Below are 57671 nucleotides of genomic sequence, written 5' to 3'. Positions count from 1 at the left end.
GATCATCAGCTGGCTGATGGATGTGTTGAAGCGCAGGTGTTCCAGATCTTCCGTAACTTTTTTGATCGTTTTGTGAGCAGTCCGCTTGAACTCATCCGTTCCACCGTCCACCGTAATCTTGTCATTGATGGCTCCTGTATCTTCGTTAATGAAGAGACGCCATACACGTGACAGGAAGCGGTGCATGCCTTCAACCCCGTTTGCATTCCACGGTTTTGTCGCTTCCAATGGTCCCATGAACATTTCGTACAGACGCAATGTATCCGCACCGAATTCATTCACAATTTCATCCGGGTTAATGACATTACCACGAGATTTACTCATTTTCTCATTGTTCGTGCCTAGGATCATACCTTGGTTCACCAGTTTGTGGAACGGCTCTTTGGTATCCACAACACCCAGATCATACAGCACTTTATGCCAGAAACGAGCATACAGCAAGTGAAGCACCGCGTGCTCCGCTCCGCCAATGTACAGATCAACAGGCAGCCACTGCTGCTGTTTCTCCTTGGAGATCAGTTCCTTGTCATTGTGCGGATCGATAAAGCGCAGGTAATACCAGCAGCTACCCGCCCATTGTGGCATGGTGTTGGTCTCACGACGTGCCTTCATTCCCGTTTCCGGATCTACCGTATTCACCCACTCCGTAACATTCGCCAGTGGTGATTCTCCAGTACCCGAAGGTTTGATCTGGTCGATATCAGGCAGCAGCAGTGGAAGTTGATCCTCCGGTACGGTCTTCATCGTTCCGTCTTCCAGATGCAGAATCGGGATTGGCTCACCCCAGTAACGCTGACGGCTGAACAGCCAATCGCGCAGACGATAGGTTACTTTCCCTTGTCCTTTACCGTTCTCTTCCAGCCAAGCAATCATCTTGGCAACCGCTTCTTCATTGTTCAATCCGTTCAGGAAATCGGAATTCACATGCGCGCCATCACCAGAATATGCCTCTTGTGTAACGTCTCCACCTTGAATAACCTCGATGATATCCAGACCAAATTGCTTAGCAAATTCCCAGTCACGTGCATCATGACCCGGAACAGCCATAACCGCACCTGTACCGTAACCTGCAAGAACGTAATCAGCAATCCAGATCGGCAGTTTTGCACCATTAACGGGATTGATTGCATAAGCACCAGTGAATACACCTGTTTTGTCTTTAGCCAAATCCGTACGTTCCAGATCACTCTTACGAGAAGCCTGCTCCTGATAAGCCTGAATCGCTTCACGCTGGTCATCCGTTGTAATTGCTTCTACCAACTCATGTTCCGGAGCAAGTACTGCAAAGCTCGTACCGAACAATGTGTCCGCACGGGTAGTAAACACCTTAATAACTTCTTCGCGACCTTCAATGGCAAAAACAACTTCCGCACCTGTCGATTTACCGATCCAGTTACGCTGCATATCCTTGATACTTTCAGACCAATCCAGCTCTTCCAGGTCTTCCAACAGACGCTCTGCATACTCGGTAATTCTCAGTACCCATTGACGCATCGGTTTACGTACAACCGGATGTCCACCACGTTCACTTTTGCCATCAATAACCTCTTCATTAGCCAGCACCGTTCCAAGTGCTTCGCACCAGTTCACTGCGACTTCATCCACATAAGCGAGGCCCTTATTGTACAGCTGGATAAAGATCCATTGTGTCCATTTGTAGTACTCAGGGTCCGTTGTACTGATCTCACGATCCCAGTCATAAGAGAATCCGAGCGATTTGATCTGACGGCGGAAATTGTCAATATTGCGGAATGTAATATGCCGTGGATGTTCACCTGTATCCAATGCATGCTGCTCAGCAGGCAGTCCGAAAGCATCCCAACCCATTGGGTGCAATACATTATAACCACGCATACGCTTGTAACGGGAAACGATATCCGTTGCTGTATATCCTTCCGGGTGACCTACGTGCAGACCTGAACCGGATGGATAAGGGAACATATCCAATGCATAAAATTTCGGTTTGGCAGGATCCTCACCTGTTTTAAACGTTTTATTTGCATCCCAGTATTGCTGCCAACTTTTTTCCATGACTTGTGGCTGGTAGCCATGCTTCGGCTGGTTATTCTCACTCATCTATTGTTCCTCCTTCTGGTTGTTCGTTTTAGTTTTAATTGCAACAAAAAAACCTCAGCATCCCGTAGCGTTTGCAGCGCTAGGGACGAGAGGTTGAATTCCCGTGGTACCACCCTAGTTAGTGGACGAACGTGCTTCGTCATCCACTCCCTTTGGACCTGTAACGGCGGTTAACCGATGCGGATTTCCATTCCTGAACCAAAGGCTTAATGCCAGTAGGTTAAGCAGAATGGTGTAATCACCGCATTTCTCCAAGGCGAGTTCGCAAATCACTGTCAACCGGCTTGCACCAACCGCCGGCTCTCTGTTATGTACAGGAATTACTACTGATCCTTATCATCGAAATATGTATACAATATCGGGACCATTATATAAAAAAGCAAGCCCAAAGTCAATATGACACGTTATATTCGCTTTCTTAAAGCTCACGGTTTGTAACCTTCATAACGCGGGTTGCTGTTCAGGATAACCAAAACCGCTCAATGCCTTCCTCCAGGTTATGAATAGTCCAATTCACATGTTCCTGATTGTCATATTGGCGATAAGCGCACTCAATGCGCAGTACCAGATCAAAGTACAAGTCATACAGACTTCTTCTTTTTAGCTCACTTTCAGTCGTAATCGCACGCCCATAACCTTTCACAAAACCGGGTGTATAGTTAAAATGACTGAAATAATGCTCCATCAGAGGGTCTGCCCACAGTGAACGTTCAAAATCAATAATGGCTGTGATGCGACCTTTGTCTACTAGAACATTGCCATCCCACAGATCCCAACTTACAAGCACAGGTTCCTCTACATCATCCAGCACATCCGATTTTTCTTCAATCAAGCGTCTCAATTCAGGGTAATCCATTGAAAATGTAATCCCGGCTTCTTCCCCATCCGCAAGAATGTCATCCATCAGATTCATAAATGCTTCTTTCCATGTGGAATATCGCTGTTTTTGCTCCGAGAAATATCCAAACTTCTCGCCCTTGATTTCATTAATTCGACGATTGTAACGCCCCAGTTGTTGTTCAATGGCCTCCTGCTCTTCCGCAGAATACTGATCCTTGATCTGATTGTAGGGTGTTCCAGACATGTACTCCATGATGAAATAACGCGCTGAAGCCATGGTTAACGAGTCATCATAAGCCAACACCTGGGGTACAGGGACATCCTGTAACTTGCTGATGAGACGCATTGCCTCAACTTCGGCGATCATCAGATCCTGCTCGCAGCGCATCAGATTGGTGGAAGCCGAAGGGGCAATTTTGAGTACCACTCGCTGTGCGTCACTCAATGTAATGAGATATGCATGATTGGCCCAGCCATCCACCATTTCCTTGTAGTCCTGTATACTTGCAGATAGATGCTGCTCGATTATGGCATTCAGTTGTTCTGACGTAAGCCTTGTTTTATATGTACTTTCCACTTCTACACCTCATCTCGACTATTGATCTCTCAGAAAACGCTTTCTACCCGACTATTATCGCCTCCTTTACTTTAACTGGCAATACTTTTGTCACGCTCATAAGTTTCTTCTAACATTTCTTTCCCCGATTACGGAAACACGTCACTCACTTGATATGGGGAATAAAACCAAAAAAACTGCCCTTATGTACCAAACATAAGGACAGTTCTCGAGATTTGTTCTTATTTCACAGCAACGTAGAACAAGCGTTGTGCGCTGTCTCCAGCCTCTTTCCATTCAAAATCCGCATATACCTTCACATCTCTAAAACCTGCCTTGGATAACTCCAGCTTCATCCAGTCCGGATTATATGCACGCTGGACATGAACTTCTTCAAACCGCTGGTATATATCCTTGCTACCATCTTCCACACGCGAAAAAATACTGAGATGATGTTCAATCTCACAACGATCCTGGTCCAGATCACAAGTCCAAATATAAGATACAGAGCGCTCATCCAGGACAAAAGGCTGCTCCTCATCATAACGAATAAGGGTATTGGGATGATGCACATCAAACAAAAACGTTCCATCCAGCTTCAACATCTCATATGTCCGCTGGAATGTTCGAACAACATCTTCTTGTTCAAGCAGATAATTCACGCAATCACAGAAAGATATCACTGAATCCACAGGTTCCGGAACTCGCCAGTCACGCATATCTTGCTGCACCCAACGTACGCTGCCTTCCCGATACAATCGGTGGCCCTGAGGCGTTGCCTCCATCTTGCTGCGTGCAACCGACAACATATCTGCTGACAGGTCAATACCTGTAACTTCGAAACCGGAGTTCACGAGCGGGATCGTAATGGAGCCCGTTCCACAGCCAAGTTCAGCGACACTTTTGGGCATTCCATGCTTTTCCCACGCTGTTCTTGCAAACCTTATCCAGTCCGGATAAGGCATATCTTCCATTAATTCATCATAGACATAGGCAAATTTCCGGTAAGACATGTCAGGCACCGCACTTTCAATTTCATTTTCCAATCCTGATCTATATAAGTTGAACTAAAGAATATTTACACTGGATACTCCAATGACAGAACAACCTTCCGATCACTGTTATCCCCAGATTTTTTTGATTCCTTTTATAAAGGATTAAATCCGGGGATAGCGTGTGCTTCCGAAGCAGCTTTCTTTTAGAAAGCTTTTAGGCGAACGCTACGCTTCTTCAGGTTCTTTCTGTCCTCTCCGTTTCATGTAAATGTTTAGTTCAATTTATATAACAAAAGTAAAGACAGGGGCATCCGGTGTTTACCCAGCCTATCCCTGCCTTCTCCGAGTTTCATATTACGAAATTATTCAAAAGAATTATTTGTTTTCACTTTGATCCGCAGGAGCAGATTCGGACAGATACGTCCAGCTTTCCTTTTGAACCACCAGTCCATCTTTCATCAATTTGCCCAAGGCACGCTTGAAAGCAGACTTACTGATACCAAAACGCTGCTTAATGATATCCGGCGGAGTTGCATCCGAGTAAGGCATGCCACCCATAGGGCGTTCTTTCATGAAAGCGAGCAGTTTGTCTGCATCTTCGTTACGTCCAACTTGTTTGAGTTGAGTCATGGCCAGATTCACACGTCCGTCTTCACGTACCAGTGTCACCCGACATTTAACTTTCTCACCAAGACGCAGCATATGACTGCGTTCGGATGAATGAATCATGCCAATTGCGCCAAAGCCCAGTACACCGCCCTCTACAAGTACAAAAGTACCCATCTGCAGTGGTTTGTATACCGTTGCTTCAACCCATTCGTTTAACCATGAAGTTGGCGCATGGAAAGCCAATGGTGAAAGTTCACGTTCCCCGGCCAATTTGGCACGCAGACGTCCCTGCTTGTCATGTTCCATGATTACAAAGACTTCATCCCCCACTTGAGGACGCAGTTCCTCCAGTTCAGGCAATTCACGAATAGGAAGCAGCAATTGCCGTCCAAGTCCCATTTCCAGGAAACAGCCCAGTCGTGGGTGAACATCAGCCACAACCAGTCGTGCCATTTCGCCAAGCATGAGATAAGGCTTCTTCATCGTTACGGCCAGACGATCTTCCGTATCAAAGAATACAAATACTTCAAGCGTCTCGCCAATCTTAATATCCCGCGTTAACTCGGTGTAGTGAAGCAGTACATCTTCCGATCCTGTCGTCAAAAAGAAACCAAACGGAGACACTTCACGTGAAACCGGCAAAGAGACGACTGTTCCAGCAATCAAACTCATACCGTCTCCACCACTTTGGCATCAGACCATAGACGCTCAATGTTGTAGTATTCACGCTCGTCGCGGTGGAAGATATGAACAACAACGTCGCCCATGTCCATCAGTACCCAACGTGCGGAATCCATACCTTCAATACCTTTGATCGTCGCTCCGGCTGCATGAGCCTGTTTGCGAATCTCAGTGGCAATGGCCTGTACCTGTGTATCGGAATTCCCGTGACAAATAACAAAATAATCTGCCACCAGGGAAACATTAATCAGATCCAACGCTACAATATTGGATGCCTTTTTGTCGTCAGCGGCAGCAACCGCCATATTCATAAGTTCTTTCGATGATACTGTCATGAACCAACCTCCATAATCTGTAATTGTGTGTTCAAAAAGATCCTTCGTAATCAAAAGCGGACTTTTTGAACAACCTCTATAGTTGAGTAATCAAGTCATTGCGCGACAACACGGTCAAAGGATAAATAACACGGCGCTGCGAGATCAGCAAGCTGATCGTCGAATCGAATCCGGCAATTAATCCTTCTTCCAGACTATGTTCAGCCTGTTCGCGAATGTGATCCACTCCCGGGAAATCTCGTCCCGGTTCAATATAATCGGCAAGACATACCACTTTGTCAAGCAGGCTCATGCCTACCCGACCCGAGGTATGCCACCGGATGGCATTAATAACTTCGGAATCCTCTACACCGTAATCACGCCCGGCTACAAAAGCACCGACTTCGGAATGCCAGAGTTGCTTGTCATGTTGCAGAAGTTCCTGGTTTAATCCGTTATCGCGGATGACCGCTTCCATCTCCGCTACGGGCCAGTATTTTGCCACATCATGCAATATCGCTGCCAAATCTGCTTTTACAGGATCAGCACCATATTTTTCAGCCAGCATCACTGCCGATTCCATCACGCCCAGTGTATGCTTCCAGCGTTTTTCCGGCATTTGTCCGGATACGGCTTGAATCAGTCCATCACGGCTTAGTGCCATATAAACCGCTCCTTACAATGTATTGGTGCACCTCATCAGGAATCATGAAGCGTACCGAATGTCCTTTGGCAAGACGTCTGCGAACGGCTGTCGATGAAATATCCACCAAGGGCATCTCGGCCAGCAGGACCCGATCCTGTAACTCGTCTGGAAGATCATCCAGATGTAACTGAAAGCCTGGCCGACCAACCCCGATAAAGGTTAGCCGTTCGGCAAGTTCTTCAATCTGCTCCCATTTGGGAAGATAGTTCACCATGTCCGCTCCGATAATGAAATAAAATTCATGTTCCGGATGGCGACGCCATAGTTCCTTCATCGTATCGATGGTATAAGACACTCCGCCCAGTTCCATCTCGATACCCAGCACTTCATATTGCTGCACACCCTTCACAGCCGCTTCCGTCATATCGAGACGTTGCTGTCCCGACGCTCCGGCTCCGCGTTTGTGAGGTGGAACATGAGAAGGCATGAACCAGATCTCATCCAAAGCATGTGAATCCCTTGCTGCTTCAGCTGCCAGGAGGTGTCCCATGTGGATCGGATCAAACGTACCACCCATGATGCCGATCTTCACCCGCGTCACACTCCCTTATCTAGGTAGTTCGATTTGTTTGTTATCGCGCGATTCTTTGTACAGGATGATTGTGTTACCGATGAGTTGTACAAGCTCACTTCCCGTTTCACGGGCAACTTCTTCTGCCATCTCTTTTCTGTCATCATCATTGTTGTTGAGCACTTGCACTTTCATCAATTCGCGCTTCTCAATCGCATCTTCGATGTGACGGAACAGGTGCTCGTTCGTTCCACCTTTACCAATCTGAAATACAGGGGTCAGGTGATGTGCCTGTGACCGCAAAAAGCGCTTTTGTTTACCGTTTAACATGAATACTCCATACTCCTTATGTTGAGCAGGCCCTGATCGACAGCACAAAACTGTCCGGACCTGACCATTCAATTATTATTTTTCAATGGTGAAAATGATCTCTGAGTACACAAGGTGACTCCGATTGCAGTACCATCTTCCGATCGCCGTTATCCCCAGATTTTTTTGATCCCTTTTCACAAAGGGAAAATCCGGTGATAAATGCGACCACTCCGTTTCTTCAGATTGGTTCTGCACTCGTTGTTGCCTGTACTCTTAATATCATTTTCACACTTCAAAACTGTTTAGTACCGCTTGTCTCATCGTTTCCACTGGAGCCGGAATGCCGAGCCAATGTTCAAAGGCCACTGCGCCCTGGTATACAAACATACCCAGACCACCGTGCACCGTACATCCGCGCATCCGTGACTCCCGAAGCAGACGGGTCTCAAGCGGATTGTAGATCAAATCACTTACCGCTGCTCCTTCACGAATCAATGAAGGGTCGACTGGTACGTCATCAACATGCGGATGCATTCCGGCAGACGTTGTGTTAATAACGATATCAGCCGTAGCCAGAACCCTTGCAACGTCTTCCAAGCCGCTACCCGAGATTTCTCCCAGACCATGGCCCCGTAAATCCGAAGCAAGTGCAATAGCTCTGTCCGCTGTACGGTTCAGAATGTGGATATGCTCAGGCTTCTCCAGTGCAAGGGCGTATATGACGCCCCGCGCTGCTCCACCTGCTCCCAGTACCGCAATGCGTTTGCCCTCAAGCTCAGGTACAGCCTCTTCCTTCAGGGATCGGACATAGCCAATACCATCCGTATTATACCCTGTCAGTGTTCCACCTTCATTGACGATGGTATTCACCGCACCAATCAGACGAGCACTTTCATCGATCACATCCAGGTACTGCATGACCTGCTCTTTGTGCGGGATGGTGACATTGACTCCACGATAGCCAAGTGCCACAATTCCCCGAACTGCCCCTTCCAGTCGATCCGGAAGAACATGCAGTGGCATATACATTCCATTCACTCCTGCAGCCAGCAGAGCCGCATTATGCATTGCCGGAGACTTGGAGTGAGCAATAGGATCACCCATGACACCAAGCAACACGGGGAGTGAAGGGTTGAACTTTTTCTGCTCAGACATAGGTAAGCCTCCGATCCATCTGATGTACAGATTCTGAGAATTTGTTAGATCAATGATGGACGGATCTGTACACGAATGCCTTTTGGAGCATGAACAGCAACAAGCGCTCCAATATCGCCATTAACCTTAATCCAGCCCAGACCCGAGATGAATACATCCGATTGACTGCCGCGTTTGATGCGGAATTCATGTCTGGTCCATTCAGCCATCTCTGCTGCATTCTCACGGGTTGGCGGAGATAACAATTCTCCCAGGTGGTCGCGGTACAGATCATCTGCACGCTCCAGCTTCGTCCGGTGAATATCAAGCGCTGTGCTGATGAAACACGTGAACGACTGGCGATCACCTTCCACAAAGTCAAATCGAGCCATGCCGCCGAAGAACAGCGTCTGACCGGAATTCAACTGATACACAGCCGGTTTAAGCGGCTTTTCAGGCATGATGGCAGCGAGATCTTTACGGGAAACAATCTCGCTGAAACGCCATGGGTATACGATTCCGGGCGTATCAATAATATATTTCCCATCATCCAAGGGAATGTTCACCATATCCAGCGTTGTGCCTGGATAACGGGATGTGGTCAGTTCCTGCTCCAGATCACTGTAATCACGAATCAGACGGTTAATCAATGTGGATTTGCCTACATTGGTACCGCCAACCACGTACACGTCACGATCTTCGCGATACGTTCCCACAAGCTCAAGCAATCGGTCGAAGCCCTGATTCTGCTTCGCACTGCACAAGACGACATCCACGGTGCGCAAACCTTGTTCTTTGGCTTGCTTCTGCACCCAGTTGCGAACCTTGTTCCAGTTGGTTACTTTTGGAAGCAAGTCCGTTTTGTTCACAGCAAGCAATACCGGATTGTTGCCAACAAAACGTTGCAGACCGGAGATTATACTGCCATCAAAGTCAAACAAATCAACGATATGGATGACAAGTGCATCCTTATCCCCGATTTTGCTAAGCAGAGCCAGGAATTCGTCCTGATCCACCGTAACGGATGATGACTCATTGTAGTTTTTGATACGGAAACAGCGCTGGCATATAACCGGTTCACGATCCAATGCCTTCTCGGGAATAAACCCTGGTAATTCCGGATTTTCTGTTTGCAGATGCACGCCGCATCCGCTGCACCTTACGGCAAGATTGCCGTTATGCGTTTCTGTCATTTCTTCTTTTCCTCCTCAAGCCATAAGCCTTTCCTGCGTAAACTCGTTAGAGCAATCCGTTCCACGCGCCGATTGAAGCGAGTCATAAAGCCTTCGTCCCCAATGGAGATTGGCAGTACCAGAACGGTATATAACCCCATTCGGTTCCCTCCATAGACGTCCGTAAGCATCTGATCGCCTACTACAATCGTGTTTTCAGGAGATAACTCCATCATTTTCATTGCTCTACGAAACGGTACATTCGATGGTTTGCGTGCACTATGCACAAACTGGATATCCAGCGGGGTCGCAAACAGGGATACACGATTCAAATTGTTATTGGACACAATCATCAGCTTGAAACCCGCCTCTTTCACACGCGCAAACCATTCAATCAGTTCGGGCGTAGCATCAGGGGCTTTGGCTCCAACGAGTGTGTTATCCAGATCAGTTATAATTCCACGGTAGCCTTGAGCGTACAGCTCTTCCAGATTAATGTCAAAAACCGTGTCTACACGCAGCTTGGGCATTAACATTTTAAACAAAGAAGTCACCTCAGTTTCATACGACACACTATATCACAAATCCGTCTTTCCTGAAAATGCATACAGCGCCTGATGGCAAAGGAAAAAAGGAAAAACGGGACGGGCAACAACTATGCCCGTTCCGCTTTCAGTTCTTTCCGCAGCTTCAAGGCAGTCTGATAGACGGCCTTCCAGTCGTCGACTTTTACGGACGCCGGACTGTAGCGAGTCTGTTCAAACTTCGTGAGAAGCTCATGCAAAGTAGCTTCTGCAGCAGGTTTTGCCTGGCTCCAGCGAGCTACCGATTCACGAAGTGTCTCGTCTCCGCTCCGGGTCAGTCCTTTGCGTTTCACATAATGAATCCAACGTTCGGTCTCCGCAACCACCTTCTGTTCAGGGGTGAGCGGTCCACCTGTCCGCAGACGAAGCAGGAAGAATCGCATGGAGAATCGATTACGCCAGAACATGTATGCTACCCACAATACAATGATGACTCCTGCAGCCCAGATAACAAAAGTCGGGATGGCAGACGATGTCTGCTCAGGTGCAGGGGTCTGCTCTTCCTCTTGTACCGGCTCCTCTTCTGGTTGTTCTTCAGGCTCATCTACAGGCTGTACATCAGGCTGTTCCGTGAGCAGCGGCATATCAAAGCCCGGTGTTGCTTCAACAGGAATCCAGCCATACTCACCAAAGTAGACCTCTGCCCAGGAGTGTGCATCTGCATTGGTAACGGTGTAGGTTGTCTCAATCTCCGCACCAGGTTGACGCGGAGCCTGCATGTCCGAATTCAGAGACAGTTGTCCAGGCGCATAACCTTTAACCCATCTTGCAGGAATGCCTTCCGAGCGCGCCATCATCACCAGCGCAGTAGAGAAGTAGTCACAGTAGCCTTCCATAATATCAAACAGGAAGCCTTCCACAAAGTCACTGCTTACTTTTCGAGATAAATCCGGATTGTTCGTGTATTCAAAATTAGTTTGTAAATAGTTTTGCAGTAATGCCACTTTTTCATACGGCGTATTCGCAGATGCCGTTATCTCGGCTGCCAGATTCGAGACCCGGTCAGGGAAACGGGATGGTAACTGCAAGTACATATCATCTGCAGGGTTACTGTTGTACAGATCTTCAAAAGACTTTGTACGCAGCTCATCTTCCACAATCACAGGGGCTTCAGATACGATGGTGTATGTCTTGGGATACTGTGGCTGCTGACGGTCTGTCACCACATGCAGTTCAGCCTGTTCGGCATTCCACAGCATACGTTCCGTTCTGTCCTCACCGTTAATGGAACTCACTTCCGAGATCGAATAAGCACCAAACAGAATTGGATAGACATTGTCATTCAGCATCGTTACGTTCTGAATTACTTGTTTGGTATTCACATTTCCGGATTCAACGTTCTCCAGAGGCTGTCCGGCTTCAACATTCTCTGTAGCACCCCGTCCACGGTCATCCCAGCCTGTGCCTGTATACTCTGCACGTGTCTCACCGCGCCAGTAACTACGCTCATTGGTCGTGACAGACATGACAGGGGTATAGTCGAAATTGAATCCTCCACCCAGCTGATTGTCTTCCCTACTGTATCCCGATTCGGTAGCGGCCGGAATATCAAGGTTTCCGTTACCAGCCTGACTCGTGGAAGTTCCGGTATAGTTACGCCAAGCCGTATACGGGTCCGTCAAGGTGGGTGGGATCTCCGGCATATTGACGCTGGCTACAATAATTAAAGAAAAGATAATGGCAATATTGGCCAGGATTTTATAAGGATAACGGATGATTCGTTTCCAACCTTGTGGATACTGTAGCTGATAGTTACGGAAATGCTGACATACTAGCCATCCCATCCCCGCAAACATCACCCATGCGATTTCAATCCAGAGTGGAATCTGTGTGAAAGAATCGAGAATGCCCATCGAAATGATGTTGACACCCAGGAAAACAAGAATGCGACGTGTTGTTGTCACGAGACGAAGGGCAGCTTCAAGCATCACCCATGCACACAGGGAAAACCAGATGTACGGTGTCATGTGCAATATGAATTGCTCCGCTCGGTCTGTTAAAGAGCCATAAGGGATATACACCGAGTAGTCAATTAATGTTTTATGCAAAATGTAACCAACGACAATCGCCTTGATGACCGCCCGATATATCGTTTTAAAGGGCAGAATGACCTCCAGCACGCTGACCGCTGCAAGTGTCCATAACACCAGAGAAGTCGTCTCCGTATACCACGATTCCTGCGTAAATGAAATCCACTGCATGCCAATCAGGAAAATCCAGAGCAATGACGCTGCATGATACCAGGATCGTTTGCCTGCAACACTTTCATTTCCTTTTGTACTCATACAGAACCTCCCCCCATCACCGTTGGAAGCTCCTGCAAGTGAGAAACAGTGAATGACCTCGTGCCTCTTCCACGCAACATGGCATTCCACTCCGCACTCCGGCGGGATTCACTGGTATCAATCAGAATATGACATGGCGTCATGCCCCGCGTATCAGCCCAGCGCAACAGTTCCAATATTTTTTCATCCTTCTGGGGAGAAATCACAACAAAGTAAGCTCCCTGAGGCAGTTGACGTGCGATTCTTTCCACACCAGGCAACAGATGTGTATCCTGACCATTGTATTGAATATCTACCAGATGATGCATCATTTTCTGTCGTTCCAGCTGACTTTCACTGGGGGCCATGTAGGATGTCTCGTCTGACAATGTCAACAATCCCATTCCCATTCGTTCCCTGGCGCCATACTCCAGCAGAGAGGCAGCGGTGGACACGGCAATTTCAAATGCATCCCCATGTTCATAACTTGATGCCAGGGCATCCAGAACCAGAATGGTTTTGGGCACAGACTCATGTTCAAACTCCTTGGACTTCCAGTTCCCTGTCTTTGCGGTTGCATTCCAGTGAATGCGGGAAAGTCGATCTCCGTATACGTAGTCACGTACACCATTAATCTGAGTGGTCTCTCTCCGTGAACGGGTTAACGCCGTCTGAGGACCGGATAATCGTGATTTGCGGTCGTAGAGCTGCCAATATGGAATAAATACCGTTCTTGGCAGTACGCGAAACTCACCTTTGGCCTTAAACTTTCCTCGATGTTCAATCAGTCCAAATATGTCCTCGCTGGCACATTCCGTTTCTGAAAAAACATACTTTCCCCGCTCAAGTGGCGGTGTCTGAAATGACAACTCGCCATTCCCTCGCATATTGGGAATCAAACTTTCCTTGAACGACCACGATTCTCCATTATGCCGGTGCAGCATCTCACGCACAATAACATAGGGAAGCGGGAGGAATCCCGGAATCGTCAGACTCAGCTGTACTTGAACCTGATCCCCTGCATGAAGCAGTTCTTCATGGTCCGAACCGGAAGATAACCTACGCACTCCCTGAGCACGTCGTACACCGCTAAATCCAGCGATAGCAAGATACACACAGAGCAGGGTCACCATCGAAAGTAACATAAGGGATGTCTTCCCGCCCTGGAACAAAACATAAGCCAGACAGCACATCCACACCATTGCGATGCTCCATACGCGTGGGTGGCGTAACCCTTTATTGACTGTACTCAAAAGCGGCTTCATAAACTATTGCCCCATGGAGACGGGCACACGTACTTGCTGGAGTACGGCATTCAAAACGGCCTCGGAACTCATACTGTCCAGTCTTGATTCGGGACGAAGCACAATACGATGAGAAATCACATAAGGGGCCATCGTTTTCACATCATCCGGCAGCACATAATCACGTTCCTGCAAGAAAGCAAAGGCTTTTACGGCCATCATGAACGATATGGCTGCCCGTGGGCTGGCACCCAGCAATACAGATGGGTGGGAGCGGGTTTGACGTACGACATCAAGCAGATAGTCCATAACGGGATCGCCGATAAAGACCTCTTTAATCTCCTGCTGAATTACTGAGATCTGGTCCATATGCGTCACGGATTCAAGACGATCTACAGGCTGACCGAGCTGATGCTGTTTCAACAGGATTTTCTCAATCTCTTTATCCGGATAACCAAGGCTTATTTTCAACATAAACCGGTCTAATTGCGCTTCTGGCAATGTGTACGTACCTTCAAAATCAATCGGATTCTGAGTTGCACAGAGCATGAACGGATGTGGCAGATCATACGTATCGCCATCAACAGTTACACTTCGCTCCTCCATGACTTCAAGCAACGCCGACTGAGTTTTCGTTGTGGCCCGGTTAATCTCATCAGCCAGCAAGATGTTGGTCATCACGGGACCTGGACGGAAATAAAAACGTTCATCCTTCGGGTGGAACACAGATACGCCGGTAATATCGCTGGGTAAAATATCAGGATTACATTGAATGCGTCGGTACTCCCCACGCATGGATTTCGATAATGCCTTGATCAACTGCGTTTTTCCAGTTCCCGGTACGTCTTCAATCAGAACGTGCCCGCCTGCAAGCAAAGCTGTAAGTAAAAGTTGAATTTCAAAGGATTTCCCCATAATGCAGGATTCCAGATTCGAACGAACTGCGGATATGATTTGGATCGACTCTTTGCGCACAGGCATGTGGTCTAACCTCCTAAAAAAGCATACAGATTTCCTTTTATTGTACATGATCCGCGGGCGTGAGTACACTCGAAGGAACTCACAATTTGTTTCCAGCCCGTCAGATTCACCGCAGTTCTCGCATGAATACGACAAAAAAGGCCCGGATAAATGTTATCCGGAGCCTCTGCTGAATCCACGATGTTCAAATTAAATCTTCCATATGATGTTAACCTTTTGGCCGTACTACCAGTGCCGCAAGAAAAGAAAAGATGATCGCTGATGATATTCCCGCCGCTGTCAGATCAAAGATCCCGGTAATAACTCCAATCCATCCCTCTTTCTCAAGTTCAGTCAATGCCCCATGTACCAGAGAGTTACCGAAGCTTGTGATGGGTACAGAAGCACCCGCTCCTGCAAACTTGACCAACGGATCATACAGGCCGAGTGCATCAGCAACCGCTCCTGCCACAACTAATGTGCTCATGGTATGAGCCGGTGTCAGTTTGACACCATCCATTAGAAGCTGTCCTACGACACAGATCAAACCGCCAACGATAAATGCCCACAAGAACTGCATTCCATTTATCCCTCCTTTTCTATGGCTACTGCATGAGCAATACAGGGAATACTTTCACCCTGCTGGTACGAAATCGGAGACAACAGCGCCCCGGTAGCAACAATGAGTACACGCTTAAGATCGCCCTTCTGCATTCGATTCAAAATGTGACCATAGGTTACTGTGGCAGAGCACCCGCACCCACTTCCCCCGGCAACAACATAAGGCTGTTTCTCCCGATCATAGATCATCAGTCCGCAGTCATTGAAAACGGTCTGTTCCATCGGAATGCTTTCTTTTTGCAAAAGCTCTTTGGTAATCGGCAGACCGACGGATGCCAGATCCCCAGTTACAATGAGATCATAATATCCGGGTTCCAATCCCGTATCCCGGAAATGAGAGATGATGGTGTCGGCTGCTGCCGGAGCCATCGCTGAACCCATATTAAAGGGATCTTTGATACCCAAATCCATGATTCGTCCAATGGTGGCTGCGGTAACTACAGGACCATCACCAGTACGAGAGACCACGCCACACCCTGCACCTGTTACGGTATATTGCGCATAAGGCGGCTTCTGGGAGCCGTATTCGGTCGGATAACGAAATTGTTTCTCAACCGTGCAATTGTGGCTGACCGTTCCTGCAAGGACATAATCGCCAGCTCCGGAATCAACAATCATGGAAGCTAGCGCTAATGTTTCCATGGAAGTAGAACAGGCTCCAAAGACACCCAGGTAAGGCACACCCAATTTCCGAGCTGAAAAGGAACTGCTGATAATCTGGTTCATCAGATCTCCACCAACGAAAAAGTGAAGCTCTTCCTTGGTGATATTGGCATTAACCAAAGCTAGTTGGGAGGCCTGTTCGAGCAGCTTGCGTTCTCCCTTTTCCCACGTCTTCTCACCGATCTCGAGGTTGTCATAGACGTAATCAAAATCTGAAGACAAGGGGCCCTTGCCTTCATCGGGTCCTACAACTGCTGCTTTACCGATAATTCGCGGACGATTCTCAAACTGCAACGTTTGGCGACCCAATCGCTTCATAGGTGCCCACCTCCAAATCCCAAAAAGGCGTAAACGATCCCCACGACAAATGCTGCCACAACACCAAACACGATAACGGAACCAGCAAGTTTAAACATGTTCGCCCCTACACCGAGCACCAGGCCTTCCGCACGATGTTCCAATGCAGCAGAACACATGGAGTTGGCGAATCCGGTAACCGGCACAGCCGTTCCCGCTCCTGCCCATTGAGCCATTTTATCGTAAACGCCGAGACAGGTTAGAATAACCGATATAAGAATCATGACCGCCACCGTAGGACTGGAAGCCTCCTTGGATGTCATGTCAAAACCGGCCATGAAAGCCTCTTGAATGGCCTGTCCAATTAAACAGACGGTGCCCCCAACCAGAAATGCCTTGAGGCAATTTTTCAGAATTGGACGAGGCGGCTCATGTTTTTTTGCAACTTTTTTGTACTCCTTTTCATCCATGGACAGAGACGACGATTTTTTTTCGCTTCCGGATGCAGATTGAGCTGGCAAGATACAAGACCTCCTCTATGTGAAAATGGTTCAAAGCTACGGCTCTATGCCAATGTGTGTAATCCTATATTCATTGTTTGTTAATCATGGGAAGGTTATGTATCCGGCGACAAACAGCATATGTTTCCAACAAGATCATACGGTGGAAACAGGTTGGAGATCCGCCGGATTTGAAGGCTCATAGATACGTTCTATAAATAAAGAAGAACAATCACGAGCAAGATAAAAAGAACGATGAACAGTACTTTTTCCGTGCCCTCTTCCGGAGGCTTCATTGGATAGTTAGCTCCTTCCTGTATGAGACAAGGAAATATTGAGTATATAAACTTCACAAAATGATGACATCTCCTCTGTATATTCATATTCATTGAAGTAGCTCCAGGACTACGGCTGACGCGGATAAAGCCATGAAACTTGGGTTAGTCAAGCGCCCAAAACATGCCTTAAATACGTGACATAAACATGGACAATCACTTGCGCAAGGTTCATACTGTAATGTGACCAGTGGTTAAATAACAAGTCCTCAGCATTTTAAAGTGAGTATTCAAAAAGTGGACTTTTTGAACTACATCTTAAGGGACAACAGGCGGGTAGCCGTTCTACTGTGACCTGAAATACATACCGACAGAGGAGTTGTTGACACATGAATGAAAAAACGATGGAAATGTTTCGTACGTTGACGGAGTTTCCCTCCGCATCCGGTTTTGAACGTGAGCTTCGCGGCTGGATGAAAGAGCAACTGTCCGCTTATACCGATGAGTTCGTCCAGGATCGCCTGGGGAGTCTATTTGGTGTATTACGCGGGGAGGATTCCGGTCCTAAAGTTATGGTAGCCGGACACTTTGACGAAGTGGGTTTCATGACCACGGGCATCACCGAAACAGGTATGATCAAATTCCGTCCACTGGGTGGATGGTGGAGTCAGGCTGTACTTTCTCAACGACTGGAAATTATCACACCGGATCGTCGGATTACCGGAGTTGTAGGTTCTACACCTACACACTTGCTGGACGAGTCCCAACGGAACAAACCTGTTGATCTGAACACCATGTATCTCGATATTGGAGCGGACAATCGGGCAGAAGCAGAATCCTGGGGCATTCATCCGGGCATGCAAATCGTGCCGATCTGTGAATTCACACCCATGGCCAATACGAAGAAAATTATGGCTAAAGCTTGGGATAATCGTTATGGCGTAGGACTTGCGCTTGAACTGGTTGAAGCGCTGCATAAGGAAAAACTGCCTAACACACTTTATGCTGGTGCAACAGTTCAGGAAGAACTGGGGCTTCGCGGTGCACGTACAGCAGCCAATCTGATCCAGCCGGATATCTTCTTCGCGCTTGACTGTAGTGCTGCGAATGATATGACAGGTGACAAACAGTCATTTGGATATATCGGAGAAGGGGCATTGCTTCGTATTTTTGACCCGGGTATGTTCACTCATCGCGGAATGGTGGAATATGTTCAAGATACGGCTTCATCCAATCAGATCAAAATGCAGTATTTCATCTCACCAGGGGGTACTGACGCAGGTCAAGTTCACTTAAGTGGTATCGGTGTACCTTCAACCGTGATTGGGATCTGTGCCCGTTATATCCACACCTCTTCTTCCATCATTCATACGGATGACTACGATGCGGCCAAAGAACTGATTGTAAAGCTTGTGAAGGGTCTGGATCGGACAACGATGAATACCATCATTAATAATGCATAACAATTAAATTGATATTATTTTTAATTGGACAAGAGACCCCCTCACGATATCAGGGGGTCTCTTTTTTATATCCTCTTATAGATTAATAGGCCGAACATTATAGGAAATTACACATAAGATACAATAACGGTAGATGATTCAAACACCAAGCAGCGGGGGACCTGTTATGGCAGTGAGAAGGAATGGAAAATCGAATAAAGGTTCCAAAAAATCAAATGCCGCAAACACCCTTCTCAATGGAAACCTTAAAGGAAAAAATCTGGAACTTATTGTTGCAGCATTACTGGTAAGTGGGAAGTTAAGAGTGGATGCGGTCACGTTGTTTCGAGAAGCTACACTGGTCGTTGAACTGGTCGGGCAATATAAAACGTTACAGAATATTACACCGTCTAATCAAGACAAACTGGTGCAATTCCTGGATGAGATTGGTGGGGACATGACTTTGAATGATGTTATACGGGCTTTCCAACAGAGAATCAATTCTTAACGCCAAGAAATGAGGTTGAAGTGATGTCTGACTTTGACGGAAGTGGTTTCGCTGAGCTATTGATCATTGTAATTCTTATTGTTTTATTTGTATTCGGTTCTTCGGATATCGACAGCCTTACCGATTCGCCTTCTCAATCCTGAATTGGCATACCTGTAAACGCCAGTCCATAGTCTATTGGACTGGCGTTTTGGGATGTCTACAGAAATAACGGAGAGAATGCAATCCAGGCCAAAATAAGGGTAAGCACAATGCAGACATTCTCCACAACGGCCCCACGCTTGGTTCCTGTACTCATCAGATTCACCCGTATGCGCCACTTGAGCGGTGGTAACGGACGAATCCCCCGATTGGTTAGCGAATCGGCCAACAGGTGCATGGCATACGCCGTACCTCCCGCCACCCAAATTTCCGGTCCCTGCTGATGGGTCGTACTGTAGAGTAAACCAGCCCATATCGCCGTTCCATATAGGGTATGCGTTAATCCCCTATGAGTAAGCGTGGTACACAGCATAAGCAGGCTGCCTGCAATCAGATTCCACGGGGCAAATGCGTGACCGTAGAACACCAGGCCGAGTCCAATGGCGAACATCAACACTTTGCGAAGAGAACGCGAAGGCAGGAATGACACAAGCGCAATGAGAATCGCGAGCAACAGGTTCCATGGTTTGGCATGAACATAAAAGTACACAAATACAGCTGTTGGCAAAAGAACGGTCTGTAACAGCCTGATGAGACTGTTAGGCAAAGCTCTCGATACCAGCAGCGAATTCGGCTCATCGATGTCAGGCAATAACGAACCGATCAGGGCAACCGTAACTGCCGGTGCAGTCACCGGCATACCAGCCAACTGAAGTACAGATAGCGATACGCCTGTCCCGATCATAAGGTGGGATCTTCCCATCATGATGCAAAAACGTCCTTTCGAAGAAATAGGGAACATACATAGCCCACTTTTGATAGTACAACGAAACCAAAACAAGAACAATAGTTCGTATTTCTTAATTATATAAAATAAATATTATTTTCTGTGATGGGGCTCACACTATTAAATTTATGACTCTTCTATCTTTATTAGTGAATTAAATCACATAAATTATCGTTAACACCTTGTATAATTTCAAATATAAACCACTAAAATTGCAGGTAATGTACAGCGTCTATCCAAGGAGGCATACACACATGAACGGAAAAAAAGAGAAACTCGTTATCATTGGTAACGGTATGGCAGGAATCAGTACGGTTGAACAAATTTTAAAATTAACTTCGCGATTTGATATTACGGTTTTTGGCACAGAGCCCTATCCTAACTACAACCGCATTATGTTGTCCTATGTACTGGAAGGCAGCAAAACACTGGATGACATCGTACTGAATGATCTCCACTGGTATCAGGATTATGGTATTACACTGCACACAGGCACAACAGTTACACGAATCGATGCCGAGACGCAGGAAGTTGTAACGGAGGATGGAACTCGCTTCCCTTATGACAAAATCATTATAGCAACCGGCTCCAACTCCTTCATTCTTCCGGTACCGGGACATGACAAGCAAGGCGTAGTCGGTTTCCGTGATATCGCCGATTGTAACGTCATGCTTGACGCTGCCAAACAGTACAAAAGAGCGGCCGTTATCGGGGGCGGACTGCTGGGTCTTGAAGCTGCCAAAGGTCTGGTACAACTTGGCATGGAAGTTACCGTGGTACATCTGATGGAAGATCTGATGGAACGTCAGCTTGATCCGCAAGCTTCAGCCATGTTAAAGGCAGAATTGGAGCGTCAGGGTATCCGTTTCAAAATGGGTGCACAGACTTCCGAACTGCTGGGCGGAGAACGAGTTGAAGGTATTCGTTTTGCCGATGATTCCGTTCTGAATGTTGACTTTGTGGTCATGGCTGTAGGAATCAAACCTAATACTGCTGTAGCCCGTGAAAGCGGTATGGAAGTAAATCGGGGTATTGTTGTGGATGACTACATGCAAACTTCACTTGAGAATGTATATTCGGTCGGTGAATGTACAGAGCATCGCGGCGTATGTTACGGCCTCGTTGCCCCATTGTTCGAGCAAGGCATGATTCTGGCCAAACATATCTGCGGTGTTGAGACGGCTCCTTATGAAGGTTCTGTTGTATCCACGAAATTGAAAATTTCGGGTGTTGATGTCTTCTCAACCGGTGAATTCATTGACAGTCCGGAGCACACCGTTATCTCACATAAAGATGACTGGAAACGGACCTACAAAAAAATTCTGCTTCGCGATAATAAAATGGTCGGCGCGGTTCTCTTCGGTGACATTACGGATTCTGCCGAATTGCAAAAATTAATTAAACAACAGACCGAAATGACTGAAGAACTGTATGGTTCACTGATGGGTACAGGTTGCGGCGGTCATAAGAAAACAACCTCTGTTGAAACGATGCCGGAAGACGAAATCGTCTGCGGATGTAACGGGGTCACTAAAGGGACTATCGTTGATGTCATTACCAACCAGGGCCTGACTACTGTAGATGAAATCAAAGCCTGTACCGGTGCAACCCGCTCTTGCGGTGGATGTAAACCGGTTGTGGAACAGATTCTGCAATATGTGCTGGGAGACGGTTTCAGCAGTGGAGCCAAACAGGGAATATGCGGATGTACTTCTATGGGGCGAGATGAAATCGTAGCCGAGATCCGACAAAAAGGACTGCAAACGACCAAAGAGGTCATGAATGTATTGGGTTGGAGCCAACCTGAGGGTTGTTCCAAATGTCGCCCGGCAATCAACTATTATCTTGGCATGATTGCACCGGACACGCATGAAGACGAGAAGGAATCACGCTTTGTTAACGAACGCATGAACGCGAATATTCAAAAAGATGGAACGTATACAGTTGTACCGCGGATGTATGGCGGGGTGACTACACCAGCAGACCTCAAACGCATCGCTGACGTTTCAGTCAAATATGATGTGAAAGCAGTCAAAGTTACGGGCGGTCAACGTCTCGACTTGATTGGTGTCAAAAAAGAAGATCTGACTAAAGTTTGGGCTGAACTGGATATGCCTTCAGGTTATGCATACGCCAAATCGCTGCGCACGGTTAAAACATGTGTCGGCTCCCAATTCTGCCGATTCGGTACACAGGATTCCATGGCAATGGGTGCTCGCATCGAACGGAAATTCGAACGTCTGGATCTGCCAGCCAAGTTCAAATACGCTGTCAATGGCTGTCCACGGAACTGTGCAGAGGCATGCACCAAAGATATCGGTATCGTTGGTAACGACGGCGGCTGGGAAATCTTTATCGGTGGTAACGGCGGTATTAAAGCAAGACTTGCTGATTCCCTGTGCAAAGTGAAAACAGATGAAGAGTTAATTGAACTGTGCGGAGCCATCATGCAATATTACCGCGAGACAGGTAACTATCTGGAGCGGACTTCCGAGTGGGTGGAACGTATGGGTCTGGAGCATATTCGTTCGGTTGTCGTGGATAATCTTGAGGAACGCAAAGCGTTGATGGAGCGGATTGAATTCGCACTTGAACATGTCGAAGAACCTTGGCAAAAAGCGATTCGCAATGAGGAAGGCCAAAGCAAAATGTTTCACGGCATCGAAGTGTCGGCTCGTCCATAAGCAAGCCCGCATGATCAACACTGGCGGAACGTTAAATAGATAAAAGGAGTGGTTTAAGATGACGACAAAACAATCAGGCACCTACTTCCCTGCCGGAGGAGTTGAAGAATTCCTGCCACGAATCGGAAGAGTAGTTGAGATTCAGAATCACCAGCTTGCAGTCTTTCTTGCATCGGATGGTACCATCTTCGCTGCGGATAATCACAACCCACACCCCAAGGGTGGGCCGCTTGCAGAAGGCATCGTGTCCGGTCATTATCTGTACGATCCACTGTATGATTGGAAAATTGACCTGACGACCGGTCTTGTGCAAGCACCGGACAATGGTCAGGTACAGATGTATCCAGTCAAGGTAGAGAACGGCCAGGTCTGGATTGCTGTATAGCTCCATTGAAATGTTCAAAGATTGATGCAAAATAATGGGGGAAACCGTGATGTATACACCAAGTGTTGAGGGAATTATTGAAGCTGCGGTTAAAAAACGGGATCAGATGAATTCAAATCTTTCACGCTACATGGTTGCTGCCTTAATGGCGGGTGCCTATGTAGGACTTGGCATCGTGCTGATCTTCAGTATCGGTGCCCCGCTTCTTGCGGCACAGTCACCACTGCAAACCATGTTGATGGGCATGTCCTTCGGACTCGCGCTCACGTTAGTCATTTTTGCCGGATCAGAACTGTTCACAGGTAACAACATGTTTTTCACCATGAGCACGCTTGCAGGCCGGACCACAGTTAAAGATACACTGAAAAATTGGGGACTCGTCTTCATCGGCAACTTGCTAGGTGCGATCCTGCTCTGTCTGCTTATTGTAGGCAGCGGCCTGTTCAAAACGGCTGCGCCTGAACATCTGTTATTCGTCGCTTCTGCCAAAAAGATGGCCGCTCCCGTATCGGAGTTATTCTTCCGCGGCATTCTCTGTAACTGGCTCGTCTGTTTGGCGATCTGGATGGCTGCTCGCACAAAAGAGGATATCGCCAAAATTGCGCTCATCTGGTGGTGTCTTTACGCCTTTATTGCAAGTGGGTATGAGCACAGTGTGGCCAATATGACTTTGCTGTCCCTGTCCTGGCTGTTGCCAAACCACCCGGATACCATTACACTGGCAGGCTGGGTCCACAACATGATTCCGGTAACGCTTGGTAATATCATCGGCGGCGCCCTCTTTGTCGGCATGGCATACTGGTATACTTCACCGGTACGTAAAAAATCATAATTCCTGGCTCAACTGCACTTATGTAGCGCTAGGTAATCCAACTTCTACACACGAAAGTCACGATGGATGCTGAACTCACGATCAGTCACACATCGTGGCTTTTATGATTTTTCCATAAGCTGCGTACTTTCTCCTGTGTCTTCTCATTTTACCTTGATCGCGATCCGTGTTAATCCACAGTTGACATCACTGGTGTATTGTCGATGGATACACAGACTTTATACTCAATCAAGCAGAGGATGATCGCTTATATGGGAATTCATACGTACTTCAGGTCTCTGAATGATCTTGAACGTATTATTCGTACACCTGGCAAATTCAAATTCGAGGAACACAGCGTATCTGCTCATTCCTGGAAAGTGGTACAGTACGCCAAAACACTCGCAGATATTGAGGAGCAGCATGGCGTCACCATTGATTGGAAGAAGTTATACGAGATTACGAGCAGTCATGATTATGGCGAAATCTTCATCGGTGATATCAAAACACCAGTCAAACATTATTCACTGGAGCTGCGATCGATGCTGCAAAAGGTGGAAGAAGGCATGGTTGAACATTTTATTAATGAAAATATTCCTGAAGAATTCCAGCCTATTTTCCGCAGACAGCTGCGTGAGGGCAAAGATCAATCGGTCGAAGGACTGATTCTCGAAGTCGCAGACAAGATGGATCAGGTATATGAAGCCTTTGCCGAACTCCAACGTGGCAATACGGAGAAAGAATTTATCGTCATGTACCGTTATGCCTTGGTCAAAATCAAAAATATCAACCTCCACTGTGTGCAGTATTTTCTGGAACAGATTCTCCCCGACATGATTGAAGAAGTATTCGCTCCCCGTTTGATATCCGCAAAATAACCGAAGAAGCTCTGGCCCAGTGATCAGCTCAAGTCAACATGGTTCTCATCATCCATGGACAGGGCTTTTTTTCGTTCCTGCAATTGCAGTCGGTACTCACTGGGGTACATGCCTGTTTTGTTTTTGAAAATCCGGCTGAAATAGTGGGAATCACTATACCCGACCGCTCCACCAATGGTCTTGATATCCATATTCTCGTGAGTAACGAGCATGCGCTTCGCTTCATTCATTCGCAGACCTGTCATATATTTCAGCGGAGTCTCCCCCGTTACTTTCTTAAAACACTTTCCTAGATAGTCCACACTAAAATGCATCTGTCCAGCCATGTCCTGGAGTGTAATCTCATGCATGTAATTCTGCTTCAAATACAGCTTAACGGCTTCTGCGATATCCTCTGGCTTCACCTGCTCATCCAGTACGGCACTCACATGGGCAAGCGAATCCACAGCGCTCCCTAGCTTCAATTCCATCGCATCCAGCAGCGTGAGAAGCTGCTCTTCCGATAATGGTTTGAGCAAATAATCCTCCACCTTGTAACTGATTGCCTGCCGTGCATATTCAAATTCATGATAACCACTTAAAATGACAATTTTCACGTGCGGATAGGCAAAATACAGATGTTTGGCGAGTTCCAGTCCATTCATTACCGGCATCTGTATATCCGTTACAACCAGATCAGGCACGGCATGTTCGATGAGCTGTAACGCTTCCTGACCGTTCCGCGCTTCACCAATCACCTCGAACCGGGTACTGAGCTCTCTGAACTTGCGGGAGACATTCCGGCGAATCAGGGCCTCATCTTCCACAATAATCGTTCTATATTTGATTGTCATCGGTTCAGTCATGCTCCTTTCCAATGGAACCACCTATTGTAATCCGGACACCGCCGGAAGGCTTGTTCGTAATCTGCATGTGGGCTGCCGTGCCATACCATAATTTCAATCGAAGCCATATATTCTTGAGTCCCATTCCGTTAATTTCGAGGTCAGGCATACGCTCCCACTCCTGTGATTGATCGATGTAATGCAGGATTTTGGCAAGTGCTTCGGGTTCCATGCCAGGCCCGTTGTCTTCCACATGGATCTGCCAGGTCTGCTCTACCGCATCCATATTTCCAGTAATATTCAGTTTCCATGGAGGGGTATCACCGAGTCCATATTTCATGGCATTTTCGAGTAGTGGTTGTATCATCAACATCGGAACCTGAATATGCTGCATCTCTTCCGGAATGTGGAACTCGTAGTGCAGATCATCCTCGAACCGAATCTTCATACACTCCAGGTATCGCTCACAGTAATCCAGTTCCTGAGACAGTGGAACCCCGTTTTTGCCTGAATTGGAGATATAACGAAGCATGGACGCGATATGACCGCAGAACGCGACAATCTGCTCATTCATGCCCTCCTCTGCCATGATGCTGATATTTGTGATGTTGTTGTAGAGAAAATGCGGGTTCATCTGGGACTGCAACGCGAGTAATCTCGCCTCGGTCTCCTGCGATTTCATTGCAAGTCTGTCCTGAAAAGATTGTACCAGCTGCTGATTCAACCGGATAAACGTATGATTCAGCTCATCCATCTCCCGGATGGAACCCGGATGCTCCAACTTGAACAAATGCGCCGAATCTTGTCCTGATACGAGATCATTCTCACCCGTTTTCTGGATAATGCGCTGCAAGCGATGTAGCGGCAAAGTGACCCTTTTGGAGATCAGATACGAGAGAACCAGAATCAGCATCAACGTAGCTAACGTGGCACTGATAAACATCACGGCCATCCGGTTGAGACTCGCGAACAGGGACTGCTTGGACTGCATGACAACAACGGTCCATCCCGTCTCCTGTGACGTGATGTACGTCATCATTTGTTTGGAATGACTCCAAGGATCGGTGATCTCCTGCATCGTTTCAGGTGGAAATGAGAGATTTTGAATCAAGTCCACATCATTGAAGTGGCCTGCTTGAGAAGCATCATCAACCGAAGAGAGTGGATACATGCGTATATTTTGCTCATCCATCACATAGATGCGAAGATCCTCGTTACTCGCCTGCAAATCATTCAAATGCTGAAACAGGATTCCGGCATCCTGCAAAATCTCAACGACGCCCTGACTGACATAATTGCCATCTTTGTATACCCGGGTAAGAGATATGAAGGGTTGATCTGAATTCCCCTCACCTGTTGGCATGGGCAAAGCTCCCCCCTCTAACAATTGAATCACCCGCCAGCCACTCCGCTCCCAGGTTTCCTTGTACCACGGTCGCTGAGTCAGGTCTACCGACAGTTGACCGTTGAATGCACCTGCTCCCAGCATCTTGCCGTTCACATCATAGATATTGGCCTGCTTGGCTGTATTGGAACTGCTGATGATTGCCAGAATGACATCAATCAGTGTGGTTGTATCCTTATACAATGCCGGATCACTCGTCAGTGTCTGCTCACTGCCTTCCGCTGGTGTCAAATAGTGACTGAAGTGTTCTTTGACCAGATTGGAGTACACAATATTCATGGAAAAGTTGTTCATTTTCACCACTTCCTGATCCAGATTACTGACGATCGATACCCCCAGTTGTCTCTGCTGTTCTTCACTTCGGTGACGGATGTCACTCGCAAGAAAAACATACAGGATTCCTGCCACAATGAGCGAAAAGACAATAAATACCGCAGAGTAATAGGCAAACAGACTTTGCTGAAGCGTTCCAAATCGATACCGCAATTCCCACACACCTCGTCCTATGATGATATCTGTCACACCATTCGAAAATGTCCACCCAACAGAACGTTTTTGTCTATTGAGCGTATTCGCTGTTCACAGTAAAGTTATCCACATAAGAATACGCTTACATTAAGCGTTTCGGCAAGTGACAATTTTCTTTATATTCCGGGAGGTTTAATGATGAGAAAACGATTTCTATTTTCGCTTGCAAGTGTGCTCCTGCTCTCCACTCTGCTGCTTGCCGGGTGCAACTCAGGGAAAAGTACGGAGGGTTCGGGTAAGGTGACACTCACGTTTGGAACAAGCCAATCGGGTATTCCGCGTACAGGCATCATGCAGACGATGGCCAAGGAATATGAGCAGGAGACCGGTGTCAAAATTGACTTCCAGGTCGTCCCTGACGCACAGTGGCGTGACCTGATCAAGGTGAAGCTGGCCTCTGGCGAAGCACCTGACATTTTCAATGTCGATGTGGACCCACTGAGCATGCCGGCTAACGTAAGACCGGATGAAAATGCCATTGACCTGACCAATGAGGAATTCACAGGTCGAATGTCCGAAGAGATTTTGCCAACCGTGAGTCACAACGAGAAGGTGTATGGGGTTTCTTTTGCGCCAACGAAAATCTGGTATGTGTACTATAACAAACGGATCTTTCAAGAGCTCGGTATAGAGCCTCCTACATCCTATGCCGAATTCAAGGCGATCAGCCAGAAAATTAAGGATAAAGACATTATTCCGTTCTATCAGGCACCTGCCAGCGGGTGGTATCAGGTTCTGCCTTTGTTCGAAACGGGGCCTAACTATGAGCAAACGACAGCGGGAACCTACGAGAAATTAAACAACAATGAGATGAAAGTCGCAGATATGACGCAACTCAAGACGGTCATTGAACAGCTGAAAGAATTTGCGGATCTCGGCTATTTCGGCAAAGACTTCCTGTCCAATACGGTAGAAGCGGGAATCGAAGCGTTTGGTCAGGAGAAAGCAGCGATGTTGCTGCGGGTTCCAGGGACGGAAAAGGAAGTCTCTGAAGCGTATCCGGCAATGAAAGACAACATGGGATTCTTCGTCATGCCGTGGGGAGATAATCAGACGATTGGTGTAAATCCGGGCGGTTCAGCTGCGATGTTTGGTAACAAGAACAGTAAACATCCCGAAGAAGTGCTGAAATTCTTCCGCTGGATTACGGAGCATGATCATCTGCAACGTGTGTTTGATGAAGGTGAAGGTAACCTGACCATTTGCTGGCCGGAAATCGAACCAAAGCTGACACAGGATTATATTGATTATGAGAAAAATCATGAAAAAGGTACGGTCATGCAGGCCGCTGTAAAATATATTGATCCACAATGGATGGACATTGGCAAAGACTTGTCGGGCATGTTCGCCGGAGCCATGACACCGGATCAGATTCTGCAAAACATTGATAAACGCCGTGCTGAACAAGCCAAAGTACTGAAAGATGAGAAGTGGCAGTAATAGCACATATTGCAGATAAACATAAATGCTGAACAGCGTTACATGCAGCGGGCATTTGCCCGCTCATGTATTTTGTTTTGGCAGGAAGGAAAGGTGTTACCGGTTATGAATGCGAACAAAATCTATCCTTGGTATTTTTCATCTGGAGCAATTGTATTATATCTGCTGTTTATCGTCGCTCCCGCCCTGCTGGGCATCTATTATTCCTTCACCGACTGGAACAGTTACAGTTCAGAGAAGAACTTTATCGGTCTGGAGCATTTCCGTACCATTCTGGCGGGTGATCCTACATATCTTCTTTTTATCAAAAATACCGTTCTCTTCACCCTCGTTACGTCCATCGCCAAGACTGTTCTGGGATTGTTCCTGGCTCTGCTCCTGGTCAGCGGTGTAAAGGCCGCCAATCTGCATCGGATGATCATTTTCTCCCCGCAGGTGCTGTCGTTCCTGATTGTTGGGCTTGTGTTCAAAAGTCTGCTCGACCCCAACAATGGGTTTGTGAATGTGACCCTGCGTTCCATGGGACTGGACGTTCTGGCCCAGAACTGGCTGGGCTCCTTGACCTGGGCCATGCCATCCATCATGGCAGTGGATACGTGGAAAGGCATGGGGTACATCATGGTGCTGTTCATCGCCGGACTGCTCGCCATTCCACGGGATTACTACGAAGCAGCATCCATTGACGGCGCCGGCTTCGGGCAGAAGTTGTTCCGGATCACGATTCCGATGCTGATGCCTACGATTACCATTGCCACGGTGCTCAATATTACGTATGGGCTTAGAGTATTCGATGCCGTATACGTGCTAACCAACGGTGGCCCCGGTAACGCAACAGATGTCATTAACACGGCGGTCTATTCCTCTTTTGCCAAAGGGTATTGGGGACTCGGAAGTGCGCTATCTACCATTCTGTTTGTCATTATGGCTATCATCTCCTTTTTCATCATTCGTTTGATGAACCGAAAGGTGGAATACTAACATGCGATTGAGAAAAAGATTGGCTTCCATCGGGTTAAATGCACTCGCTTGGCTGCTTAGCCTGGTGGTCCTGATTCCTTTTGTCGTCATTGGACTGAATTCATTCAAGTCGGACGCCGAGGCCAAAGTGCTGAAGCTGACGCTGCCCGAGAAGTTTATCTTCGAAAATTACAAAATTGTCTATGAACAGGGACACTTGGGAGGTTCCTTTTTCAACAGTTTGCTTCACTCCGGGGCCTCTTCCCTGCTACTAGTGTTTGTTGTGGCCTTCTCAGCCTTCACGTTATCCCGTAATCATTCGAAGCTCAGCAAGTTCCTGTATTTCTTCCTGATTCTTGGTATCACACTTCCGCTCAACTACATTCCGCTTATGGAAGTCATGAAGTCGATGGGTATGATCAATTCACATCTCGGCATGATTCTGCTCTACACGGCCATGGGCATTCCGATCTCGCTGTTCATTACGTATGCGTTTGTGTCCAACATCCCGAAGGAGCTGGATGAAGCCGCGATCATGGACGGATGTAACGGAATCAAGCTGTTCCTGAGAATTATTGTACCCCTGCTCACGTCCGTGCTAGTGACGGTATTTGTTCTTAATTTCCTGAGTGTCTGGAATGAGTTTACCGCTCCACTCTATATGCTGAATACGGTCGAGATGTGGCCGATGACGCTTGCTGTATATAACTTCTTCGGACAATTCAGTGCCCAGTGGAATCTGGTCAGTGCCGATATTGTGCTCACGTCATTGCCTGTATTAATTGTGTTCCTGATTGGGCAAAAGTATATAGTAGGGGGACTGACTTCTGGGGCAGTGAAGGGGTAAAAGTTCTTGTTGACATTCGTTTCATTTGTAACTAATATAGTTACAACGGTGGTGATCATTCCATGAGACAAATCAGCAGTCGCTTTTCCATTGCGGTTCATACCCTGTCCCTGATCGCTGTTATGCCCAATGAATGCACTGGAGATGTGATCGCGCAGAGTGTGAACACCAATCCCGTGATTATTCGCCGGATCATGTCCAAGCTGAAACAGGCTGGTCTGATCGACGTCAGACCCGGTGTGGGCGGTGCTTCCTTGTTGAAAAATCCGGCGGACATCACCCTTCTCGATGTATATCGAGCGCTTGAAGTGGTGGAGGATGGGGAATTGTTTAACTTTCACAAACATCCGAATCCGAAATGTCCGGTCGGCAACATGATTGAACACACCTTGCGTGCTGAACTCATTGAGGCTCAGACAGCTATGGAACAGCGCTTGAATCGTGTAACCATACAGCAGATGATGGATCAGATTCATGTCTCTGAATAAAAAAAGCTCATTGCGAGCTTTTTTTAACCCTTTCGTTGTAATCACATCTGTTATAACATTTTTGATTACATCCATATTCAAGTAATAAGCGTATACGACTTATCTGGCTTCAAAAACACATACCCTAGGAGGAAAAGAAAATGAAAATTTTGGTTACTGGCGCAACAGGTCATTTGGGTTCCTTGGTTGTAGAGGCATTGTTAAAAACAGATTCTGCCAAGGATGTGGCAGTAAGTGTACGTAATCCAGAGAAAGCGGAAACACTCCGCGCTCAAGGCGTTGACGTACGTCACGGTGATTTCGATCAACCGGAGACGTTGGAAAAAGCTTTTGCCGGTGTAGACCGTCTGTTGCTCATCTCCACCGATGGTGACAATGAAACGCGAATTCGCCAACATCAGACTGCCGTGGACGCTGCCAAAAAAGCAGGCGTGGGCTTCATCGCTTATACAAGCGTTGTAAATGCGGAGAAAAACACCCTATCCCTGGCGGAAGTTCACCGCGCTACAGAAAAAGCGATTCGTGAATCCGGCATTCCGTATTCCTTCCTGCGCAACAACTGGTATCTGGAGAATGAAGCAGGCAGCGTACAAGCAGCTACGCAAGGCGCACCTTGGGTGCATGCCACCAACGACAGCCAAGTCGGCTGGGCTACACGCAGTGATTATGCTCATGCTGCCGCAGCTGTACTTGCAGGTGAAGGACATGAAAATACTGTGTATGAATTGTCTGGCAAACTGCGCACGCAAGCAGAACTGGCAGCCATTGTTGGTGAAGTGCTTGGACAGGATATCAACGTGCAGAACGTGGACGATGCCACATACGCTGACATCATGAAAGGTGCAGGTCTACCGGACTTTGTCGTATCCATGCTCGTTGATATGCAAAGTGCCATCCGTGAAGGTGCATTGGCGGTAGAAAGTAATACACTGGAGACATTGCTTGGCCGTCCGGCCCAGCCACTAAGCGAAGGTATTAAAGCGATTGTAGGCAAGTAAGTTTTGGATAGGAGAAAGGGACGCACCAACGAATATTGGATGTGTCCCTTTTTTTGGTATAGCTGAAGATCAATACAACGATATAAAAGTTGAACGGATAACTGCACACTCAACCCATTAATTGCATCTGCAATTCCATGTAGGGGTTTGTGTTTTCCATGACAGTTGATCACTCATTGCTCATAGGTCATGCCTCAAGAATATAACGTGCAGGAATATGATCGGCCAGCCAGATATTTTCATTTCCATGATAAAAGAGAATTCCATCTATGGCCGCTTGAGCAGCATTGATTTTCAAAATAACAGGCTGATCATCACGTCTTCGTCCCACCTGATTGGCCGTATCCATATCTGCGGACAGATGTACGTATTGCCGTTGCCGCGGCTGTAAGCCATGTTCCATAATCGAATTCACAGCACGTGCGGGTGTCCCATGATAAAGGGTTTCCGGTGGCTCAGCCGCCATCTTGGATATCTTATGCGGCGTCGAATGTCCATACAATGCCCGGATGCGGCCTGAAGAGATTTCATGTCTCTTTTTCTCCGAGGCTTGGATCATCTGCTCCAGATCGGCTTCCGTGACTTCCTTCCACTGCGGACTTTCATGTAAAGCCACCAGCAATTGCGAGATTTCCACCCAACCCTCTTCGTCCAGCTCCAGCTCATACTCCCATGGGGCATGTCGCAGAGCGTATGACAGTTCCTTGCTTAATTTCATCAGATCCATTGTAATCATCTCCCAAATCTAATAAAACTCGTCTATTACTGCGATTGAACCGCGGTTAAAATCTCCTGTATGTTACGTTCCAATCCTTCATCATCTTCCTGATTGAACTGGCGGTGCCCATCAATCCCACGTTGAATAATCGTATTCATCACCGGATGAACCTCACGATCGGAAGCCACCCGGATCAGATCATCCGCAAAATCAACCGCCTGCTGCTCACTGTAATTAAACGGTTTGATTAGCATTCGAATGCTCAAGGCATGGGCCTGAGGCTCCGCCAGCTGATCCCGATGAGTGATGCCATACACCGCACCAAAACCAAAAGCAGCCATGACCTGACGCTCCAGTTCACTCGTCTGTTCCAATGGGGTGCCAATCAGCTCACACATTTTGTCCACCATCTGTTCAAGCTCGTTTGCCGCCGCACCCAGAATTACGTCATTAATATCGTCAGCGTTAATAAATTCAGTCATTTTGGTTTTCTCCATTTCTGCACCGTATTTAATCCATTCTCTCAGACTCTATGAGAACATTGTATCGGAGATAAGGTGTTCCTTTCAAATTCATAATAAAAAACCAAATCTCCTCATTTACAAGGCGACTTGGTTTAATTGGATGTAGGAATATGCTCATCAAGCATACCCATTTATATCAAAGATGTTATAACTCAAGCCGTTTCATGTTGCTTTTTCGGCTCCACTTCATAGACCTGAGTATGTTCATTCTCGGCTAAAGACCATTCGACGGTACCTGGCTTGCGCACTTTCCACACCCAGGCTTGAACTCGAAGTGAACTTTTGACCCAAGCCAGGGAAGCACAACGCTTCTCGGAACGAACTGTCAGCCCCCAATGAATAACACGTGCAAGCCAAGGATTCACATATTCATTATGTGAGCGAACAGATGGCAATTCATCTTGGAACAACCGCTGTTTCACGTCCATAGGGGGTTGCCCGCAAGTCCAATAATGGAGCAGCGCCGCCAGGCTATAGATGTCCGACATCGGCCCCTGACTGGATTTCTCCGAATAGAATTCCAGCGGAGAATAACCAGCCGATGTAAATATCACCTGTTTCTCTCCGGTTTGCATAGGCCAACGGGTAGCTGAGCCGAAGTCCAGTAGTTTGGGTGTACCATCCTCCATGACCATGATGTTGGAAGGTTTCACGTCCCGGTGAAGAATGCCTTGCTTATGTATATAATCCAGTGTATCCACCAGTGGAAGCAGTGTCTCCGTTATAAAGGCAGCATCAAGCGCATGATTGTGTTCATTCAAATATTCGGTCAATGTGATACCCGTGCAGTATTCCATAACCAGATACCCTGTATCATTCGCTTCAAAATGGTCCAAATACGAAACAATATGAGGATGATCCAGTTTCGATAACAGTTCACCTTCGAGCAGAAATGCAGCCAGTAACTCCTGATATTGCCCACCGTATCCTCGCGAAGAACAGAACACCCCACGTTTGTCTGCCTTTCGTTCAGCCAGCCTCTGTGGGAAAAATTCCTTAATGGCTACCTTGGTACCCGTGTTACGATCTCGCCCTGCATATACAATAGCCAACTCACTACTGGCTAATACCTGTCTTACCTGATATGTATCATTTATAATCACATTGCGTTGCAATGCCATTTTGCAATTGTCTTTTCTCATAACAGACCTCTTTTCAACCTTGTCGATCGGAAGACTTTCCGCGTAAATGCATCATTTGGTTCAACCAGTCAGCATTCCATCGCCAACCATCTATATAAACCAAATGACACATTTTGAAACACCTCAACGCGAAATAGTTAATTATTTTTTTTATATCAAACTTACTAGAATTTGTTCCTAATCGAGATTCTCATTCTTCTATTTGAAGAAAAGCACACTTATATACTCTATCGACAGATCCGGGGAATTACTTAATTAAACTGGATAAAAACATTGCTGAGTCCATCTTTATCAACTTTTTTTAATAATTTTTCTGTAAAAATTGCCCGATTTCCTCGTTCATCTGAACCAATACGTCCTGGGAAGGAAAATGTCCGGTATCATACTTGATGGCTTGCACATTCGCAATAATCTTTTGAGCACGTTCAATACACTTATCCGCAGGGAAAAATACATCCTTCTCCCCCACCAATAACAGGGTTGGAGACGTATAGTTCGCCAGTTCTTCCCGCTCTGTGAGTTTGGGCAGATCCTGATCGATGCTGACATATTTGAAAAGTTTGCCGATAATGTTTTTATCCATTTCTTTCATGCAGTTGCACGACATGGTGTCCGTAATTTTTTGCAAGGAAGATGGTGAAGATGTCATCCGATACTTGACGAGCGGCAGCGTGATATCCTGAGCTGTTTTAATTTTGGAATTGACCGCAAGACCCGCAGGAGCAACCAATACGGCACACGAGATGCGTTCCGGAATATAGGTAGCCAGTCTGAGAATGATGCCTCCTCCAAATGATGGGCCGATAAACGCACTCTTTTCAATCTCATAGTGGTCAAGCAGATCCGACACCCATAATGCCAAGCTATCAAACCGTGTCGAGATACTCGCTTCCTCACTATAACCAGGGTGACCAATCGTATCAGGAGCAATAATCCGGTATTCTTTAAATAAAGAAGAGAACCATGACAAGGTCATCGGATTCACACAGTTACCGCCCTGGAGAATAAATAACGGTTTGCCATCCAGAGGACCCGTCAGTAGAACATGCGTCTTACCAAAACGCGTCTCTACATACTCACGAGTAAACGCCTCACCCAACTCATTCAAATAAATCTCATACTCTTCAAGTATGCTGCTCTTGCCTTCTTCACTTCTATAAATGGAACTCATGTCTGCCTCCTGCAATATATACTCAAAATAACTGATTCTCGTAAACTTGGCCTATAAATCGAAGGTCCAAAAAGATAAAGAGGGCCTGCAGATGACAGGCTCCTCCATATGTTTAACTAATCATATTCAGATGATTATAGAGCGGAAACTGGAAATTGTAAATAACGATTCTAATAGACCAGAAATAAAGGGCTCATCTTAAGGAGAAATACTTATTTCCGGCCGTAATCGGCCTTGATTTCGCCCCACTGTTTGGTCTGCCATTTGAGCACTTTATTGCTGTACGTATTCGTCTGCAGCCACTGCTCCGCACGATCAATCATCAACCAGATCTCCTCCGTGGAGTTGTCTCTTGGTAACGTCGTGGCTACTTTTTTCTGCTTTAGCCATTTCATGGCATTGACCGAGTCAGTATACACCGTTTTGGTACTGCCTTCTTTTTTCAGATGGGCAAGGGCATGTACAATGGCCAGGAATTCGCCCAGATTGTTCGTGCCTTTGGAGATTGGTCCAACGGAGAAAATAATCTCACCGGTGCGGGTGTCTACCCCCTTGTATTCTACAGGTCCGGGGTTACCACGTGTGCCCACATCAACAGAGATGCTGTCATAATCCACTTCCTCCGACGTTTCCATGCCTGCGCTTCTTCCGCTACCAGCCGACTTTGTCTTCGACGCTCCGCCTGCACTTGAACCCCAGTTTCCTTTCCATCCAGCACGATACGCTTCTTCTGCGGCTGCTTTGGACTCATAGGATTTATATTTTGCTCCAGTATAATGATCCGTCTGCGCTTTGCAATCCGCCCATGTGTTATACACACCCGGCTTCTTGCCTTCCCAGACAACATAGTATTTCTGTTTTGCCACTTTGACCCGCTCCTTTGTTCACTTCATCAATACCCTATTGTAAACGATCCAGTGGGGGGAATGAAAGCTATCGACTCAGCCATCTGCATAATTCCTCCAACTCCAGAACAGCCTAAGAAGCAAAGCGCATACTGGAATAGAAAGGAATATACGTATGGACTGGATATGGAAATCTGTTTTACTTGTACTTATCGGTATGATTCTCCTGCGAATTGCAGGACGTAAGTCGATCTCACAGATGAGTGTTGCCACAACGGTCATCATGATCTCCATCGGAACAACGATTGTACAGCCTATCGCGAATCATGAGCTTGGCAAAGCGATTGGATCAGCATCGGTATTCATTTTGACATTACTTGTGGTGGAACAACTGCAATTGAAATTTAATATTTTTGAACGGTTAATGAGTGGCAGTTCCAAAATTGTGGTAGAGGACGGGAAGGTCATTATACCCAATCTGAAACGTATGCGTTATACGATGGATCAGCTTGAGATGCATATGCGGCAGAACGGAATTACAAGTGTAGATGATCTGGAGACGGCAACGGTGGAACCCAATGGTCAACTTGGTTATGTCCTGAAACGACATGCTCGTCCCGTGACGATTGGAGATCTGGAAGAGATCCTACGAAGTTATGCGATTACAGATAGTAGTCCAGCAACGGGAGAATACATCCAACAGCAACAACAACACAGTAGCAAGTCTTCCACGGCGAGTGATAACTCCACAGATATTTTTGAAGAAGTCAGTGAAGGCGCTCACGCTCAGCCTGTCGATCCCAAGCTCCAATAGAATTTCCCCACTACAAAAAAAAAGACCGCACCTTGTTAGAGCACTTATCTACAGTGCTCTAACAAGGTACGGTCTACTTCTGCTGCAACCTTTGCCATCGTGAGTTTTCGAGGTCATCCCGCAGCAACTCCCATGTAATTGAATCACAATCGTCACCGTGTACTCAGATAAGCAATACCCAAGCCACCCGTCACTGGATTTTCATAGATTTCACATTCTACATCGAACACCTCGCCAATCATTTCACGGGTCAGAATATCAGCCGGTTTGCCATGGACCACAATCTGGCCCTTTTTCACCACATAGAGATAATCGCAATATTCTGCGGCGAGTTCGAGATCATGCAGCGCTGCCAAGATGCCAATGCCGAGTCCACGGACAATATTTAGAATTTGAAGTTGGTATTTGATGTCCAGATGGTTCGTCGGCTCGTCCAGGATCAGGAATTGAGGTTGCTGTGCCAGTACACGCGCCAAGACCACACGCTGTTTCTCTCCACCAGACAGAGACACGTAATTGCGGTCTGCATGTCCAGTCAGATGCACTTTTTCCAGCGCCCGCTCCACAATTTCGTGGTCACGTTCATTATCCGTCTCCAGCATTTTTTTGTGGGGGGTACGCCCCATCATGACCATCTCTCGCACCGTAAAATCAAAACTCAATTCATTAAACTGGCCGACAACGCCCATATGTCTGGAAACAACCTTGGGACTGGATTTGAGAATATCGGTATCGTCCAGGAAAACTTTGCCTTGCTGCGGTTTGATCACTTTGTAGATGCTCTTGAGCAGCGTTGACTTGCCACAACCATTCGGTCCGATCAGTCCGACGAACTGTTTGCCGTTCACCTGTAATGAAATATCCTTGATGATGTCCGTGTTCAGCACAGAGATGGATACATTTTCTACGTTCAGCTTCATGTTAATTCCCTCCAAAACCGTAGCCTTTTTTGACCAGCATATACATAAACATCGGCGCACCAATCATGGCCGTAATGATCCCGATCGGCAACTCAACGCTGGATATGAGGGATCGTGCAATAACGTCCGTCCAGATAAGGAAAATGGCTCCAAACAGCACGGATACAGGCATCACTTTACGATGATCAGAACCCACCAGACCTCTCACAATATGGGGAATGATTAGTCCCACAAAACCAATCATGCCACAGCTCGCCACCATGACGCCTGTCACCAAAGCGGTTAACAGCATGTACACCCTGCGGTACACACTCAGATTAATCCCCAGTGTAACGGCTGCTTCATCCCCCAATAACATCGTATTGAGAACTCTGGACTGTAAAAGGAAGAATAGAATCGCCACCAGTACGACGATCCCTACGAGTGGAAGCTTGCTCCAACCCGAAGTCGCCAGACTGCCCATGGTCCAGAATGTCACCGTTTTGATGCCTTCAGCATTGTTGGCAAAATAAATAATAAAGTTTGAAAAAGCGCTGCACAGCGCGTTAATCACCATTCCGGCAAGCACCAGCTTGACCGATGTCATTTTCCCCCGAATCCCTGCCAAAGTCAGGACCAGTAAGGACGCACCAATCGCTCCGGCGAATGCCCAAAAAGCCACCCCGGTCTGACCAAGCCATCCAATGGCACCGAATCCAATGAGAATCGCAAAGGTTGCTCCAAGTGAAGCCCCTGAGGATATACCCAGTATGTACGGATCAGCCAGCGGATTCTGCACAGCAGCCTGCATAACTGCTCCACACAAGGCCAAGCCTGCACCGATAAACATTGCCATCAGCACACGCGGGAAACGAATCTGCCAGATGATATCGGTAAAGGAACCTGTCTCAATGGGTGTTGCCCCCCACTGAAATCCCGTTAATTTGTACAAAAGAATACGATATGATTCCGCCAGCGGAATACGAACCTGTCCAATGGAAACCGCGATCCCTACAGAAATAAGCGTAATCATGATTAAAGCTGCAATCAGTAAAACAAACCCCGATTTACTATGAATCAGAGACTCTCTTTTCCCCATACGCTGCGTCTGAACCTGAACCGTCTGTGCCATCTCTTCCCCCATCAATCTGCGTAAAATGTAGAACAATTTGATCTTAGCTATTTACAAAGCATTTTCTCGGATTATAATTGAGAATGATTATCTTTGTCAATTTAAAACACATCGAAAAGGGGTTCATCGTTTAATGAAATTCACATCCAGAACCATTGGCTTCGCTGCTCTAAGTCTCCTGTTACTGCTGCTTGCAGCCTGTTCGAGTGCTTCCACTTCTTCTCCTGCCGAAGAAACAACTTCAACAACGAACACGACAGAAACTTCAGCTCCTGCTGAGAATTTAAATAAAACGACGTATCCGCTCACCATCGATAATTTTACAATCTCGGGTAAGGGCGGCGAATGGAAACCGAAAGTGCAAGTATTCGATAAAGCACCGGAACGTGTGGTTGCGAATACTCAATCTGCGGCCGAGATGCTCATCAAGTTGGGTCTGACTGATAAAATGGTCGGCGTTGCTGCTCTATACGGTTCCGTTACACCGGATGTGGCTGATGATTTCGCCAAAATTCCGGTATTGTCCAAGGATTATGTAGGTAAAGAACTGGTGGTAGGTGCAAGCCCGGATCTGGTACTCGGACGGGGTGACTTGTTCGCTGATGCAGACTGGGGTGTGGGTACCGTCGATGGATTGAATGACATGAATATCCGCACATTCCTGCAAACGACGAATCACAAAGGCACACTCGATATCCTGTATAGCGATATCGCACAACTTGGGCAAATCTTCGACGTTCAAGAAAATGCCGCAACATTCACAGAAAGTCTGAAGACTCGTGTTGAAGCCATTAAGGCAAGTGTAGCCGATCAGCCTGAGCATTCTTTTGCCTACATCGTACCTGCTACGGAAGACAGTATCACGGTAAGCAGCATGCAGAATGATACGTATCAGCTTGATGCCCTTGGCCTGTTGAAGCTGAAAAATACGTTTGATGGTGTGCAAGGTGAGGTCAGTGTGGAACAGCTGATTACAGCGAACCCGGACTACCTGCTCTTGTCCGCTTATGCCGGTTCACCGGATATCGATAAGCTAATTGAGAACCTGTATGCCAACCCTGCCCTGCAAAGCATGAACGCGATCAAAAACAAACAAATCTATGTCACAGATTTCAGCCAGTTTTGGGGTTATGGATATCAAATTCTGGATGGCATTGAGAAAATGGGACAAGAAATGAAAGCTAATCCGATCAAGTAATAACTGGACTTTGGCTTGTAATGTAGACTTGCAATGAAGTAAAAGCAAAAGAGCAGGAGAAGACATTCTCACTGCTTTTTTTTTATGCAATAACCCATGAATCAAAGCTTGACATTAGTTTGGTATCAAACTATATTACACATATGAAAACAAGAGACGCTATTTCACTCATATCCAAAATTAAAGAGAAGGTCAACCGCTTCATCCTGGCCGAGATGGCTGAGCAGGGAATTCAGGATCTCGCTACCTCCCATGGGGATATTATCTATGCTTTGTACAACAATCACAGGATGACCATGGCTGAAATCGCCAAAAAAATTCGCAAGGATAAATCCACGGTGACCGCACTTGTGGACAAATTGGTGCGGACAGGATACGTTGTCAAAGAGCGTGATGCAACAGATTCACGCGTTGTTCATGTCGCTTTGACTGCAAAAGGCGAAGAATTAAAGCCTGTATTTGAAGAGATATCCCAGCGCATGCTGGACGCGTTCTATGCGGACGTTACGGAAGCGGAAAAAAAAGAGTTGCTTCGAATTTTAATGAAAATTCATGGCAACTTCTAATTTTTTTTTGAAGAAATAGTTTGATATCAAACAAAAAAAGTAACGGAGGTTTTAGGTATGACAGATTACACACAATTATTACCGAAACATGAGGTCAAGAAGTTTGGAGAACATGATTTGCACTTGGAGATATTCGAAGGAACCCTGCCTCATGATGCCGAAACAGTGACCAAGAAGCCTCCACTGCTGTTCCTTCACGGTGCCTACACAGGCAGCTGGATGTGGAGCAAATATATTCCCCATTTTGTCCAGCACGGTTGGACCTGTTATGTCATGAACTTGAGAAGCCATTACAAAAGTCGGGTCATGGACATGACAAAGATTACGTTTGACGATTATTTGGAGGATATTCGGGATGTGTTAGCCGGGATCAACGAACCTCCCGTTCTTATTGGCTTCAGCATGGGCGGGATTCTCAGTCAAAAGATTGCCGAAACCGTTACTCTCGCAGGCCTGGTTGTCATTGATGCCAGCATAAGCAAGGAGGTCCATGATGCCGTACCTTATCCTGAAGCAGATCGAGCCACCGTATCGGACATTATCATGCCTTCACCTGTCCGTGATGAACTGACCAGTATAGATGAGACGGCAGAAGACATTGCTTTTCAGCGAAAATATCTGCAAACGGAATCTGCCAAGGCATTTGCTACCTTTTCAGCCCTGTGTGGAGCCGATGGAATATCCATTAATGGCGACCTGATCCATTGTCCCAGCTTGGTGATCAAGGCTGTTTCCTGTGAAGACGAAGATCAGAGAGGCCAATTAACTGCCAAGCAGCTGGGCGCTGCATATGCCGGACTGTGGGATACGACCCATACGGGTTTGCTGGTAGGCCAACGGTACTTGGAACCTGTCAAACTCATTCTGGAATGGTTGAACAGACAGCACCCTTTTGAATTAACGGAAAAACTCACAAAATAAAATAAATACCATGTTAAGACCTCCTTCTTACCTTTAATCCTGTATGCAAAAGTTTGTTTTTTTTAGATAAGCTTATATGCATAGTTCTGGATAGGATTAAACAATAAGAAAAGAGGTTTTAATTCATGGCCATTAACACATCCCTCCCCAAGCAAAGGGAGCTGCCTTCCATATCTTCAGAACGCCTTCCGTGGGCGGGGCTACTTGCTTTAGCCATGGCTGGATTCATTTGCATCCTCACTGAAAGTCTGCCTGCGGGACTGCTGCCGCAAATTGCAAAAGACTTGGGGGTCACAGAAGCCCTCACCGGACAGTTGGTGACTCTTTATGCCATTGGATCACTTATTGCTGCCATTCCCTTGACTGCGGCTACACGTGGATGGAGACGACGACCTCTACTGCTGGTATGCATTGGCGGCTTTCTTGTCTTTAACACCGTTACCGCCTTATCCTCAGATTATATCCTGACACTTGCTGCTCGTTTTATGGCTGGGGTCTCTGCCGGTGTGTTATGGGGAATGACAGCAGGTTATGCTCGTCGGATGGTCCAGGATTCTTTAAAAGGCAAGGCCATGGCCGTGGCTATGGTCGGCACACCGGTGGCGTTAGCTCTTGGTGTCCCGATCGGCAGTTTTCTCAGTTCTTATATCGGCTGGCGCCTCATCTTCGGGATTGTATCTCTTCTGACCGCAGCGTTGATCGTGTGGATTCTCTGGAAAATGCCGGATTTTGCAGGAGAACCGGCTGGGGAACGTCTTCCGCTGCATAAGGTGTTTTTAATTCCCGGAGTTAGACCCATTCTGTTTGTTGTTCTGGCCTGGATGCTTGCCCATAATATCCTTTACACCTATATTTCTCCCTACCTTGCCCAGACCGTATTTGCTAACAGAGTAGATTTGATTTTGCTCATTTTCGGTATCACTTCCATTGTGGGAATTTGGTTAACCGGAATGCTTATTGACCGATTTTTGAGAAGATTAGTGATCATCAGTCTGGCAGCATTCGCTCTCGGGTCTGTCGTGATGGGAATCAGTACTCATCAACCTGTGATGATTATCCTTGGCATCATGATCTGGGGAATTACGTTTGGTGGGGCTGCCACACTACTGCAAACTGCCATTGCTCAAGCCGGAGGCAAAAGTGCGGATGTCACCCAATCGATGCTGGTTACAGCATGGAATCTGGCCATTGGCGGAGGAGGCATCATTGGGGGCATCCTTCTTGAAGTATTTGGAGCAGGATACCTTGCCGGATCGCTTTTTATCCTGCTCATTCCTGCATTGCTCATAGCTATGCGGGCTTATAAATATGGATTCCCCAAAGTAAAGTAACAGGAAGGCATTTTGCATGAGACACCATGAGTGACACAAAGGACAGAAGAGGAGTTCACTTGATGTGAACTCCTCTTCTGCATTTCATTTTAAAGTTATATAGACTGCGGTCTTATTCTGTCTATGCCAGCAAATTCGGTCCTTGCATGAGATTTTTATGTGCAATCGGAGAAGACATCGTAATCAAGGTCATGTAAGTCCCGTATGGGTCACACTTGTTCTGGAACTCTTCAAGTCCCTGGATCGTGTCTGTAAGGATTTTCAGCAAGTAATTATACTCCCCGCTTATCCGGTAACATTCCACGACTTCAGGTGACGCACGGCAGAAATCCAGGAAAGGATAACAATCCCGTGTACGAAAAAGAACATATGCTGTGCTCTGCTTGCCCAATTTGGATGGGGAAATCACCGTACGATATTCCTCGATAATCCCCTTTTCTTCCATTCGTTTGACTCGTTCAGTCACAGCCGGTTGAGATAATCCGACTAATTTCCCTAACTCGGTCATGGATAATCTCGCCTGATTCTCCAAGTGAAACAGAATATGCTGATCTATTTCGTCCATGTAATACACTCCTTTAAAACGATAAGATATGATTAAATATTACCTTAAATCTATTCGCTAATTAATCATAATACCTTTAACACCTTATGTGATACAACATTAAATCATTTATATAATATACACAGTCATAATCAATAATCAATCATATCCGTGGAGGAGAAGAAGATCTGAATGGGAAAAGAAAACATAACCACATTGCATACTTATGTGGATGAGGCAATAGACCGCGCTATAAGCGAAAAAAGAATCGTAGGAACGGTTGTGCAGGCTGCATTGGGAGGGGAACTGATATACAGCCGGGCTGCTGGTTTCGCAGACAGGGAACAAAAGCGTATCATGGAAGAAAACGCTCTGTTTCGACTAGCTTCCGTAACCAAACCCATTGTGTCAACAGCAGCTCTGGCATTGATCTCACAAGGAAAGCTGAATCTTCATGATCCGGTGACTCGGTGGCTACCTGCATTCCGGCCCTGGCTTGCCAATGGTCAGGACGCCCAAATAACAATTCATCAGTTAATGACGCACACCGCTGGTTTGACCTATCGGTTCTTCCAAGAAGACCAAGGCACATATGAACGTGCGGGGGTCTCGGACGGAATGGATTTATCTGAAATCAGTCTGGAGGAGAATCTCCACAGGCTTGCTTCCGTTCCTCTTTTGTATGAGCCAGGAAACATGTGGAGATATTCCATCGCGACAGATGTACTGGGAGCCGTTATTGAAAAGTTAACCGGAAGGTCATTAAGAGAAGCTGTTCAATTACTGGTTACTCGTCCACTTCACATGACGGACACCGATTTTGTTGCGGTGGATTCGGATCGGTTGACCGCTGCATACGCTGATGGTTCTGAAGAACCGCGCCTTCTCCATCAGGAGTTGGAGCTGATTCCTTTTATTGAGGGTACTGCTGGCTTCCGGCTCGCCCCCAACCGTGCGAATCGTACTTCTGCTTACTTGTCGGGCGGAGCGGGTATGGTTGGAAGCACCGGAGATTTTCTCACTTTACTTGAGACATTGCGGCAAGGGGGACAGCCTATTCTTACGGAAGCTGTCGCCACCGAGATGGCCACGAATCAAATCGGTGAACTCGACATGCCGTATTAGCCAGGAAGAGGGTTCGGCCTTGGTTTTACCCTTCTTAAAGATCCTGTTGCAGCTGGTACACCGGAATCCCCGGGTACCTGGCGGATGGGCGGAACCTATGGTCACTCCTGGTTTGTTGATCCAAAAGAAGAACTTAGTGTTGCCGCATTCACCAATACGGCACTTGAAGGAATGTCGGGAAAGTATACTACCGATATCTGTGATGCGATCTACGCTGGCATTCGTGAGAGTAAAAAAGCTGCAGGAATATAAACAACAAGTAGACCCGCCCAATTGGATTGGGCGGGTCTACTTGTTAACAAAGCCAAGTTCTACGCTCAGCTACTGCTCAAATTTCTCTTTTTGAGGAGGTAAATCCCTGCAACCAGGATAAACCACACCGGCGTGACAAACAGGGCCACTCGTGTGTCTTCAGCCAATGCCAATACGACCAGCACAAACGCGAGAAAAGCCAAAATCAAGTAGTTCGAGAACGGATAAAATGGCAGTTTGAAGCGGCTGCGACTCGCCAGTTCCGGCTGAGTACGACGATATCGAAGATGACAGATCACCATGATGCCCCAGACAAAGATGAAGCACACCGTCGACACACTCGTGATCAGTGTAAATACGCCCTCTGGCATAATATAGTTCAGCACAATTGCGATCAGAATAACAATCGTGGAGAACAACAGCGCATTGGAAGGGACTTTCCTCTTGTTCAGTCTTGCAAATGATTCAGGTGCGTTGTGATCCTTTGCCATGGAGAACACCATACGGCTTGTACTGAAAATGGCACTGTTACAAGCCGACGCTGCGGACGTCAGTACCACGAAATTCACAATTCCGGCGGCGGCCGCAATACCTACAGCTGCAAACACTTGTACAAACGGACTTTCAGTAGGCACTATAGCGTTCCACGGGTAGATACTCATAATAATCAGCAATGCGCCAACATAGAAGAGTAAGACCCGAATAGGGATCTGGTTAATCGCTCTCGGAATAACCTTCTCCGGGTTCTCCGTTTCCCCTGCTGTCAGTCCCACCAGTTCCATGCCTACAAAGGCGAATACCACCATCTGGAACGATATGATGAAGCCATGCAGTCCATTCGGGAACCATCCCCCATGACTCCACAGATTGGTGAAGCTCGCTGGACCTTGATCGGTGGTAAAACCTTTGAAAATCATATATAAACCTACAACAATAAGTGCCAAGATCGCCACGACTTTAATCAGGGCGAACCAGAATTCCATCTCACCAAACAACTTGACTGTCGCCAAGTTCATGATTAGCAAAATGACCAACGCAATTAACCCTGGCATCCACTGAGGTACATTCGGAAACCAAAATTGCGTATATAAACCAACGGCCGTAATATCAGCCATCGCAATGGATATCCAACAGAACCAATAGGTCCAACCTGTAATAAATGCCGCCATATTTCCCAGGTAATCACGCACAAAATCGACAAAGGAATGATACTGCAAGTTGCTTAAGAGCAGCTCCCCCAATGCACGCATGATCAGGAACAACACAACACCCGTAATAATGTAGGCAAGCAAGATGGATGGTCCTGTCAGTTGGATTGTTTTGCCTGCTCCCAGAAACAGACCTGTCCCAATCGCACCACCAATTGCCATCAGCTGCACATGCCTGTTTTTTAAACCCCTTGTTAACGTTTCTTCCTGCATGGTAAACCACCACTCTCTTTCTGCACATGCTCTCTACGATGAAAAATAATATTAATCATCATATAATAATCTGCCCAGAATACATATCCCTCTTTATAATATTTTTTTGCACAGCAAAAAGGATGTCCCATAAGTCATGGATATGACGGGTGACATCCTCTTTGCTGTGTTATTTTATTTTAATGAACCTGACACACGCTATCCGCTTCCATTTGCCCAGATCTGAGATCTAACGAATCACAGAGACGCTATTTCGTCGATTTACTGGATTTTTTAGGTTCGGAACCCCTCTTATGACGAAATAGCGTTACTGAGGTTCGTTAAATCTTGCAACCGTTAATGACCTGCTATTTAAGGTGCGGTAGGTTCGTTAGCAATTGTGCGAGGCGGAATCCCTTTTGAGACAGTTCCTGGTTATGTACATGTTTACCATACATACCTAAGGAAATATATTAAAATATAAACCAAACATAGAACGGCAACGAATAAGAAGGCAATCGCTAATGGTCGATCATTTTTCCAAATTCGAATCGCATTAGCAACATTAATCATGATTAACGCAATAAAGTTGATAACACTGGAATACCATTGAAACGAGTTGAACACGATCATCATAAATCCTATGATCCAGATGAACCAAAACCAAAGTGGAATTTTCAGAAAAAGCTGCTTCATTATGTTGTACTCCTTATATATTAAATCGGTCTATGTACAAGATATTCTTCAACGCAGATATAAATTCCTTTATTTAGGTTATAATCCCAAATAATAAATACGATTTAGATCCAATTTCAAGCATCCTCACAGTTAAAAGGGCCCCGATAAAGGCGCCCTCTGGTCTGTTTAGTTATTTCTTTACTTATCCAATCTGTCTCAAGGATATCGATCAGTGTAATTTCATTGCCCTCTTTGTCCGTACCAATTTCAGAGAGCGCAGTGTATCAAATTTTCGATCTTCATTCATCCAGCTACTATTAATGGGTTCGGAAAGCACCATCGTTTTAACGAACAGCGCTTTCTAACCAGCAACTATTTTTGCTTATAAAACTCATGATACAGCTTCATTAACGCCCGCTTCTCAATCCGTGATACATAAGAACGTGAGATACCCAGTTCCTTTGCAATTTCGCGTTGAGTTCGTTCCTCCCCGCCTGCCTCCAAGCCAAATCGACCGATGACAACTTCCTTCTCCCGATCATCCAGGATATCTAGATTGCGATAAATTTTGCTTTTTTCAATCTTGAGCTGTACCCGATCTACGACATCATCGGCTTCTGTGCCAAGGATATCGATCAATGTAATTTCATTGCCTTCTTTGTCTGTACCAATAGGGTCGTGCAAGGATACGTCTTTGCGTGTTTTCTTCAGGGAACGAAGGTGCATAAGTATCTCGTTTTCAATACATCTCGCTGCAAATGTGGCAAGCTTCGTGCCTTTGCCTTGTTGAAAACTTTCGATGGCTTTGATCAAACCAATCGTTCCGATGGAAATCAGGTCTTCCTGATCTTCACCCGTATTGTCGAACTTCTTGACGATATGCGCGACGAGGCGCAGATTGTGTTCAATGAGCAGATTGCGGGAGTGAGCATTGCCTTCAGCCATAAGGCGTAAATGTTTGGCTTCATCATCCTCAGCCAGTGGCTGGGGGAACGCATTATTTTTGACATACGAGACGAGTAACGTTAACTCTTTAATGAATAGAGCAATTGCGGTAAACAATCCGGGCACAGATGACACCTCCTGCAGTTTTACAACGATCTGGCCTGAGCACATGTGGGAACAGGGTCGATCTATTGTATGTAGGCAGGGGCCCAGAAGTGCACGTACACTCGAAAAAGAGAATGATCTTGCGAAGATTTCACAAGCTCACAGAGACAATGGAGCCCACCCGCTGGAGCAGGAGAAATTCTTTTTCCACACTTTCGATAAAATACTTCTTTTCACCAAATAGGACAACATCATTCTGGGCTAATGAAACATCGCTTTTAAAATAGATCACATTGTCCGTTTCACGGAACGCACCTTTGTAATAAAACATCATTTTCCTCTCCTTCATCACAGTACCTATACCTATGTAATAATAAATTAAACCAATCTTTACACTCCCATTAACCCCATCCACAAAATTAATAATACTCTATGCACTCCATTCAAATGACTTGATTCATCATAAAAACACTAAAACCCCAGCTCTGTACGAAACAGAACTGAGGCTGCAGCTTATTCAATATGAATCCCAGTAAATATCCTTTAAACTCTAAATCCCTAGGAATACCGGTTAATTACTTGAAGATTCGCTGTGAGAACTGATACAAGCCGCTGTTCCAGACAGATGGTTCGTGTCCACCTACATCCAGATAAAACGTATGCGGAATGTTCATGCTGCTCAAGCCGTTTTTAAAATTCTGGCTAACCCATAACAGACCATCACTCGATCCGCAGGAGATCCACAACAATTTGAGTTGGCTAGCGACTTGTCCCGGATTGGACACCAGCTGGGATACGGATTGTGTATTCGGTGCAGCCGAGAAGGCCCCTACCCAAGCGAAGGTATTCAGATTTTTCAATCCGAAGTTAAGTGACTGCCCACCACCCATGGACAGACCGGCCAGCGCACGACTATTCTTGTCTTTGTACACCGGATAATTGGCCTCGATATGAGGAATCAGATCCTTGAGCAGGTCTTGTTCAAACCGTTCAAACGCAGCCACTTTGTCCGGAGCAAAGATGTCACCGACTGGACGATCGTCCTTCATGGCACGGCCATTCGGCATGACAACGATCATATCTGACAGCTTGCCTTCAGAATACAGGTTGTCAAGAATGTTCTTCGGTTTCATGGCGTTAACCCACTCATGCTCATCACCGCCGATGCCGTGCAAGAGATACAGGACATTATACTTTTTATTCTGTGAATATCCTGGCGGTGTATACACCGTCGCTTTCCGTGTATTGCCTACCGTTGTGGAATAATAGGAGATCAGATTGGTGTTACCGTGCGGAATATTGTTACGATAGGCATCATAACCTGGTGGTGCAGGCACAACCGGAGTGTTAGCAAGCGCATTTTGCCCCGAGTTATCCATGGTCCCGGTCGCTCCCTGATCTATTACCGCCTGAATAGGAGTCGGAGCTACAGTTTCCTGCATATCGGCTGCAGACGCCATCGTGGGTACAAGGAGTGCTGCTGTGATGGAGAGACTCAGAATCTTGGACAGACCTTTTTTCATCAATATCAATCTCCTTTGGAATATGATTTTAAACCGTGTACGAACCTTAACACAGGTCTTTCGGATACAAACAAACCCTGATTGAAAGCCCTTACATTTTCAGAGTGAAGTCCCTCCTTCCTACGCACGAATACGTTTTGCTTTTCTTCACCTTTCCTAATACGGACGCCAACATTTACTATCCATAATTTACAAACAATCCCAATTGCCTCTTCATTATATCACCTTACAAGACCTGTACATCATCAAAAAACTTAAATAACTATATCTTATAGTTTAAAAAGTATACTTTTACACACCACCAGACCCCCTATTTGCTTCCGTGCTCCGGTACTCATCATGATATAAAAAAGCCTCAACTCTCCGTGTTCAACGGAAGAATTGAGGCGAAAGTATTCTATGTTCAGTTTGCCGACGCTGCGTCTGCAACCTGAGCAATCTCTGGTCCATGATGTTTACGCTCCATGAACAGACTGAAGAGCAGTCCTAGCAAACCCAATCCAGCAATAACTGCTGCATATAAAGGAACGGATATAAGACCCGTATGGGTAATTGCATACCCACCCAGATAGGCACCACCTGCATTCCCCAGGTTAAATGCAGAGTGACTTGATGTTGTCGCCAGCAGCGGCGCTTCACGGGTCATATTCATGATTCGAATCTGCAATCCTGGCATAATACCAAAGGCCGCAACACCCCATAAGAATATCGTGATCACCGCGAGATATGGATTCTCCAAGGTAAGCGTAAGTGCAGCCAGAAGCACAGCCAGGATTCCAAAGTTGACGATCAACGAAGGCATTAGCTTCCAATCCGCGAGACGGCCGCCAACCATGTTGCCCAACGTAACACCGAATCCGAAGAGTACCAGAATCCAGGTCACATTTTGCTCGGCAAAACCGCTAATGTCCACAAGCATCGGTGTGATGTAAGTAAACACGGCAAACAGACTTCCGCAGCCCATTGCTCCTACGAGCAGAATTAATAATACTTGGGGACGAACCAAATTCCGGAATTGCTGTCCGAGGTTTGCTGGTGCGCCTTGCGGGAGGACGGGAATGAACCGAATGATACCAATCAACGAAATGATGCCCAAGATCGTAATTGCCCCAAAAGATGACCGCCACCCGAGCTGTTGCCCGATAAACGTACCAAACGGAACGCCTATGATGTTGGCAATCGTTAGCCCCGCGAGAACAACCGATACCGCTCCTGCCCTTCTCTCGGGTGCAACGAGCCGTGTTGCCATGATTGAACCTACACCGAGGAACGTACCGTGAGCAAATGCCGTTAATATCCGTGCTGAAATTAACAACCCGTATGTGGGAGCAATGACAGACAAGGCGTTCCCGATAATGAAAATGCACATCAGCAGCACCAGCAGCTTTTTCTGTGGAATCTTGTGCGTAAACACGGTTAAGATCGGCGCACCTACCGCTACACCAAGGGCATATCCCGTGATAAGTTGTCCGGCCTGTGGAATGCTTACATTCAAGTCTGTTGCCACATTGGGCAGCAGGCCCATAATAATAAATTCAGTCATACCAATCGCAAAAGCTCCAATCGTCAGGCATAACAGAGATAATGGAAATGCCCCTCGTTTACCAGACTGCGAAGCCTCTAATTCTGTTTTGTGTCCAGTCGTGCTCATAGATGTTCTCTTCTCCTGTCTCTTAATCAACGATTTTCTGTCGCCTTCAACCACAAGGCTTCTGTTAGTTGTTCGAACGTCTCACGCATAGCCAGCTTGTCCCGCCAGTGTGCAGGAATACCACTTAGTCCATAATAAGCGCCTGCAATCTGCCCATACACCGCACCCGTAGTATCCGCATCATCACCCAGATTAACAGCTAACAACGCGCCTTCTTCAAAGCTTGACGACTTATGGAATGCCCATAATGCTGCTTCAAGTGAACGAACCACGTATCCACTGCCCTTAATTTCGGGCGGCTCTTTACTCTGATAGGAACCCCTAACAACCTCTTCAATGGCGGGCGAAAATGTAGTCTCATCCCTCCATTGTCGGCAGGTCTCCGGCATCAGCATGACGTTTTTGTCTGCTCCACGCAGACCAGCAACGATTATGGTAGCCAGTACTTCACATGCCTCCACACTTTCTGTTGCAGCATGTGTTGTGCGAGAACTCAAACCGGCATAGCGGACTGCCTCGTTTGGTTGATTGGCGTAAGCCATCGCGACAGGAGCAAGCCTCATAATAGAGCCATTGCCCGCTGTCATCGGGTCAGTTGATCCGCTGTAGGCTTCTCCAGTTAATTCAAATCTCTCCAACGCATTTCGTGTGGCCCCGCCGATGTCAAAACAGTCGCCTGTGCTGCTCATATACCCGATCTTGTACCAATTGGTATATCTGCGCATCTGATCCGCGGGATCGAAGTTTTCATTGCGTACCAGACTTTCTGCCAGACATAGAGCCATGGATGTATCATCTGTCCACTGCCCGGCCTCAAGCCCGAATACGCCGCCTCCCACCATATCCGTCACAGGTTCAAATGTGCCCGGGCTGCTAAATTCCACGGTAGTTCCGAGCGCATCACCCACCGCAAGCCCGATGAAGCTGCCATTGAAACGGTCCTTTTGCAGCATGTTTGTCTTCCTCCCTTAGTCCATATACTTTCAGAATCTTTCTTCCATTCTCCCACAGGGCCTGATCTGGCGTAAAGCTAATAAAATTCAATCAATGAAGCTTTATTTCTTCTATTATAAAAGTGTCGAAAGCTGTTGAACGGCCATATCCTCACATTTTCATAAAAAAAGTTTTATTTTTTTGTGCTGTAAAAACAGTTGATTCAGTACACCGCTTACATTCAAAAGGGTTAACGGTTTGCAACGTTCATCTTTTTCTGAAAACAAATCATACATGTGAAAATTTTCAATGTAAACAATCATGACGCGCTTGACCCTTCGGTTTGTCCTATGTTACGGTTTTATTAGCAATAAACGCATATTTTTTCCCAAATTAATATTCATTTTCAGTATACTGCGTCAAGTAATATCCCGCAGGTTAATGAATAAAGGGAATGAATTTGCAGAAATTTTTCATTTTGTTTTATTCCCAAACTAATTCTGAAACAGGAGGAACAAATTTATGATTAAGGCACTGGTGTTTGATTTCGACGGAACGATTATTGATACAGAGACAGCATGGTATATTGCTTTTCGTGATGCTTACAAGGAACACGGCGTAGATTTAACCCTGGAGATGTACTCACAATGCATCGGTACCAGTCTGAAAACATTTAATCCATATGAGTACCTCATCACAGATTTGAATCTTCCGATCGATCGGGAAGCGTTCAGGGAGTCCGTTCAGTTGCAGCACGCTGCATTGATGAACAAAGAGAAGGTGCGTCCTGGTATTCAGGAATATCTTGAACAAGCACGTGAAGCCGGATTGAAGCTCGCTGTAGCATCCAGCTCCAAACGGGAGTGGGTTGAACAGCATCTGGAACAACTGAAACTGAAAGATTATTTTGAAGTCATCCGTACGGCAGATGATGTTGCGAATGTGAAGCCTGACCCGGAACTCTACAATCAAGCACTTGAAGCCCTTGGAGTAACTGCAGACGAAGCCGTAGCGATTGAGGATTCACCTAACGGCGCGCGTGCAGCTGCTGCGGCTGGTATGCACTGCGTAGTCATCTCGAATACCATCACAGGAACACTGGAATTCGATATGCCTCACCAACGGCTGTCTTGCTTGACCGACCTTGCATTTAACGATTTGATCTCGAAGCCACTCGTCACTACCGTCTAAGGTCTGCACGAATTTCGCGATTTAATCCTTAAAGGGGGAGTTCACACATGAAAGCTGTACATTTTGGTGCGGGCAATATAGGCCGCGGTTTTATCGGTCATATGTTGTCCGCTTCCGACTACGAAGTCTGCTTTGTCGCACGTAACCCGAAGAAAATCTCCATGCTTCAACAGAGACAGGAATACCCGATTACACTTGCCAATAGCGAACAGGATACAACGATTGTCAACAACGTGACGGCGATCAACGTAAATGAGCAGAATCTGGTTGCTGAAGAGATCGCTTCAGCCGATCTGATCACAACTGCCGTGGGTGTATCTGCACTCGGAGATATCGCTGAACCAATCGCCAAAGGCATTCAACTTCGGATGAAAAACAATAATCGGGCGCCACTGCATATTATCGCTTGCGAGAATGCCATCGGTGGCAGCACCCGACTGAAGAAACGCATCTATCCATTCCTGGATGAACCAACCCGTAATAAAGCCGAACGTTATGTTTCTTTCCCCAATGCAGCTGTGGACCGGATCGTTCCGGCTCAAAACCACAAGGACCCGCTGCAGGTCACTGTTGAACCTTTTTACGAATGGGTCGTTCATCGTCCAGCACTGCTGGATGGTTTTAAGAAAATAGATGGCGTCCACTATGTGGATTCGCTTGAACCTTATATTGAGCGTAAAATGTTCACGGTAAATACAGGCCACTGTGTCGCCGCATACTTCGGATATCTCGAAGGATTCAAGACGATCCGCCAGGTCATGAGCAACTCCACCCTTCGGGCCAAGGTACGCCATGTTATGGAAGAGACAGGTGAGATGCTCATTCATAAACATGGATTCAACGCACAGAAGCATAACAAATATATTGACACCATACTGGAGCGCTTCGCCAATCCCAACCTGACGGATCAGGTCACCCGGGTCGGACGTTCTCCCCTTCGCAAGCTCTCGCCTCATGATCGGCTTGTTCGCCCAGCGCTGCAGGCCAGTGAATTCGGAATTGAAATTCCTCATTTAACTTCTGCTATGGCGGCCGCAATGCTGTTCAATGACGAACGCGACGAGGAAGCCATGAAGCTACAACACATGATTCGCGAAGATGGCGTCTCCGCCTTCATCCGTGAACGCATGGGAATTCCCGACGAACATCCCGTTCATCAGAATGTAATTGCCCGTTATCAAGAACTCAGAGGGCGTAAGGAATCAACTATACTAACCTGATTATGCCTATCAGTCCTATTCTGATTATTGTGAAAACTGAATAAAAACACGGTGAAGAAGCCGGGAGGAACCTATGTATGGACATGACATCATTCCTTCCGGCTCTTTGTCTGTGCATAGGCACGTTACACTTGATAATATAGGAATCCTCAATAAAAACAGCGTATCTCCTCTCTCAAGGAAATACGCTGTTTAAGGAATCTTTTTTTCTACTCATTCATGATGGAATTAAGGGATGCATATGCCATGGGCAGGAAACCTTCCGAAGGTTCACTAATTGGTGCATGAATATGGAAAACGAAACCATTGCCGTCCAGTTCTTTCACAATAAAATACTCTGTCTTCTTATCATTCTGGGACATCATGTACAATCTTGCATCCTTCATCGGCCCATTACTGAGTTGTTCATCCGTCAATTGCTTCACTTCTCCGGTCTCGGACAACTCTTCCTTGGCATCCATCTTCAGCACTTCCAGATTGTAATCCGCCGGCAGTTTCTCAATCTCTACCTCATAATCCGGATCAATCTTCATGGTTAATTCATGGTCTTCCGCGTCAAAAACCATCGGTTCAAACACATAAAGCGAATAACCTTTCGCTTGTGCCAGTGTCACTGGTCGCTTCTCAGTCATACCTTCTGCCGTCACTTCCAGCTCTGCTGTCTTCGGACGATCAGACGTTACTGTACCGCCTGCATTGGAACCGTTATTGTCATCACTCGACTCCATCTTAGCAATCTCTGTAAGTACCAACTGTTTTGTTGTTGCATCAATCGTTTTCTCTACATATTTGAAACGAACGGAATCTTCGTCATCAATATCATCCAGAGACTTCTGCAGATCTTCGCCCACTTGGAAAGACATCGGCTTCTCATTCACTCGAATCTCAACGGTATGCGGATCAGCCCATCCGGTGAGAATACCTTCCGCTTCTATTACAGCACTTTCATTCGGCTTTTGCTCGGGTGCTGTTGACTGTTCTTCCGTATTATTCACAGTTGGCTGTGCAGCAGGACTACTGTTCCCACAGGCCACCAGCGAGAATCCCATAAGTAAAACCAGGAGTGATGCACTGACTTTCATTGTATTTCCTTTTCGCATATGAACACCTCCGTTAGCTTATACGCAATGATGCTTGTCCATGTTGCTTCTCATCCATTGGCTTGGCTGTATACTAGTACTTACACGGGAGACAGGCGGCTCAATCATGCAAAATGTCTGAATGGTTGCTCAGATCCTCTACTCAGCTGGCCTGATCCATCTGTACCAGTTTCGCATTGGCTCCGTTAAAAGCCTTGGTCTGAAGGTTAAATTGCTTGCGGAATTCAGCAAGCTTCGCATATTCGCTATTGCGTACCCGAATGGCTCGTTTGATCTTAACCAGATTAGGTTCTGCACGTTCTCTCATCAGATCATATAACTGCTCATCGGCACTCAGACTCAGCTGATACGATGCAACAAAATTTTCCAATGCACGTGATCTTGCTTCATATTGATCCAAAACCTTCTCAGCCTGTGCCAACGTTTCTTCTTTTTCAAAGGATAGTTCCTTAAGGGAGCTGCGCAGGGCCACGGTCTTCTCGTCGGTCTGTTGCATGGCCTCTTCCGCCTGTTTCAACAACGTTCTTCGTTCATGAATATGATCTGCCGCCTGATCCAGCAGTGCTTCGAGATCACTATTTTTGTTCTTGCCTTTGTCTAAAATGGACTTGTATAACTTCATATCTTCCTGCTCATGACTGGCCAGCGTCTTCAAACTCTGATCAACCTGCTGACCGCTGAGCACCAATTGGTTCACCTGATTTGCCGCAGGCTCCTGCGGATCTCCACAACCACTCGCCAGCAGAATTAACAATACGCTTACTGCCGCAAGCGCTATTTTTTTACTCGTTAGCACCCAAGCCCTTCCTCTCTTGCATCATCTTGTTGTTATATTACAAGCGGCTATCTCCGCTAAAATTGGCTACCCAGTGTGCATCTGGATCGTATACTTCGAACTCGTAACCCCGATCTTCGAGCAGCTTCAGAATACGTGGCAGAGCCTGGACCGTCTGCTCCCGCTCATGCATCAGTATCACTTCTTTATCCCGATGTACACTTTTGCTCACGCGAGCTACAATTTTGTCCGGCTGACCGGGAAGATTCCAATCCAGTGAATCCGTCGTCCAGTCCCACATTTTGAACCCGGCCGCAGCAATATCACCTCTGAACGTCTCACCGATCTGTGGACTGCTGCCATAAGGTGCACGAATCAGATGAGGTGTAAAACCAATCAGGTCTTGCACCATCTTCTGCTCTTTTTTGAACTCTTTCACAAAGTTTGCAGAACTTCCGCTCTTATACAGCTTTTTGTAGTTATGCGTCATGCTATGAAGTCCAGGATAACTGCCTTCCTTCAACAGCCGTT

The 57671-nt window shown here is 46.6% G+C and carries 56 protein-coding genes, 1 pseudogene and 1 other annotated feature (2 of these 58 only partly in view); of the genes and pseudogenes, 20 read left to right on the top strand and 37 right to left on the bottom strand.

The features are described 5' to 3' along the window. The 17 genes from leuS to spoVAC all read right to left on the bottom strand — a co-directional run. Positions 1 to 2076 carry the 5' portion of a leucine--tRNA ligase gene (gene leuS / locus MHH93_RS15045; RefSeq protein ID WP_500054688.1) on the bottom strand. The gene continues 369 nt to the left of window position 1, outside the view, so 2076 of the gene's 2445 nt are visible here — the first part of the coding sequence; its start codon is at positions 2074 to 2076; its stop codon lies beyond the left edge, outside the window. Positions 2077 to 2154: 78 nt separating this feature from the next. Further along, positions 2155 to 2425, bottom strand: a binding site (T-box leader). A 111-nt stretch (positions 2426 to 2536) separates the two neighbouring features. Beyond that, on the bottom strand, positions 2537 to 3493 hold the full coding sequence (locus MHH93_RS15040) for a phosphotransferase family protein (RefSeq protein WP_500054687.1): 957 nt from the start codon (positions 3491 to 3493) through the stop codon (positions 2537 to 2539). A gap of 221 nt (positions 3494 to 3714) precedes the next feature. Continuing rightward, the gene (locus tag MHH93_RS15035; RefSeq protein WP_500054686.1) at positions 3715 to 4485 is read right to left on the bottom strand and encodes a class I SAM-dependent DNA methyltransferase; all 771 of its coding nucleotides are present in this window, start codon (positions 4483 to 4485) and stop codon (positions 3715 to 3717) included. 357 nt (positions 4486 to 4842) lie between these two features. After that, complete coding sequence (locus MHH93_RS15030; RefSeq protein ID WP_124115954.1) at positions 4843 to 5748, bottom strand: CvfB family protein; 906 nt, start codon at positions 5746 to 5748, stop codon at positions 4843 to 4845. Next, positions 5745 to 6092, bottom strand: a complete 348-nt coding sequence (rsfS, locus tag MHH93_RS15025) for a ribosome silencing factor (RefSeq protein ID WP_036615136.1) — start codon at positions 6090 to 6092, stop codon at positions 5745 to 5747. Before rsfS ends, MHH93_RS15030 begins: the two co-directional genes overlap by 4 nt. Positions 6093 to 6168: 76 nt before the next feature. Next, positions 6169 to 6735 (bottom strand): bis(5'-nucleosyl)-tetraphosphatase (symmetrical) YqeK, encoded by a 567-nt coding sequence (gene yqeK / locus MHH93_RS15020; RefSeq protein WP_500054685.1) that lies wholly within the window; start codon positions 6733 to 6735, stop codon positions 6169 to 6171. Next, positions 6719 to 7309: a nicotinate-nucleotide adenylyltransferase gene (locus MHH93_RS15015; RefSeq protein ID WP_074095918.1), complete on the bottom strand. Its 591-nt coding sequence runs from the start codon at positions 7307 to 7309 to the stop codon at positions 6719 to 6721. The genes yqeK and MHH93_RS15015 overlap by 17 nt, the downstream gene beginning before the upstream one ends. Before the next feature lie 15 nt (positions 7310 to 7324). Then, positions 7325 to 7618: a ribosome assembly RNA-binding protein YhbY gene (yhbY, locus tag MHH93_RS15010; protein WP_278298836.1), complete on the bottom strand. Its 294-nt coding sequence runs from the start codon at positions 7616 to 7618 to the stop codon at positions 7325 to 7327. Positions 7619 to 7885: 267 nt separating this feature from the next. Next, positions 7886 to 8755 (bottom strand): shikimate dehydrogenase, encoded by an 870-nt coding sequence (aroE, locus tag MHH93_RS15005; RefSeq protein WP_500054684.1) that lies wholly within the window; start codon positions 8753 to 8755, stop codon positions 7886 to 7888. Between the two features lie 44 nt (positions 8756 to 8799). Then, entirely contained in the window at positions 8800 to 9927 is a 1128-nt protein-coding gene (yqeH, locus tag MHH93_RS15000; RefSeq protein ID WP_500054683.1) for a ribosome biogenesis GTPase YqeH, read from the bottom strand. After that, a complete protein-coding gene (locus tag MHH93_RS14995) occupies positions 9924 to 10451 on the bottom strand; it encodes a YqeG family HAD IIIA-type phosphatase (protein ID WP_036615148.1) in 528 nt (175 codons plus the stop codon). The genes yqeH and MHH93_RS14995 overlap by 4 nt, the downstream gene beginning before the upstream one ends. A gap of 110 nt (positions 10452 to 10561) precedes the next feature. Further along, a complete protein-coding gene (locus MHH93_RS14990) occupies positions 10562 to 12775 on the bottom strand; it encodes a DUF4129 domain-containing transglutaminase family protein (protein WP_500054682.1) in 2214 nt (737 codons plus the stop codon). Further along, positions 12772 to 14019 (bottom strand): DUF58 domain-containing protein, encoded by a 1248-nt coding sequence (locus MHH93_RS14985; protein ID WP_500054681.1) that lies wholly within the window; start codon positions 14017 to 14019, stop codon positions 12772 to 12774. The genes MHH93_RS14990 and MHH93_RS14985 overlap by 4 nt, the downstream gene beginning before the upstream one ends. Before the next feature lie 3 nt (positions 14020 to 14022). Next, positions 14023 to 14979, bottom strand: coding sequence for an AAA family ATPase (locus MHH93_RS14980; protein ID WP_427464007.1), 957 nt, complete (start codon positions 14977 to 14979; stop codon positions 14023 to 14025). 208 nt (positions 14980 to 15187) lie between these two features. Then, entirely contained in the window at positions 15188 to 15538 is a 351-nt protein-coding gene (gene spoVAE / locus MHH93_RS14975) for a stage V sporulation protein AE (RefSeq protein WP_091028336.1), read from the bottom strand. A gap of 5 nt (positions 15539 to 15543) precedes the next feature. Next, positions 15544 to 16560: a stage V sporulation protein AD gene (gene spoVAD, locus MHH93_RS14970; RefSeq protein WP_500054680.1), complete on the bottom strand. Its 1017-nt coding sequence runs from the start codon at positions 16558 to 16560 to the stop codon at positions 15544 to 15546. Continuing rightward, positions 16557 to 17060, bottom strand: a complete 504-nt coding sequence (gene spoVAC, locus MHH93_RS14965) for a stage V sporulation protein AC (protein ID WP_036615164.1) — start codon at positions 17058 to 17060, stop codon at positions 16557 to 16559. Before spoVAC ends, spoVAD begins: the two co-directional genes overlap by 4 nt. Before the next feature lie 643 nt (positions 17061 to 17703). Between spoVAC and MHH93_RS14960 the strand changes: the two genes are divergently transcribed. Both MHH93_RS14960 and MHH93_RS14955 read left to right on the top strand, forming a co-directional pair. Continuing rightward, entirely contained in the window at positions 17704 to 18777 is a 1074-nt protein-coding gene (locus MHH93_RS14960) for a M42 family metallopeptidase (protein ID WP_500054679.1), read from the top strand. A gap of 166 nt (positions 18778 to 18943) precedes the next feature. Further along, a complete protein-coding gene (locus tag MHH93_RS14955) occupies positions 18944 to 19264 on the top strand; it encodes a hypothetical protein (protein WP_500054678.1) in 321 nt (106 codons plus the stop codon). A 199-nt stretch (positions 19265 to 19463) separates the two neighbouring features. Here the strand turns inward: MHH93_RS14955 and MHH93_RS14950 are convergent, their stop codons facing one another. After that, positions 19464 to 20171, bottom strand: a complete 708-nt coding sequence (locus MHH93_RS14950) for a metal-dependent hydrolase (RefSeq protein WP_440390555.1) — start codon at positions 20169 to 20171, stop codon at positions 19464 to 19466. Positions 20172 to 20446: 275 nt separating this feature from the next. Here MHH93_RS14950 and nirB point away from each other — a divergent pair, with 275 nt between their 5' ends. The 4 genes and pseudogenes from nirB (at position 20447) to MHH93_RS14930 (ending at position 24973) form a co-directional block, all read left to right on the top strand. Then, complete coding sequence (gene nirB / locus MHH93_RS14945; protein ID WP_440390554.1) at positions 20447 to 22876, top strand: nitrite reductase large subunit NirB; 2430 nt, start codon at positions 20447 to 20449, stop codon at positions 22874 to 22876. Positions 22877 to 22934: 58 nt separating this feature from the next. Beyond that, complete coding sequence (nirD, locus tag MHH93_RS14940; RefSeq protein ID WP_440390553.1) at positions 22935 to 23261, top strand: nitrite reductase small subunit NirD; 327 nt, start codon at positions 22935 to 22937, stop codon at positions 23259 to 23261. A gap of 49 nt (positions 23262 to 23310) precedes the next feature. Continuing rightward, a complete protein-coding gene (locus MHH93_RS14935) occupies positions 23311 to 24093 on the top strand; it encodes a formate/nitrite transporter family protein (RefSeq protein ID WP_500054677.1) in 783 nt (260 codons plus the stop codon). A 251-nt stretch (positions 24094 to 24344) separates the two neighbouring features. Then, positions 24345 to 24973: pseudogene (locus tag MHH93_RS14930) on the top strand (YfbR-like 5'-deoxynucleotidase). On the opposite strand, the gene MHH93_RS14925 reads toward MHH93_RS14930, so the two are convergent. Continuing rightward, positions 24974 to 25783 carry a response regulator transcription factor gene (locus MHH93_RS14925; RefSeq protein ID WP_500054676.1) on the bottom strand — a complete coding sequence of 270 codons (810 nt, stop codon included), beginning with the start codon at positions 25781 to 25783 and terminating at the stop codon, positions 24974 to 24976. Positions 25784 to 25787: 4 nt separating this feature from the next. Next, the gene (locus MHH93_RS14920) at positions 25788 to 27674 is read right to left on the bottom strand and encodes a cache domain-containing sensor histidine kinase (RefSeq protein ID WP_500054675.1); all 1887 of its coding nucleotides are present in this window, start codon (positions 27672 to 27674) and stop codon (positions 25788 to 25790) included. A 168-nt stretch (positions 27675 to 27842) separates the two neighbouring features. Here MHH93_RS14920 and MHH93_RS14915 point away from each other — a divergent pair, with 168 nt between their 5' ends. The 5 genes from MHH93_RS14915 to MHH93_RS14895 all read left to right on the top strand — a co-directional run bounded on the left by MHH93_RS14915 (position 27843) and on the right by MHH93_RS14895 (position 32437). Next, positions 27843 to 29147 carry an ABC transporter substrate-binding protein gene (locus MHH93_RS14915; RefSeq protein WP_500054674.1) on the top strand — a complete coding sequence of 435 codons (1305 nt, stop codon included), beginning with the start codon at positions 27843 to 27845 and terminating at the stop codon, positions 29145 to 29147. 105 nt (positions 29148 to 29252) lie between these two features. Further along, positions 29253 to 30125, top strand: coding sequence for a carbohydrate ABC transporter permease (locus tag MHH93_RS14910; RefSeq protein ID WP_017687164.1), 873 nt, complete (start codon positions 29253 to 29255; stop codon positions 30123 to 30125). A 1-nt stretch (position 30126) separates the two neighbouring features. Continuing rightward, the gene (locus MHH93_RS14905) at positions 30127 to 30951 is read left to right on the top strand and encodes a carbohydrate ABC transporter permease (RefSeq protein WP_500054673.1); all 825 of its coding nucleotides are present in this window, start codon (positions 30127 to 30129) and stop codon (positions 30949 to 30951) included. Positions 30952 to 31013: 62 nt separating this feature from the next. Beyond that, positions 31014 to 31439, top strand: a complete 426-nt coding sequence (locus tag MHH93_RS14900) for an Rrf2 family transcriptional regulator (RefSeq protein WP_500054672.1) — start codon at positions 31014 to 31016, stop codon at positions 31437 to 31439. A 140-nt stretch (positions 31440 to 31579) separates the two neighbouring features. Further along, entirely contained in the window at positions 31580 to 32437 is an 858-nt protein-coding gene (locus tag MHH93_RS14895) for an SDR family oxidoreductase (RefSeq protein ID WP_500054671.1), read from the top strand. 187 nt (positions 32438 to 32624) lie between these two features. Here MHH93_RS14895 and MHH93_RS14890 read toward each other — a convergent pair whose 3' ends face one another. The 5 genes from MHH93_RS14890 to rnhA all read right to left on the bottom strand — a co-directional run bounded on the left by MHH93_RS14890 (position 32625) and on the right by rnhA (position 36858). After that, positions 32625 to 33164, bottom strand: coding sequence for an RNA 2'-phosphotransferase (locus tag MHH93_RS14890; protein WP_500054670.1), 540 nt, complete (start codon positions 33162 to 33164; stop codon positions 32625 to 32627). Between the two features lie 35 nt (positions 33165 to 33199). Next, positions 33200 to 33637, bottom strand: coding sequence for an Imm48 family immunity protein (imm48, locus tag MHH93_RS14885; protein WP_500054669.1), 438 nt, complete (start codon positions 33635 to 33637; stop codon positions 33200 to 33202). Positions 33638 to 33831: 194 nt separating this feature from the next. Next, positions 33832 to 34821: a serine/threonine protein kinase gene (locus MHH93_RS14880; protein WP_500054668.1), complete on the bottom strand. Its 990-nt coding sequence runs from the start codon at positions 34819 to 34821 to the stop codon at positions 33832 to 33834. Positions 34822 to 35122: 301 nt separating this feature from the next. After that, on the bottom strand, positions 35123 to 35992 hold the full coding sequence (locus MHH93_RS14875; RefSeq protein ID WP_500054667.1) for an alpha/beta fold hydrolase: 870 nt from the start codon (positions 35990 to 35992) through the stop codon (positions 35123 to 35125). Between the two features lie 212 nt (positions 35993 to 36204). Then, on the bottom strand, positions 36205 to 36858 hold the full coding sequence (rnhA, locus tag MHH93_RS14870; protein WP_127545028.1) for a ribonuclease H: 654 nt from the start codon (positions 36856 to 36858) through the stop codon (positions 36205 to 36207). A 154-nt stretch (positions 36859 to 37012) separates the two neighbouring features. Between rnhA and MHH93_RS14865 the strand changes: the two genes are divergently transcribed. After that, complete coding sequence (locus MHH93_RS14865; protein WP_500054666.1) at positions 37013 to 37651, top strand: DUF421 domain-containing protein; 639 nt, start codon at positions 37013 to 37015, stop codon at positions 37649 to 37651. 152 nt (positions 37652 to 37803) lie between these two features. Here MHH93_RS14865 and MHH93_RS14860 read toward each other — a convergent pair whose 3' ends face one another. Together MHH93_RS14860 and MHH93_RS14855 are read right to left on the bottom strand one after the other, a co-directional pair. Then, complete coding sequence (locus MHH93_RS14860) at positions 37804 to 38571, bottom strand: ABC transporter ATP-binding protein (protein WP_500054665.1); 768 nt, start codon at positions 38569 to 38571, stop codon at positions 37804 to 37806. Between the two features lies 1 nt (position 38572). Further along, entirely contained in the window at positions 38573 to 39649 is a 1077-nt protein-coding gene (locus MHH93_RS14855; protein ID WP_500054725.1) for a FecCD family ABC transporter permease, read from the bottom strand. Between the two features lie 166 nt (positions 39650 to 39815). Between MHH93_RS14855 and MHH93_RS14850 the strand changes: the two genes are divergently transcribed. From MHH93_RS14850 to MHH93_RS14835, 4 genes are all read left to right on the top strand, one after another. Then, positions 39816 to 40880: an ABC transporter substrate-binding protein gene (locus tag MHH93_RS14850; RefSeq protein ID WP_500054664.1), complete on the top strand. Its 1065-nt coding sequence runs from the start codon at positions 39816 to 39818 to the stop codon at positions 40878 to 40880. A 143-nt stretch (positions 40881 to 41023) separates the two neighbouring features. Next, positions 41024 to 41446: a MarR family winged helix-turn-helix transcriptional regulator gene (locus MHH93_RS14845; protein ID WP_500054663.1), complete on the top strand. Its 423-nt coding sequence runs from the start codon at positions 41024 to 41026 to the stop codon at positions 41444 to 41446. A 57-nt stretch (positions 41447 to 41503) separates the two neighbouring features. Next, a complete protein-coding gene (locus MHH93_RS14840) occupies positions 41504 to 42367 on the top strand; it encodes an alpha/beta fold hydrolase (protein WP_500054662.1) in 864 nt (287 codons plus the stop codon). A gap of 125 nt (positions 42368 to 42492) precedes the next feature. Next, the gene (locus tag MHH93_RS14835) at positions 42493 to 43698 is read left to right on the top strand and encodes an MFS transporter (protein WP_500054661.1); all 1206 of its coding nucleotides are present in this window, start codon (positions 42493 to 42495) and stop codon (positions 43696 to 43698) included. Between the two features lie 121 nt (positions 43699 to 43819). On the opposite strand, the gene MHH93_RS14830 is transcribed toward MHH93_RS14835, so the two are convergent. Next, positions 43820 to 44263, bottom strand: coding sequence for an Lrp/AsnC family transcriptional regulator (locus MHH93_RS14830; protein WP_500054660.1), 444 nt, complete (start codon positions 44261 to 44263; stop codon positions 43820 to 43822). Between the two features lie 171 nt (positions 44264 to 44434). Here MHH93_RS14830 and MHH93_RS14825 point away from each other — a divergent pair, with 171 nt between their 5' ends. Together MHH93_RS14825 and MHH93_RS14820 are read left to right on the top strand one after the other, a co-directional pair. Then, positions 44435 to 45367, top strand: coding sequence for a serine hydrolase domain-containing protein (locus tag MHH93_RS14825; RefSeq protein WP_500054659.1), 933 nt, complete (start codon positions 44435 to 44437; stop codon positions 45365 to 45367). Positions 45368 to 45451: 84 nt separating this feature from the next. Next, positions 45452 to 45619, top strand: a complete 168-nt coding sequence (locus MHH93_RS14820; protein WP_500054658.1) for a hypothetical protein — start codon at positions 45452 to 45454, stop codon at positions 45617 to 45619. A 65-nt stretch (positions 45620 to 45684) separates the two neighbouring features. Here MHH93_RS14820 and MHH93_RS14815 read toward each other — a convergent pair whose 3' ends face one another. From MHH93_RS14815 to MHH93_RS14790, 6 genes are all read right to left on the bottom strand, one after another. After that, positions 45685 to 47040, bottom strand: a complete 1356-nt coding sequence (locus tag MHH93_RS14815) for an amino acid permease (protein ID WP_500054657.1) — start codon at positions 47038 to 47040, stop codon at positions 45685 to 45687. A 1029-nt stretch (positions 47041 to 48069) separates the two neighbouring features. Then, complete coding sequence (gene sigK / locus MHH93_RS14810; RefSeq protein WP_090915017.1) at positions 48070 to 48768, bottom strand: RNA polymerase sporulation sigma factor SigK; 699 nt, start codon at positions 48766 to 48768, stop codon at positions 48070 to 48072. A 130-nt stretch (positions 48769 to 48898) separates the two neighbouring features. Next, positions 48899 to 49081: a hypothetical protein gene (locus tag MHH93_RS14805; protein ID WP_249912092.1), complete on the bottom strand. Its 183-nt coding sequence runs from the start codon at positions 49079 to 49081 to the stop codon at positions 48899 to 48901. A gap of 241 nt (positions 49082 to 49322) precedes the next feature. Further along, positions 49323 to 50270: an alpha/beta hydrolase gene (locus MHH93_RS14800; protein WP_500054656.1), complete on the bottom strand. Its 948-nt coding sequence runs from the start codon at positions 50268 to 50270 to the stop codon at positions 49323 to 49325. A 403-nt stretch (positions 50271 to 50673) separates the two neighbouring features. Further along, complete coding sequence (locus MHH93_RS14795; protein WP_500054655.1) at positions 50674 to 51921, bottom strand: MFS transporter; 1248 nt, start codon at positions 51919 to 51921, stop codon at positions 50674 to 50676. Positions 51922 to 51947: 26 nt separating this feature from the next. Next, entirely contained in the window at positions 51948 to 52874 is a 927-nt protein-coding gene (locus tag MHH93_RS14790; RefSeq protein WP_500054654.1) for an ADP-ribosylglycohydrolase family protein, read from the bottom strand. A 502-nt stretch (positions 52875 to 53376) separates the two neighbouring features. Here MHH93_RS14790 and MHH93_RS14785 point away from each other — a divergent pair. Together MHH93_RS14785 and MHH93_RS14780 are read left to right on the top strand one after the other, a co-directional pair. Beyond that, positions 53377 to 54045 carry an HAD family hydrolase gene (locus tag MHH93_RS14785; RefSeq protein WP_253439552.1) on the top strand — a complete coding sequence of 223 codons (669 nt, stop codon included), beginning with the start codon at positions 53377 to 53379 and terminating at the stop codon, positions 54043 to 54045. Between the two features lie 47 nt (positions 54046 to 54092). Next, positions 54093 to 55265: a mannitol-1-phosphate 5-dehydrogenase gene (locus MHH93_RS14780; RefSeq protein ID WP_500054653.1), complete on the top strand. Its 1173-nt coding sequence runs from the start codon at positions 54093 to 54095 to the stop codon at positions 55263 to 55265. A 209-nt stretch (positions 55266 to 55474) separates the two neighbouring features. Here MHH93_RS14780 and MHH93_RS14775 read toward each other — a convergent pair whose 3' ends face one another. From MHH93_RS14775 to MHH93_RS14765, 3 genes are all read right to left on the bottom strand, one after another. Next, the gene (locus MHH93_RS14775; RefSeq protein WP_500054652.1) at positions 55475 to 56365 is read right to left on the bottom strand and encodes a DUF8580 domain-containing lipoprotein; all 891 of its coding nucleotides are present in this window, start codon (positions 56363 to 56365) and stop codon (positions 55475 to 55477) included. A gap of 142 nt (positions 56366 to 56507) precedes the next feature. Further along, positions 56508 to 57161 carry a YkyA family protein gene (locus tag MHH93_RS14770; protein ID WP_500054651.1) on the bottom strand — a complete coding sequence of 218 codons (654 nt, stop codon included), beginning with the start codon at positions 57159 to 57161 and terminating at the stop codon, positions 56508 to 56510. A 37-nt stretch (positions 57162 to 57198) separates the two neighbouring features. Beyond that, positions 57199 to 57671 carry the 3' portion of a polysaccharide deacetylase family protein gene (locus tag MHH93_RS14765; RefSeq protein WP_500054650.1) on the bottom strand. Its footprint extends 430 nt past the window's final position, so the window shows 473 of its 903 coding nt (coding positions 431-903); the start codon falls outside the window, past its right edge; its stop codon occupies positions 57199 to 57201.

It is taken from the genome of Priestia sp. FSL H7-0729, from assembly GCF_038005685.1.
Lineage (GTDB): Bacteria > Bacillota > Bacilli > Paenibacillales > Paenibacillaceae > Paenibacillus.
The sequence above is the reverse complement of the archived record's forward strand: the minus strand, read 5'-3'. Positions and strand labels throughout refer to the sequence as shown.

Excerpts from the sequence above, each read along its gene's own strand:
- MHH93_RS14845 (WP_500054663.1), top strand. The coding sequence starts at position 41,024 with ATGAAAACAAGAGACGCTATTTCACTCATATCCAAAATTAAAGAGAAG.
- nirD (WP_440390553.1), top strand. The coding sequence starts at position 22,935 with ATGACGACAAAACAATCAGGCACCTACTTCCCTGCCGGAGGAGTTGAA.
- MHH93_RS14860 (WP_500054665.1), bottom strand. The coding sequence starts at position 38,571 with ATGAAGCTGAACGTAGAAAATGTATCCATCTCTGTGCTGAACACGGAC.
- MHH93_RS14780 (WP_500054653.1), top strand. The coding sequence starts at position 54,093 with ATGAAAGCTGTACATTTTGGTGCGGGCAATATAGGCCGCGGTTTTATC.
- MHH93_RS14815 (WP_500054657.1), bottom strand. The coding sequence starts at position 47,040 with ATGCAGGAAGAAACGTTAACAAGGGGTTTAAAAAACAGGCATGTGCAG.
- spoVAD (WP_500054680.1), bottom strand. The coding sequence starts at position 16,560 with ATGAAGCGATTGGGTCGCCAAACGTTGCAGTTTGAGAATCGTCCGCGA.
- MHH93_RS14800 (WP_500054656.1), bottom strand. The coding sequence starts at position 50,270 with ATGAAAAAAGGTCTGTCCAAGATTCTGAGTCTCTCCATCACAGCAGCA.
- MHH93_RS14925 (WP_500054676.1), bottom strand. The coding sequence starts at position 25,783 with ATGACAATCAAATATAGAACGATTATTGTGGAAGATGAGGCCCTGATT.
- aroE (WP_500054684.1), bottom strand. The coding sequence starts at position 8,755 with ATGTCTGAGCAGAAAAAGTTCAACCCTTCACTCCCCGTGTTGCTTGGT.
- MHH93_RS14835 (WP_500054661.1), top strand. The coding sequence starts at position 42,493 with ATGGCCATTAACACATCCCTCCCCAAGCAAAGGGAGCTGCCTTCCATA.
- nirB (WP_440390554.1), top strand. The coding sequence starts at position 20,447 with ATGAACGGAAAAAAAGAGAAACTCGTTATCATTGGTAACGGTATGGCA.
- MHH93_RS14895 (WP_500054671.1), top strand. The coding sequence starts at position 31,580 with ATGAAAATTTTGGTTACTGGCGCAACAGGTCATTTGGGTTCCTTGGTT.
- MHH93_RS14935 (WP_500054677.1), top strand. The coding sequence starts at position 23,311 with ATGTATACACCAAGTGTTGAGGGAATTATTGAAGCTGCGGTTAAAAAA.
- MHH93_RS14900 (WP_500054672.1), top strand. The coding sequence starts at position 31,014 with ATGAGACAAATCAGCAGTCGCTTTTCCATTGCGGTTCATACCCTGTCC.
- imm48 (WP_500054669.1), bottom strand. The coding sequence starts at position 33,637 with ATGACTGAATTTATTAACGCTGACGATATTAATGACGTAATTCTGGGT.
- yqeH (WP_500054683.1), bottom strand. The coding sequence starts at position 9,927 with ATGACAGAAACGCATAACGGCAATCTTGCCGTAAGGTGCAGCGGATGC.
- rsfS (WP_036615136.1), bottom strand. The coding sequence starts at position 6,092 with ATGACAGTATCATCGAAAGAACTTATGAATATGGCGGTTGCTGCCGCT.
- MHH93_RS14915 (WP_500054674.1), top strand. The coding sequence starts at position 27,843 with ATGATGAGAAAACGATTTCTATTTTCGCTTGCAAGTGTGCTCCTGCTC.
- MHH93_RS14955 (WP_500054678.1), top strand. The coding sequence starts at position 18,944 with ATGGCAGTGAGAAGGAATGGAAAATCGAATAAAGGTTCCAAAAAATCA.
- yhbY (WP_278298836.1), bottom strand. The coding sequence starts at position 7,618 with ATGTTAAACGGTAAACAAAAGCGCTTTTTGCGGTCACAGGCACATCAC.
- MHH93_RS14850 (WP_500054664.1), top strand. The coding sequence starts at position 39,816 with ATGAAATTCACATCCAGAACCATTGGCTTCGCTGCTCTAAGTCTCCTG.
- spoVAE (WP_091028336.1), bottom strand. The coding sequence starts at position 15,538 with ATGCAGTTCTTGTGGGCATTTATCGTTGGCGGTTTGATCTGTGTCGTA.
- MHH93_RS14840 (WP_500054662.1), top strand. The coding sequence starts at position 41,504 with ATGACAGATTACACACAATTATTACCGAAACATGAGGTCAAGAAGTTT.
- MHH93_RS15035 (WP_500054686.1), bottom strand. The coding sequence starts at position 4,485 with ATGTCTTACCGGAAATTTGCCTATGTCTATGATGAATTAATGGAAGAT.
- MHH93_RS14805 (WP_249912092.1), bottom strand. The coding sequence starts at position 49,081 with ATGATGTTTTATTACAAAGGTGCGTTCCGTGAAACGGACAATGTGATC.
- yqeK (WP_500054685.1), bottom strand. The coding sequence starts at position 6,735 with ATGGCACTAAGCCGTGATGGACTGATTCAAGCCGTATCCGGACAAATG.
- MHH93_RS14990 (WP_500054682.1), bottom strand. The coding sequence starts at position 12,775 with ATGAGTACAAAAGGAAATGAAAGTGTTGCAGGCAAACGATCCTGGTAT.
- MHH93_RS14775 (WP_500054652.1), bottom strand. The coding sequence starts at position 56,365 with ATGCGAAAAGGAAATACAATGAAAGTCAGTGCATCACTCCTGGTTTTA.
- MHH93_RS14865 (WP_500054666.1), top strand. The coding sequence starts at position 37,013 with ATGGACTGGATATGGAAATCTGTTTTACTTGTACTTATCGGTATGATT.
- MHH93_RS14830 (WP_500054660.1), bottom strand. The coding sequence starts at position 44,263 with ATGGACGAAATAGATCAGCATATTCTGTTTCACTTGGAGAATCAGGCG.
- MHH93_RS14820 (WP_500054658.1), top strand. The coding sequence starts at position 45,452 with ATGGGCGGAACCTATGGTCACTCCTGGTTTGTTGATCCAAAAGAAGAA.
- MHH93_RS14950 (WP_440390555.1), bottom strand. The coding sequence starts at position 20,171 with ATGATGGGAAGATCCCACCTTATGATCGGGACAGGCGTATCGCTATCT.
- MHH93_RS14960 (WP_500054679.1), top strand. The coding sequence starts at position 17,704 with ATGAATGAAAAAACGATGGAAATGTTTCGTACGTTGACGGAGTTTCCC.
- MHH93_RS14795 (WP_500054655.1), bottom strand. The coding sequence starts at position 51,921 with ATGAGCACGACTGGACACAAAACAGAATTAGAGGCTTCGCAGTCTGGT.
- MHH93_RS14855 (WP_500054725.1), bottom strand. The coding sequence starts at position 39,649 with ATGGGGAAAAGAGAGTCTCTGATTCATAGTAAATCGGGGTTTGTTTTA.
- MHH93_RS14905 (WP_500054673.1), top strand. The coding sequence starts at position 30,127 with ATGCGATTGAGAAAAAGATTGGCTTCCATCGGGTTAAATGCACTCGCT.
- MHH93_RS14880 (WP_500054668.1), bottom strand. The coding sequence starts at position 34,821 with ATGAGAAAAGACAATTGCAAAATGGCATTGCAACGCAATGTGATTATA.
- MHH93_RS14910 (WP_017687164.1), top strand. The coding sequence starts at position 29,253 with ATGAATGCGAACAAAATCTATCCTTGGTATTTTTCATCTGGAGCAATT.
- MHH93_RS15030 (WP_124115954.1), bottom strand. The coding sequence starts at position 5,748 with ATGAGTTTGATTGCTGGAACAGTCGTCTCTTTGCCGGTTTCACGTGAA.
- MHH93_RS14985 (WP_500054681.1), bottom strand. The coding sequence starts at position 14,019 with ATGAAGCCGCTTTTGAGTACAGTCAATAAAGGGTTACGCCACCCACGC.
- MHH93_RS14875 (WP_500054667.1), bottom strand. The coding sequence starts at position 35,992 with ATGAGTTCCATTTATAGAAGTGAAGAAGGCAAGAGCAGCATACTTGAA.
- MHH93_RS14890 (WP_500054670.1), bottom strand. The coding sequence starts at position 33,164 with ATGGATCTGATGAAATTAAGCAAGGAACTGTCATACGCTCTGCGACAT.
- MHH93_RS14785 (WP_253439552.1), top strand. The coding sequence starts at position 53,377 with ATGATTAAGGCACTGGTGTTTGATTTCGACGGAACGATTATTGATACA.
- MHH93_RS14980 (WP_427464007.1), bottom strand. The coding sequence starts at position 14,979 with ATGCCTGTGCGCAAAGAGTCGATCCAAATCATATCCGCAGTTCGTTCG.
- MHH93_RS14825 (WP_500054659.1), top strand. The coding sequence starts at position 44,435 with ATGGGAAAAGAAAACATAACCACATTGCATACTTATGTGGATGAGGCA.
- MHH93_RS14790 (WP_500054654.1), bottom strand. The coding sequence starts at position 52,874 with ATGCTGCAAAAGGACCGTTTCAATGGCAGCTTCATCGGGCTTGCGGTG.